Origin of the sequence: Raineyella fluvialis (genome assembly GCF_009646095.1) — a bacterium.
Classification (GTDB): Bacteria; Actinomycetota; Actinomycetes; order Propionibacteriales; family Propionibacteriaceae; genus Raineyella; species Raineyella fluvialis.
Genome location: NZ_CP045725.1, coordinates 1822722 through 1879544 on the forward strand (window position 1 = coordinate 1822722; position 56823 = coordinate 1879544).

General features: G+C 70.1%; 47 protein-coding genes and 7 pseudogenes (2 of these 54 running past the window's edge). 24 read left to right on the plus strand and 30 right to left on the minus strand.

Features of this window, described 5'->3' with window-relative positions:
- Both Rai3103_RS08260 and Rai3103_RS08265 read left to right on the plus strand, forming a co-directional pair.
- Positions 1-200 carry the end of a hypothetical protein gene (locus Rai3103_RS08260; RefSeq protein WP_153572195.1) on the plus strand. The gene continues 1384 nt to the left of window position 1, outside the view, so only the last 200 of its 1584 coding nucleotides appear in the window; its start codon lies off the left edge, out of view; it ends in the stop codon at positions 198-200.
- Positions 201-348: 148 nt separating this feature from the next.
- Positions 349-1173 carry a DODA-type extradiol aromatic ring-opening family dioxygenase gene (locus tag Rai3103_RS08265; protein ID WP_153572196.1) on the plus strand — a complete coding sequence of 275 codons (825 nt, stop codon included), beginning with the start codon at positions 349-351 and terminating at the stop codon, positions 1171-1173.
- Positions 1174-1216: 43 nt separating this feature from the next.
- Here Rai3103_RS08265 and Rai3103_RS08270 read toward each other — a convergent pair whose 3' ends face one another.
- The 11 genes and pseudogenes from Rai3103_RS08270 to Rai3103_RS08320 all read right to left on the minus strand — a co-directional run bounded on the left by Rai3103_RS08270 (position 1217) and on the right by Rai3103_RS08320 (position 13876).
- Positions 1217-1732 (minus strand): Lrp/AsnC family transcriptional regulator, encoded by a 516-nt coding sequence (locus tag Rai3103_RS08270; protein WP_153572197.1) that lies wholly within the window; start codon positions 1730-1732, stop codon positions 1217-1219.
- A gap of 38 nt (positions 1733-1770) precedes the next feature.
- Positions 1771-3252 (minus strand): amino acid permease, encoded by a 1482-nt coding sequence (locus Rai3103_RS08275; protein ID WP_153572198.1) that lies wholly within the window; start codon positions 3250-3252, stop codon positions 1771-1773.
- A gap of 73 nt (positions 3253-3325) precedes the next feature.
- A complete protein-coding gene (ald, locus tag Rai3103_RS08280; RefSeq protein WP_153572199.1) occupies positions 3326-4444 on the minus strand; it encodes an alanine dehydrogenase in 1119 nt (372 codons plus the stop codon).
- A gap of 214 nt (positions 4445-4658) precedes the next feature.
- Positions 4659-5435: an enoyl-CoA hydratase/isomerase family protein gene (locus Rai3103_RS08285; protein ID WP_228488795.1), complete on the minus strand. Its 777-nt coding sequence runs from the start codon at positions 5433-5435 to the stop codon at positions 4659-4661.
- Between the two features lie 145 nt (positions 5436-5580).
- Complete coding sequence (locus tag Rai3103_RS08290) at positions 5581-7077, minus strand: gluconokinase (RefSeq protein ID WP_153572201.1); 1497 nt, start codon at positions 7075-7077, stop codon at positions 5581-5583.
- Between the two features lie 310 nt (positions 7078-7387).
- Positions 7388-8896, minus strand: a complete 1509-nt coding sequence (locus Rai3103_RS08295; protein WP_153572202.1) for a succinate CoA transferase — start codon at positions 8894-8896, stop codon at positions 7388-7390.
- Positions 8897-9114: 218 nt separating this feature from the next.
- The gene (locus Rai3103_RS08300; RefSeq protein ID WP_153572203.1) at positions 9115-10326 is read right to left on the minus strand and encodes a TerC family protein; all 1212 of its coding nucleotides are present in this window, start codon (positions 10324-10326) and stop codon (positions 9115-9117) included.
- Positions 10327-10388: 62 nt separating this feature from the next.
- Positions 10389-11582, minus strand: coding sequence for a TerC family protein (locus Rai3103_RS08305; RefSeq protein WP_153572204.1), 1194 nt, complete (start codon positions 11580-11582; stop codon positions 10389-10391).
- A gap of 344 nt (positions 11583-11926) precedes the next feature.
- Complete coding sequence (locus Rai3103_RS08310; protein WP_239022333.1) at positions 11927-12664, minus strand: YwiC-like family protein; 738 nt, start codon at positions 12662-12664, stop codon at positions 11927-11929.
- 5 nt (positions 12665-12669) lie between these two features.
- Positions 12670-12765: pseudogene (locus tag Rai3103_RS19030) on the minus strand (hypothetical protein); the annotation flags it as partial.
- Positions 12766-12832: 67 nt separating this feature from the next.
- The gene (locus Rai3103_RS08320) at positions 12833-13876 is read right to left on the minus strand and encodes a class I SAM-dependent methyltransferase (RefSeq protein ID WP_228488796.1); all 1044 of its coding nucleotides are present in this window, start codon (positions 13874-13876) and stop codon (positions 12833-12835) included.
- A 142-nt stretch (positions 13877-14018) separates the two neighbouring features.
- Here Rai3103_RS08320 and Rai3103_RS08325 point away from each other — a divergent pair.
- The 6 genes and pseudogenes from Rai3103_RS08325 to dcd all read left to right on the plus strand — a co-directional run bounded on the left by Rai3103_RS08325 (position 14019) and on the right by dcd (position 21738).
- Positions 14019-14953 (plus strand): annotated as a pseudogene (locus Rai3103_RS08325) (pyruvate, water dikinase regulatory protein).
- A 111-nt stretch (positions 14954-15064) separates the two neighbouring features.
- Positions 15065-17722, plus strand: coding sequence for a pyruvate, phosphate dikinase (gene ppdK, locus Rai3103_RS08330; protein ID WP_153572207.1), 2658 nt, complete (start codon positions 15065-15067; stop codon positions 17720-17722).
- Between the two features lie 276 nt (positions 17723-17998).
- A pseudogene (locus Rai3103_RS08335) lies at positions 17999-18607 on the plus strand (PP2C family protein-serine/threonine phosphatase); the annotation flags it as partial.
- On the plus strand, positions 18604-19827 hold the full coding sequence (locus tag Rai3103_RS08340; RefSeq protein ID WP_153572209.1) for an FHA domain-containing protein: 1224 nt from the start codon (positions 18604-18606) through the stop codon (positions 19825-19827). The pseudogene Rai3103_RS08335 and the gene Rai3103_RS08340, both read left to right, overlap by 4 nt.
- A gap of 49 nt (positions 19828-19876) precedes the next feature.
- Positions 19877-21016 (plus strand): ROK family protein, encoded by a 1140-nt coding sequence (locus tag Rai3103_RS08345; RefSeq protein ID WP_153572210.1) that lies wholly within the window; start codon positions 19877-19879, stop codon positions 21014-21016.
- 140 nt (positions 21017-21156) lie between these two features.
- The gene (dcd, locus tag Rai3103_RS08350) at positions 21157-21738 is read left to right on the plus strand and encodes a dCTP deaminase (protein WP_153572211.1); all 582 of its coding nucleotides are present in this window, start codon (positions 21157-21159) and stop codon (positions 21736-21738) included.
- 2 nt (positions 21739-21740) lie between these two features.
- Here dcd and Rai3103_RS17715 read toward each other — a convergent pair whose 3' ends face one another.
- Positions 21741-22163 (minus strand): hypothetical protein, encoded by a 423-nt coding sequence (locus Rai3103_RS17715; protein WP_228488797.1) that lies wholly within the window; start codon positions 22161-22163, stop codon positions 21741-21743.
- A 77-nt stretch (positions 22164-22240) separates the two neighbouring features.
- Positions 22241-22402: pseudogene (locus tag Rai3103_RS19035) on the minus strand (TetR family transcriptional regulator); the annotation flags it as partial.
- A 184-nt stretch (positions 22403-22586) separates the two neighbouring features.
- On the opposite strand from Rai3103_RS19035, the gene Rai3103_RS08365 reads away from it, so the two are divergent.
- A complete protein-coding gene (locus tag Rai3103_RS08365; RefSeq protein WP_228488798.1) occupies positions 22587-23336 on the plus strand; it encodes a sulfite exporter TauE/SafE family protein in 750 nt (249 codons plus the stop codon).
- A gap of 12 nt (positions 23337-23348) precedes the next feature.
- Here Rai3103_RS08365 and deoC read toward each other — a convergent pair.
- Positions 23349-24025 (minus strand): annotated as a pseudogene (gene deoC / locus Rai3103_RS08370) (deoxyribose-phosphate aldolase).
- An 82-nt stretch (positions 24026-24107) separates the two neighbouring features.
- Here deoC and Rai3103_RS08375 point away from each other — a divergent pair.
- Entirely contained in the window at positions 24108-25019 is a 912-nt protein-coding gene (locus tag Rai3103_RS08375) for a DUF4031 domain-containing protein (RefSeq protein WP_153572214.1), read from the plus strand.
- Between the two features lie 12 nt (positions 25020-25031).
- On the opposite strand, the gene Rai3103_RS08380 is transcribed toward Rai3103_RS08375, so the two are convergent.
- Complete coding sequence (locus Rai3103_RS08380; RefSeq protein WP_153572215.1) at positions 25032-26477, minus strand: sensor histidine kinase; 1446 nt, start codon at positions 26475-26477, stop codon at positions 25032-25034.
- 293 nt (positions 26478-26770) lie between these two features.
- Positions 26771-27502 (minus strand): response regulator transcription factor, encoded by a 732-nt coding sequence (locus Rai3103_RS08385; RefSeq protein ID WP_153572216.1) that lies wholly within the window; start codon positions 27500-27502, stop codon positions 26771-26773.
- A 206-nt stretch (positions 27503-27708) separates the two neighbouring features.
- Here Rai3103_RS08385 and Rai3103_RS08390 point away from each other — a divergent pair, with 206 nt between their 5' ends.
- Positions 27709-28077 (plus strand): hypothetical protein, encoded by a 369-nt coding sequence (locus Rai3103_RS08390; RefSeq protein WP_153572217.1) that lies wholly within the window; start codon positions 27709-27711, stop codon positions 28075-28077.
- Positions 28078-28088: 11 nt separating this feature from the next.
- Here the strand turns inward: Rai3103_RS08390 and Rai3103_RS08395 are convergent, their stop codons facing one another.
- A complete protein-coding gene (locus Rai3103_RS08395) occupies positions 28089-28322 on the minus strand; it encodes an RNA-binding S4 domain-containing protein (protein ID WP_153572218.1) in 234 nt (77 codons plus the stop codon).
- Positions 28323-28466: 144 nt separating this feature from the next.
- On the opposite strand from Rai3103_RS08395, the gene Rai3103_RS08400 reads away from it, so the two are divergent.
- The 5 genes from Rai3103_RS08400 to Rai3103_RS08420 all read left to right on the plus strand — a co-directional run bounded on the left by Rai3103_RS08400 (position 28467) and on the right by Rai3103_RS08420 (position 32640).
- Complete coding sequence (locus Rai3103_RS08400) at positions 28467-29213, plus strand: helical backbone metal receptor (RefSeq protein WP_338420011.1); 747 nt, start codon at positions 28467-28469, stop codon at positions 29211-29213.
- An 81-nt stretch (positions 29214-29294) separates the two neighbouring features.
- A complete protein-coding gene (locus tag Rai3103_RS08405) occupies positions 29295-30335 on the plus strand; it encodes an NAD(P)-dependent alcohol dehydrogenase (RefSeq protein WP_153572219.1) in 1041 nt (346 codons plus the stop codon).
- A gap of 55 nt (positions 30336-30390) precedes the next feature.
- Complete coding sequence (locus Rai3103_RS08410; protein ID WP_153572220.1) at positions 30391-31041, plus strand: TetR/AcrR family transcriptional regulator; 651 nt, start codon at positions 30391-30393, stop codon at positions 31039-31041.
- Positions 31038-31811, plus strand: coding sequence for a maleylpyruvate isomerase family mycothiol-dependent enzyme (locus tag Rai3103_RS08415; RefSeq protein WP_153572221.1), 774 nt, complete (start codon positions 31038-31040; stop codon positions 31809-31811). Before Rai3103_RS08410 ends, Rai3103_RS08415 begins: the two co-directional genes overlap by 4 nt.
- Positions 31812-31953: 142 nt before the next feature.
- Positions 31954-32640 (plus strand): hemerythrin domain-containing protein, encoded by a 687-nt coding sequence (locus Rai3103_RS08420; protein ID WP_194793060.1) that lies wholly within the window; start codon positions 31954-31956, stop codon positions 32638-32640.
- 60 nt (positions 32641-32700) lie between these two features.
- On the opposite strand, the gene Rai3103_RS08425 is transcribed toward Rai3103_RS08420, so the two are convergent.
- Complete coding sequence (locus tag Rai3103_RS08425; protein ID WP_153572223.1) at positions 32701-34086, minus strand: MFS transporter; 1386 nt, start codon at positions 34084-34086, stop codon at positions 32701-32703.
- A 273-nt stretch (positions 34087-34359) separates the two neighbouring features.
- On the opposite strand from Rai3103_RS08425, the gene Rai3103_RS08430 reads away from it, so the two are divergent.
- Both Rai3103_RS08430 and Rai3103_RS08435 read left to right on the plus strand, forming a co-directional pair.
- Entirely contained in the window at positions 34360-34740 is a 381-nt protein-coding gene (locus tag Rai3103_RS08430; protein ID WP_153572224.1) for a hypothetical protein, read from the plus strand.
- Positions 34737-35495 carry a helix-turn-helix domain-containing protein gene (locus tag Rai3103_RS08435; protein WP_153572225.1) on the plus strand — a complete coding sequence of 253 codons (759 nt, stop codon included), beginning with the start codon at positions 34737-34739 and terminating at the stop codon, positions 35493-35495. Before Rai3103_RS08430 ends, Rai3103_RS08435 begins: the two co-directional genes overlap by 4 nt.
- A gap of 220 nt (positions 35496-35715) precedes the next feature.
- Here Rai3103_RS08435 and Rai3103_RS08440 read toward each other — a convergent pair whose 3' ends face one another.
- The 4 genes and pseudogenes from Rai3103_RS08440 to Rai3103_RS08455 all read right to left on the minus strand — a co-directional run bounded on the left by Rai3103_RS08440 (position 35716) and on the right by Rai3103_RS08455 (position 42244).
- A complete protein-coding gene (locus tag Rai3103_RS08440; RefSeq protein WP_153572226.1) occupies positions 35716-35931 on the minus strand; it encodes a hypothetical protein in 216 nt (71 codons plus the stop codon).
- A gap of 11 nt (positions 35932-35942) precedes the next feature.
- A pseudogene (locus Rai3103_RS08445) lies at positions 35943-36952 on the minus strand (dihydroorotate dehydrogenase-like protein).
- 1 nt (position 36953) lies between these two features.
- Positions 36954-40546 (minus strand): annotated as a pseudogene (gene nifJ / locus Rai3103_RS08450) (pyruvate:ferredoxin (flavodoxin) oxidoreductase).
- Positions 40547-40549: 3 nt separating this feature from the next.
- On the minus strand, positions 40550-42244 hold the full coding sequence (locus Rai3103_RS08455) for an NAD(P)-binding protein (protein ID WP_153572227.1): 1695 nt from the start codon (positions 42242-42244) through the stop codon (positions 40550-40552).
- A gap of 206 nt (positions 42245-42450) precedes the next feature.
- On the opposite strand from Rai3103_RS08455, the gene Rai3103_RS08460 reads away from it, so the two are divergent.
- Complete coding sequence (locus tag Rai3103_RS08460) at positions 42451-43137, plus strand: sugar O-acetyltransferase (RefSeq protein WP_228488799.1); 687 nt, start codon at positions 42451-42453, stop codon at positions 43135-43137.
- A 166-nt stretch (positions 43138-43303) separates the two neighbouring features.
- Here the strand turns inward: Rai3103_RS08460 and Rai3103_RS08465 are convergent, their stop codons facing one another.
- The 4 genes from Rai3103_RS08465 to Rai3103_RS08480 form a co-directional block, all read right to left on the minus strand.
- The gene (locus Rai3103_RS08465; protein ID WP_153572228.1) at positions 43304-44278 is read right to left on the minus strand and encodes an ROK family glucokinase; all 975 of its coding nucleotides are present in this window, start codon (positions 44276-44278) and stop codon (positions 43304-43306) included.
- 116 nt (positions 44279-44394) lie between these two features.
- A complete protein-coding gene (locus tag Rai3103_RS08470) occupies positions 44395-45654 on the minus strand; it encodes an ROK family transcriptional regulator (protein ID WP_153572229.1) in 1260 nt (419 codons plus the stop codon).
- A 597-nt stretch (positions 45655-46251) separates the two neighbouring features.
- Positions 46252-46542 carry a YbdD/YjiX family protein gene (locus tag Rai3103_RS08475; RefSeq protein ID WP_153572230.1) on the minus strand — a complete coding sequence of 97 codons (291 nt, stop codon included), beginning with the start codon at positions 46540-46542 and terminating at the stop codon, positions 46252-46254.
- Positions 46539-48860, minus strand: coding sequence for a carbon starvation CstA family protein (locus Rai3103_RS08480; RefSeq protein WP_153572231.1), 2322 nt, complete (start codon positions 48858-48860; stop codon positions 46539-46541). The genes Rai3103_RS08475 and Rai3103_RS08480 overlap by 4 nt, the downstream gene beginning before the upstream one ends.
- A gap of 184 nt (positions 48861-49044) precedes the next feature.
- Between Rai3103_RS08480 and Rai3103_RS08485 the strand changes: the two genes are divergently transcribed.
- Both Rai3103_RS08485 and Rai3103_RS08490 read left to right on the plus strand, forming a co-directional pair.
- The gene (locus Rai3103_RS08485; protein WP_153572232.1) at positions 49045-49281 is read left to right on the plus strand and encodes a hypothetical protein; all 237 of its coding nucleotides are present in this window, start codon (positions 49045-49047) and stop codon (positions 49279-49281) included.
- 11 nt (positions 49282-49292) lie between these two features.
- Positions 49293-50231: an MFS transporter gene (locus Rai3103_RS08490; RefSeq protein ID WP_153572233.1), complete on the plus strand. Its 939-nt coding sequence runs from the start codon at positions 49293-49295 to the stop codon at positions 50229-50231.
- Positions 50232-50348: 117 nt separating this feature from the next.
- On the opposite strand, the gene Rai3103_RS08495 is transcribed toward Rai3103_RS08490, so the two are convergent.
- Complete coding sequence (locus Rai3103_RS08495; protein ID WP_153572234.1) at positions 50349-50630, minus strand: HU family DNA-binding protein; 282 nt, start codon at positions 50628-50630, stop codon at positions 50349-50351.
- Positions 50631-50854: 224 nt separating this feature from the next.
- Positions 50855-52024 carry an MFS transporter gene (locus Rai3103_RS08500; RefSeq protein WP_153572235.1) on the minus strand — a complete coding sequence of 390 codons (1170 nt, stop codon included), beginning with the start codon at positions 52022-52024 and terminating at the stop codon, positions 50855-50857.
- 115 nt (positions 52025-52139) lie between these two features.
- Between Rai3103_RS08500 and Rai3103_RS08505 the strand changes: the two genes are divergently transcribed.
- On the plus strand, positions 52140-52472 hold the full coding sequence (locus tag Rai3103_RS08505; protein WP_153572236.1) for a NifB/NifX family molybdenum-iron cluster-binding protein: 333 nt from the start codon (positions 52140-52142) through the stop codon (positions 52470-52472).
- A gap of 54 nt (positions 52473-52526) precedes the next feature.
- On the opposite strand, the gene Rai3103_RS08510 is transcribed toward Rai3103_RS08505, so the two are convergent.
- Both Rai3103_RS08510 and Rai3103_RS08515 read right to left on the minus strand, forming a co-directional pair.
- On the minus strand, positions 52527-55091 hold the full coding sequence (locus tag Rai3103_RS08510) for a glycogen/starch/alpha-glucan phosphorylase (protein ID WP_153572237.1): 2565 nt from the start codon (positions 55089-55091) through the stop codon (positions 52527-52529).
- 101 nt (positions 55092-55192) lie between these two features.
- Positions 55193-55603, minus strand: a complete 411-nt coding sequence (locus tag Rai3103_RS08515; RefSeq protein ID WP_228488800.1) for a RidA family protein — start codon at positions 55601-55603, stop codon at positions 55193-55195.
- A gap of 143 nt (positions 55604-55746) precedes the next feature.
- Between Rai3103_RS08515 and Rai3103_RS08520 the strand changes: the two genes are divergently transcribed.
- Both Rai3103_RS08520 and Rai3103_RS08525 read left to right on the plus strand, forming a co-directional pair.
- A complete protein-coding gene (locus tag Rai3103_RS08520) occupies positions 55747-56166 on the plus strand; it encodes an HIT family protein (protein ID WP_153572238.1) in 420 nt (139 codons plus the stop codon).
- Between the two features lie 43 nt (positions 56167-56209).
- Positions 56210-56823 carry the beginning of an ATP-dependent helicase gene (locus Rai3103_RS08525; protein WP_153572239.1) on the plus strand. 4003 nt of this gene lie beyond the right edge of the window, so the window shows 614 of its 4617 coding nt (coding positions 1-614); the start codon lies at positions 56210-56212; its stop codon lies off the right edge, out of view.

Below are 56823 nucleotides of genomic sequence, written 5' to 3' on the forward strand. Positions count from 1 at the left end.
TGGGCGCCGAGGAATGGGCTGACCTGCTCCTCGCCTGTCCCTCCGCCCCCTCCGGAGCGCCCTTGGCGGTGCTCGCCCGCCTCGACGGTCGCGGCGTCCGACAGGTGCTCCGCCGGGACTGGCCCCGATTGGCCGCCCAGGCAGGGATCCCCGCGGTCGTCGCCGAGGAACTGCGGGTGCGCGGGATCGGCGGGTTCTAGAGCTCCTCCTGGTCCGAACCAGCGTTCCCGCGGGAACGTCTCGGGAACGTCCGGGAACGTCTCGGGAACGCTCGGCACGGTCGTTGACCGTTGAATTACTCGCTCGTACGCTGGAGCTGGATCGGAGCCGGGACCCCAGGAGCCAGCAATGAGCGAGACGCGTCTGCCCACCTATTTCGTTTCCCATGGCGGTGGCCCCTGGCCGTGGCTCAAGGATCTGATGCCGGGGATGGACAAGCTCGAAGCGTCCTTGCAGGCGATCCCCGCCGAACTCGGCCTCACCCCGCGCGCCGTCCTGGTCATCTCCGGGCACTGGGAGGAGCCGCAGTTCACCGTCCAGACCAGCCCGCACCCGCCGATGATCTATGACTACGGCGGCTTCCCGGAGTTCACCTACCGGCTGCAGTACCCGGCTCCCGGCGCGCCGGACGTCGCCGCCCGGGTCGGGCAGTTGCTCGAGGACGCCGGCATCACCACCCACTACGACGCGCGGCGCGGCTACGACCACGGGGTGTTCGCGCCGTTGTACGTCCTCTATCCGCAGGCCGATGTGCCGATCCTGCAGTTGTCGCTGCGCCGAGGGTACGACCCGGCCGCTCACCTCGCCGCCGGCCGGGCCCTGGCGCCGCTGCGGGACGAGGGCGTGCTGATCGTGGGCAGCGGCTTCAGCTACCACAACCTCGCCAACTTCGGTCCGGGGGCCGCCACGGCCTCGAAGGCCTTCGGTGACTGGCTGAACGAGACGCTGGTCGAGGGTCCGGTGGCGGAGCGTACGGAACGCCTGATGCACTGGGACACGGCGCCCGGAGCCCGGGCGAGCCACCCGGCGGAGGACCACCTCATCCCGCTGATGGTCGCGGTCGGCGCGGCGGAGGACGAACCCGGCGTACGGACCTATCACGAGCCGGACTTCATGGGCGCCATCGACTCGTCGAGCTTCCGCTTCGGGCCATTGCCGGTGCCGCGCGGCTGAGGCGGCCAGGCTCAGGCCCGGCCCGATTCAGGCCCGGCCCGACTCAGGACACGGTGTCCACCTCGCCACGCCAGTGCTGCAGCACCACGTTCGTCTCCGTGCCGGCGATCTCCTTGTGACCGTTGAGGTCGGTCAGCACGAAGTCCCGCAGGGCTTGGGAGTCGGGTACCGCCACCCAGATGACCAGATCGGACTGGCCTGAGGTGAAGAAGACGTGGACCACGCACGGCGACTTCAGCAGGCGCTGGGCCTGCTGCTCGAGCCCATCGCGCATGCCGGGATGGATCCGGACCGAGATGAGCGCCAGCAGCGGCCGCCCGATGGCCGCGGCGTCCACCTCCGCGTGGAATCCCCTGATCACCCCCGAGTCGACGAGGGCCTGGATCCGTGCGTGGCTGGTGGACTCCGCGGTCGCCGTGGCGGCCGCGACAGCTGCATTGCTCATCCGGCCGTTGCGCATCAGCAGCCGGAGGATCTGATGGTCGATGGCGTCGAGTGCCCGAGGTCGGCGCCCCTTGCCGGGCGGGGGAGCGGGGCGGGGGTTCGGCGCTTTTGCCACGGAGGAACTCTACGCGCAGCCCTTCCCGATCGGGAGGGTCACTTGGACAGTTCCTCAGCCGCCCTGACCCGCTCGGCGTCGAAGTCGAGGGCGGCGGCCGTCATCCTCGTGCCGCGCAGCAGGCGATAGGCGACGGCGAGGAACACGAGCCAGATCGGGGCCGCCAGCAGGGCGATGCGGGAGCTCTCGGACATGCCCAGGACGACGAAGATGAGGGCGAAGAAGACCAACGACACCCACGACATGAGCCGTCCCGCGGGCATCCTGAAGGTCGACTCAGCGTGGCGGTCGGGGAACTTCCTCAGGTAGACGAGGTAGCTGACCAGGATCAGCCCCCACACCGAGATGTAGAGCACCGAGGAGACTCCGGCGACCAGGCTGAACGCGTCCATCACCTTGTCGCTGACCATCACCAGCACGATCGCGGGGGAGATGCACAACGCGGTGAGGATGAGGGCGTTGCGCGGGATGTGCCGCGACGACAGGAACGAGAAGCGCTGCGCGGCGTTCTTCTCCCGCGCCAGGCCGTACATGATCCGGGAGGTCGAGAAGACTCCGGAGTTGGCGGAGGACGCCGCCGAGGTGAGCACCACGAAGTTGATCACGTGGACCGCGACGAGGATGCCGATGAAGCCGAACATCTCGACGAAGGGGCTGGTGTCGGGGTTGATCAGGTCCCAGGGCTGCACCGCCATGATCACCGCGAGCGCGAGGACGTAGAAGATCAGGACGCGGGCGGGGATCGCGTTGATCGCCTTGGGCAGGTTCCGCTTCGGGTCGGCGGTCTCGGCGGCGGCGGTGCCGGCCATCTCGATGCCCTGGAACGAGAAGATCGCGATCTGGAACCCGGCCAGGAAGCCCATCGGGCCGGTCGGGAAGAAGCCCCCACGGTCCCACAGGTGGGTGAAGGACGCCGCGGGTGCGACGGCGACCGGCGGGTGGAACGCGCTCAGGGCCAGGTAGCCGCCGATGACGACCAGCGCGACGATCGTGACGATCTTGATCATGGCGAACCAGAACTCCAGCTCACCGAAGACCTTGACCGCGACCATGTTCAGGCCGGTCAGGAGCAGGACGACCCCGAGGGCGGGGATCCACTTCGGCAGGTCGGGGAACCACAGACCGAGGTAGCCGGTGATGGCGGTGGTGTCGGCGATGCCGATGACCACCCAGCACATCCAGTACGTCCAGCCCATGTAGAAGCCCGCCCATGGCCCGATCAGGTCGGTGGCGAAGTCGGCGAAGGACTTGTAGGCCAGGTTGGACAGCAGCAGCTCGCCCATGGCGCGCATCACGAAGAAGAGGAAGAAGCCGATGACGGCATAGACGAGGAGGATCGAGGGCCCGGCGAGGTGGATGGTGCGTCCGGAGCCGAGGAAGAGCCCGGTCCCGATGGCGCCGCCGATGGCGATGAGTTGTAGGTGCCGGTTGCTGAGGCCGCGGACAAGTTGCGGCTCGTCGTGGATCGGTGAGGTACTCGTGGGAGCGTGGGCGGACACCGTGGTCGTGGTGGTGGTCATGTCGGGACTCCTTTGTCTCCGAGAGAAGGCCAGGGCGGGGGTGGGCAGCCCGTGCCCACCCCCGGGTGCCCGTTCAGGCGGTGAGGACGTACTGGACGGCGACGGATTCTACGTCGAACGCCTCGGCCACCGGGCGGCAGGTGAGCAGTCCGGCCGAGGTGTTCAAGCCCTTGGCGAGGGCGTGGTCGTCGAGGCAGGCCTGGCGCCACCCCTTGTCGGCGAGCTGGATCGCGTACGGCAGTGTCGCGTTGGCCAGCGCCCAGGTGGAGGTGTTCGGGACCGCGCCGGGCATGTTCGCCACGCAGTAGAACGTGGAGCCGTGCACCTGGTACGTCGGGTCGTCATGGGTGGTCGGACGCGAGTCCTCGAAGCAGCCGCCCTGGTCGATGGCCACGTCGACGAGCACCGAGCCCGGCTTCATCCGGGAGACCATCTCGTTCGTCACCAACTTGGGCGTCTTCGCTCCGGGGATGAGCACGGTGCCGATCACCATGTCGGCCGCCAACACCTGTTCGCGGACGGCGAGGGCAGTCGAGGTGATCCCCTGGACCCGGTTGCCGTAGCGCCAGAACGTCATCCGCAGCTTGTCGAGGTCGGTGTCCAGGACGGTGACGTTGGCGCCCATGCCGAGAGCCACGTTCGCCGCGTTCTGGCCGGCGACGCCGCCACCCAGCACGACGACCTTGGCGTTCTGTACGCCGCCGACGTCACCCATCAGGACACCGCGGCCGCCGTACGGCTTCATCAGCGCGTGGGCGCCGACCTGCGGGGCGAGGCATCCTGCCACCTCCGACATGGGGTAGAGCAGGGGGAGCATTCCGCTGGAGAGCTGCACGGTCTCGTAGGCGATCGCGGTCGTGCCGGCGGCCAGCAGCGCCTCGGTCTGGGGCCGGTCGGCGGCCAGGTGCAAGTAGGTGAAGAGCACCATGTCCTCGCGCAGCAGGCCGTACTCCTGGGGGGTGGGCTCCTTGACCTTCATGACCATCTCGCCGGCGGCCCAGGTGGCCTCGGCTCCGTCGATGATGCTGGCGCCCTGGGCTGCGTAGTCCGCGTCGCTGAAGGACGAGCCGGTGCCCGCACCGGCCTGCACGAACACCTCGTGACCGCGGCGGACGAACTCATGGACGCCGGCCGGCGTGATCGCGACGCGGTACTCGTTGTTCTTCACCTCGGCGGGAACTGAAATCCTCATGGTGGGAAGACCTCCGATTCTGTGGTGTCGCGGACCCTCCGTGGCACCGATGAAGGTGAGTCTCGAACGGCGAGGAACAGCGGGGCAGGCCTCCGGCCCGATACCGCAGAAGCTTCGATCGGAGGCTCTGGTGGGCGTACGGAGGGCCCCCGGTCCGGGGGTTCGATCCGAAGAATCCTCGGTCGGCGGGGTCGGCGCGGTCGCCGGGGTCAGCTCACCCCGCCAGGCCGGCCCCGTTCCAGGTGAAGTGCGATCGGCGGCGTTCGAGGAACGCCGCGACGCCCTCGGCCATGTCCGGGCTCCCGGCCACCTGCGCCATCCACGCATCGACCCGCTCGTCGGTGAGCGTACGGTCGACCATCCGGTCCACCAGGTCCTTCGTCGCCTGGATCGAGAGCTGGGAACGCTTGGCGATGTCGTCCGCGAGGGCGAGGGCGCGGTGCAGGACGACGTCGTCGGGGAGGAGTTCGTCGACGAAGCCGATGTGACGGGCGCGTTCGCCACCGATCAGCTCGGCGGTGAAGACCAGGTACTTGGTGGCGGCCGGCCCGATCAACCGGACCAGCCGTTCCAGCGGGATCGGCGGATACACCAGCCCCAGGTTCGCCGGCGGTACGCCGAAGCGGGAGGAGAGGCCGGCGATGCGCATGTCGCAGGCGCCCGCCATCAGCACCCCACCCCCGACGCACGAGCCGTTGATCGCCGCGATCGTCGGCTTCGGGCACCGGGCGATGGCCTCATGGGCGAGGGTGGGTCGATCGTTGTCGAGGATCGTGTCGAGCTCGCTGATGTCGGCCCCGGCACAGAAGTGGCCGGCCGCGCCGGTGAGCACCACGACGCGGATGTCGGGGTCGGCAACCACCTGCTCCATCAGGGCGGGCCAGGCGGACCACATCGGCGTCGTCATCGCATTGCGCTTGCGCGGATGGTCGATGGTGATCAGGGCGGTCGCGCCGCGGATGTCCAGGGTCAGTTCGCCGGTCTCGCTCACGGGGCGCATTCTGCTCCGGCTCGGCGGCGGTGGTGGCCGGTTCGCGGCCGCCGCGCCGTGGGACGGCACGACCGTACGCGTCGACGTTCCCGCGGGAACGCCGAGTCCACGTTCCCGCGGGAACGTCCGGCCGTCGCCCGAACGCCTACCAGCGCTCGGCGATCACCTTGTCGTAGACCTCGGAGAACCGCGCCATCCGCTCCGAGTAGTACGCCGTCCGCCGCGGGTGCGGCTCGGCGATCGGGCCCATGTCAGGGGGCGTACGTTCCAGGCCGGGCGCCAGCATCTCCAGCGCCAGCAGCGCGGACCCGTGCAATGTCGCCCGCTTGATCGTCACCGGGGCCACCGGGCGGCCCATCACGTCCGCGAGAATCTGCAGCAGCTCGTGGCGGTCCTGGGTGACGCGGCCCTGGGCGAGGACCCTGACCGCGCCCGGGGCGTGGGTGACGAGCTGGACGGCGATCCGCCGATAGGTGAGGCCGATCCCCTCGACCACCCCTCGATAGAGCTGCACCGGGTCGGTCGTGGCGTGGACGCCGGCCATCAGGGCGGTCGCGTGGGAGGCCCATCCCGTCGACCGCTCGCCGGTGAAGAACGGCAGCACCAGCGGCGTCTCCTCCGACGGTTCGGCCAGCAGCGCCCGGCTGAGCAGCGGTTCGGGGGGCAGGGCGAGGGTGTTGGTGGCCCAGCTGATCGCCCGGCCGACGTCGTTGACGGCACCGCCGAGCAGTGACCGGCGCCGATCGACCCGGTAGCACCACAGTCCGGTCGGCACCTGCTCGACCGGCCCGGAGACCATCACCCGCAGCGCTCCCGACGTGGCCGCCGAGGCGCCGATCGTACGGTTGTCGGTCGCTCCGGCCCCGACACTGGCGCCAAGGCCGTCGGCGATCGCGGGGAACCACAGGGCTCCCTTGAGCGCGGGCCACCGGGCGTCGAGGCGGTTGTCGGCGGCCTCGAGCGGCTGGTCCGGATCCCGCACGGCGGACAGGTGGGAGGCGCTGATGCCGCACAGCGAGAGCATCTCCGCATCCCACTGTCCGGTCCGGCGATCGAGCAGGCCACTCCACGAGGCGGTCGAGGTGGCGACGGCGGTCCGGCCGAGAAGGTGCAGGTGCAGGTACTCACCGAGCGTCACCCAGCGGTCCACCGTGTCGAAGGTCCGCGGGTCGCTCGCCGAGAGCCAGCGCAGCCGGGCGGGCAGGTAGGAGGCGTGCAGCCGCACACCGGTCCGTTCGTGGATGACGTCCTCGTCGACGATGTGCCGCAGCTCGTCGACCTGGCTGCCGGAGCGGGCGTCGGCGTACGTGTAGCAGGGGGTCAGGGCGAGGCCCTGACGGTCGATGCCGATCAGCGAGGAGGCGAAGGAGTCGAGGGCGACACCCTTGATGCGCCCCTTGAGGTCCTTGGTGGCGAGAGCGTCGATGATCTCGATGACTTCGGCGAGGACCTGGTCGGGGTCGATCGTCGACGTGCCGTCCGCCTGCGACGTGAACGAGTGCGGCACCTTGACCCGTTGACCGGCCGGGCGCCCGTGGGCGTCGTAGAGGGACCCGCGGCTCGCCGTGGAGCCGATGTCCACCGCCAGGACCAGCGGGTCGACGGCCTTGGCGAGTTCGGTCTGGAAGCTGCTCCTGGCCATCCTGCCTCCGGGGGATCGTGAGACCCGCGATCGGTCGCAGGCCCTGCGGTCATGGTGTCGTGCCGCGCGGACGTCGCGCCGCACGTGGTCGTCGTGTCTGGTGCGCTTGCGGGCCTCTCCGGGCGCGTCCCAGTGCGCCCGTCCCCCAGCCCGTGCGCTGACAGCCTAGTTCGTCGGTCGCGGAAGATCCGCATGCCCCGCCGGGATGACACGCCACAGGGGCGGGACCCGGTTTCCCGGATCCCGCCCCTGTGCAGGAGACCGTACGGCCCTCAGGTCCTGCGATCAGGCCTCAGGCCTGCTCAGGCTCTCAGGCCTTCATGGTGCCGGTGGACAGCATGCGCTGGTGCCACGAGAGCGCCTGGGACAGGTCGTGCGGGGTGTGCTGGCCGTTGGCGACCTTGACCGCGACGTCGTAGTAGTCCTGCAGCATCGCGCGGTAGTCCGGGTGGGCCACCTTGATCATCTCGGAGACGCGCTGGCGCGGCGACTTGCCGCGCAGGTCCGCGACGCCGTACTCGGTGATGACGAGGTCGGTGTCGTGCTCGGTGTGGTCGACATGCGACACCATCGGGACGATCGCCGAGATCGCACCACCCTTGGCGACGGACGGGCTGACGAAGACGGTCAGCGCCGCGTTGCGGGCGAAGTCGCCCGAGCCGCCGATGCCGTTCTGCATCCGCGAACCCATGATGTGGGTGGAGTTCACGTTGCCGTAGAGGTCGGCCTCGATCATGCCGTTCATGGCGATGACGCCGAGTCGGCGGATGACCTCGGGGTTGTTCGAGACCTCCTGGTTACGCAGGATGATCTTCTCGCGGTAGAACTTCGCGTTGTCGTTCATCTTCGCCGCGTACTCGGGCGACAGGGAGAACGCGGTGGCGGAGGCGACCTCGAGCTTGCCGGCGTCGATCAGGTCGACCATGCCGTCCTGGATCACCTCGGTGTAGGAGGTGAGGTTCTCGAACTGGCCGTGCAGCAGGCCGGCGAGGACCGCGTTGGCGACGTTGCCGACACCGGACTGCATCGCCGGCATCGGGTTGGGCAGGCGGCCGGCCTTCTCCTCGAGGTCGAGGAAGTCCAGCAGGTGGCCGGCGATGGACTTGGAGACGTCGTCCAGCGGCTTGAACGGCGAGTTGCGGTCCGGGGTGTCGTTCTCGACGACGGCGATGACCTTGGCCGGGTCGACGGTCAGGTACTTCGAGCCGGGGCGATCACCGGAGTGGTAGATCGGGATGGCGAAGTCCAGCGGGACCTGCTTGATGCCGCCGAGGATGTCGTGCATGCCCTCGAGGTCCTCGGACTGCCAGGAGTTGACCTCGAAGATGACCTTGTCGGCGATGTCGAGCCAGGCCTGGTTGTTGCCGATCGAGGAGGACGGGACCAGCGAGCCATCGGCCTTGATGGCGGTGAGTTCGATGATGGCCAGGTTCATCCGGCCGTGGAACCCGTTGCGGAACTGCGGCGCGATGTGCGACAGGTGGATGTCGGCGTACTGGATCTCGCCGGTGTTGATCTTCTTGCGGGTCTCCGGGTCCGACTGGTACGGCGTCCGGAAGTTGACCGCATTGGCGTCCGCCAGCTCGCCGTCCAACTCGGGCGCGGTCGAGGCGCCGGTGCTCAGGCTGACGCGGAACGGCGTCCCTGCGGCGTGCAGCGCCTTGGCGCGCGCGGCCAGGGCGATCGGCACCGCCTTCGGGTACCCCGAGCCGGTGAAGCCGGAGACGCCGATCATGTCTCCGTCGTTGACGAGCGCGGCAGCGTCCTCTGCGCTCATCACCTTGCTCTGGTACGCGGCGTTGTGGATCCGATTGCCCATGAATGTCCTCCAAGTCGGGTGCGGCTTTGCAGTCCAAACTTACCGGTCGGTATCCTGCCGGACCGCTTGGGTCGGACCAAACGGTTGCCGTGTGGCATGCGACACATCGTTCCCCGCCGGGGAACGCATCCTTCGTCGCGTCGCGGGGTCGGTCCTCCGGTGCAGGCGGCACGAGGCGGCCCGTCGTGCCGAGGGGCGGACCGCGAGGGCCGCTGGTATCAGCCCTCGCGGGCGGTTTGGGCGAGGAAGTCCTGGTGCTGTCCGTGCGCCCGCTTGAGCAGGTCGCGGTAGTGCTGCTCGTTCTCGATCAGCTCGGACTTGAGGTGGTCGGGGATCTGCGGCATCTTGCTGAGCTTGGCGGCCAGCTGGTTGTTGAGCTTCGTACGCTCCGCGACCGCCGCCTCCGGCGGCAGGGCGAGGTACTTCTCGGCCAGGTCCTCGGTGGCCCGGATGATGGCCATGGCCCGGCCGCGGGGGGAGAACAGCGACACGGCGACGGTGACCACCAGTACTCCGAGGATGAAGACCAGTGACATCTGCGTGGTGATCTCGATGACGGTCACGTGGTCGCCGTCGTTGATGAACGGCAGGCTGTTCTGGTGCAGCGCGTGCAGGATCAGCTTCACCGCGATGAAGCCGAGGATCGCGGCCAGCCCGTACGACAGGTAGATCAGCCGGTCGAGCAGCCCGTCGATGAGGAAGAAGAGCTGCTTGAGACCCATCAGCGAGAACACCACGGCGGTGAAGACCAGGAAGACCTCCTGGGTCAGGCCGAAGATCGCCGGGATCGAGTCGAGGGCGAACAGGACGTCGGTCCCGCCGATGGCGACCATCACCAGCAGCATCGGGGTGAGGGCCCGCTTGCCGTCCAGTTCGGTGAACAGCTTGTTCCCGTCGTACGTGTCGGAGGTGTGGAAGACGCCCCGGACGAGCCGGATGAAGAAGTTCTCGCTCTCCTCCTCGTCGTCGGTGCCGATCGCCTCCTTCAGCGTCGAGCCGGCGGTGACCAGCAGGATCACCCCGAAGATGTAGAAGACCCAGGAGAAGGCGTTGATCGCGGCGGCGCCGACGAAGATCAGGGCCGAGCGGAAGATGAGCGACACCACGATGCCGAACAGCAGGACCTCCTGCTGCGACTGCCGCGGCACCTTGAACGAGGCCATGATGATCAGGAAGACGAAGAGGTTGTCGACGCTGAGCGACAGTTCGGTGATGTAGCCGGCGTAGTACTGGGCGGCGTAGTGGCCGCCCCAGCTGCCCAGCACGAACAGGCCGAAGGCCAGGGCGATCGATGTGTAGAGCGCCGACCACAGCGCCGACTCCCGGATGCCGGGGGTGTGCGGGCGGCGGGCGTGGAAGAGGAAGTCGAACAGCAACATCCCCACCACGAACAGGGTGGTGAGTGTCCAGGTGAGCCCGGAGACCTCCATGCATCCTCCTTACGTGGACCGCTGTCGGCTGTCGGCGGAACCCTTGGATTCTAACAATCCGCTCAGCGGGCTCCGCTGGTGTCGAGGCCGGCTCCGTGGACCCGCTCGAGCAGGTCGTGGAAGTGGCGTTTGTCGGTGATCAGGTCCTCCTTGAGCTCGTCGGGGATGGCGGGCATCCGTGCCAGCAGCCGGGCGAGCCGGCGCCGGATCGCCCGGCGGTGCGACTCGGCGGCGGTGTCCGGGAGGGCCAGGTAGCGTTCGGACAGCGACTGGGTCGCGGCGATGACCGTCAGCGCGCGGCCGCGCCGGCTGACCAGCGACGCCGTCACCGTGAGCACCAGCACCCCCACGATCACGGCGAGGGACAGGCCGGTGCTGATCTCGGCGACATGGACGGGGCGGCCGTCGTTGATGAACGGAACGTTGTTCTCGTGCAGGGCGTGCAGGCCGAGCTTCACCGCGATGAAGGCGAGGATCGCCGACAGGCCGTACGACAGGTAGATCAGCCGGTCCAGCAGGCCGTCGATGAGGAAGTAGAGCTGCTTGAGGCCGAGCAGGGAGAAGGCCACCGCGGTGAAGGCGAGGTACGTCTCCTGGGTCAGCCCGAAGATCGCCGGGATGGAGTCGAGGGCGAAGAGCAGGTCGGTGCCGCCGATGGCGATCATCACCAGCAGCATCGGCGTCATCACCCGACGCCCGTCCACCCGGGTGACCAGGCGGTTGCCGTCGTAGCCGTCCGAGGTGCGGAAGATCCGCCGGACGAGTCGGACCATCCCGCTGTCGGCGTCCTCCTTCTCGGTCAGGGCGCCCTTGAGGGTGCTGCCGGCGGTCACCAGCAGGATCACCGCGAAGAGGTAGAACACCCAGGCGAAGGCGTTGATCAGCCCGGCGCCGACGAGGATGAGCCCCGTCCGCGCCACCAGGGAGAAGGCGATGCCGAAGAGCAGCACCTCCTCCTGGTACTGCCGGGGCACCGCGAAGGAGGCCATGATGATGAGGAAGACGAAGAGGTTGTCGACGCTGAGCGCCTTCTCGGTGAGGTAGCCGGCGTAGTACTGGCCGGCGAGGTCCGCCCCGGCACTCACCCAGACGAACACCCCGAAGACCAGGGCGATGCCGACGTAGGCCGCCGACCAGAGGGCGGATTCCCGCATCGTCGGGACGTGCGGCGTACGGGCATGGAAGACGAAGTCGAAGACCAGCATGCCGACGATCAGTGCGACGGTGAGGGTCCAGACGAGCGGGGAGACCGCCATGAGGGGTCCTTTCGGAGACGACGGATGTCGGTCTCGCGAGTCTCTCCGCCGGCTCACCGGGCAACGCGTGCCCGGGGCCGACCACACCATCCGGTCGAGCCGTACGGAGTCGGACCGTACGTGCGCGACGTGTTGACGTCTGATGTGTCGGGATACTCCCCCACGAATACTGTCGACCGTAGCAGGGCGGCCCCGGGGGAGGGAAGCGAGCGTTCCCGCGGGAACGCCTCAGGATGACGTTCCCGCGGGAACGTCATGCGGAACGTTCCCGCGGGAACGTCCGACGGCTCGAGCGGTCAGGCGGTCAGGCGGTCGAGAGGTCAGGCGGTCAGGCGGTCGAGAGGTCAGGCGGTCAGCAGGGCCAGGGTGACCAGGGCGATGCTGAACACCGCCTCGGCCAGCCCCAGTTGCTTGGGCGTCAGCCGCAGGCCACCGTCCCGCATCGGTCCGACGAGGGGCAGCACGAGCGAGCGTACGGCGGTGGCAGCGAAGAAGATCGCCCAGCCGACGTGCGCTCCGCCAACCATGACGGCCAGGATCGCCCCCGCCGTCGCGGCGAGGTGCCAGCCGACGGAGAGGGCCAGGAAGCCCGCGTTGCCGCGTTCGCGGATCATCGACTTCACGAAGAAGACCGTGCCGCCGAAGTACCCCAGGCACACCAGCGTCAGGCCCAGCGCCCGGGCGACCGGCGCGGTGCCCCAGCCGTCGAGCACGGTGAGCGGGGACGCGAAGCGGGCCACCAGGACGACCAGGGCCGCGGCCGCCACCGTCAGCAGGCCGCCGAGCAGGGCCCGCTCCCGCCGCCGAGCCGCCAGGACGAGGGCGATCGCCAGCACCGGGACGAAGGGGACGGCCCAACCGACCAATCCCGGCCCCGCGAGCCACCAGGTGAGGATCCCGAGGGCCCCCGCGAGGCAGGCGTACGTGACGACCGGGCGCAGGTAGCGCGACTGGCGGCGCGACTTCAGCCACAGCGAGGTGGCGTGGAAAGCGAAGTAGCCGACCAGCCAGAACACGCCGAGGACCACCGCGTACGCCGCCCCTGCCCGTCGTGGAACCGCTGCCAGGTGCCGAGCAGCCACGGGATGGTCACCATCGCCCAGGCGCCGTGCTGGTTGGGGATCCAGCCGCCGGACGTGAGGCGGGGCCGGTGCCGGCGGGTCGCGGTGGCGGAGGTACTCATCCCGCCATTAGACCCCGAGAAGCCTGGAGAAATGTGGCCGGGGTCCGGGCTTCTCCCGTGAGCCCGCTCACTGGGCCCGGACACTCCGGGTGACCAGGTAACTGCGGTCCCGGGTTACGATCTCGGACGGGCCGACGTCGCGGCGCAGCGTCGGCAGGTAGGGGAGGTGGGCGTTGTAGACGCACCACAGCTCGCCGCCGGGACGCAGCGCCCGGGCGGCCGTACGGATCATCCGGAACGCCGGTGCGGAGTCCTTCGCTGTCCCGACATGGAAGGGCGGGTTGCACACCACCACGTCGAGGTCGCCCTCCGGCCAGTCGGCCAGGGCGTCGGCGCGGCGGACGGCCACCTCCACGCCGTTCGCGGCGGCGGTGGCGGCGGTGGACCCGACGGCCGCCCGGGAGGTGTCGACCCCCGTCACCCGCCAGCCGTTGCGGGCGAGGGTGGCGGCGAGGATGCCGGATCCGCAGCCCAGGTCCACGGCCCGATCCGCCCCCGCCGTCGGACGCAGGTCGATGATGCTCTCCAGCAGTTGGCGGGTGCCGAGGTCGAGCCGGTTGCCGGCGAAGGTCGCTCCGTACGCGACGACACTCAGCCCGAACTCGTCCAGCGCCGCCGTCCGCGGCCAGGTCGGCTCGGCCTCCCGGACCTCCGGGCGCGGCGCGGCGGCGTGCAGCACCCGGCACTTGCGCACGCCGAGGCTCGCCCGGACGTCCCCGAAGTGGGCTGCCAGCACCTCGTTCATGCCGCGGGTCATGTGCTTGACCCGGGAGCCGGCCACCACCCGCACGTCCGGATGGCAGTGTGCGGCGACGTTCTCGGCCAGTTCGTCGAGGGCGTTGAGATTGGCGGGCAGCCGCAGCAGCACCAGCCGTACGTCGGCCAGTCGCGGGTCGGACCACGTGTCGACGACGTCCGCGGTCGCGGGGACCTCCGTCTCATCCGTCAGCAGGTCGCTGCGGTGCAGGACCGTACGCCCCTCGGTGGAGAGGTCGTCGGCCAGCGCGGTCGCCAGCGCCGGCGCGTCGAGGACCAGGACGGGCCCTTGCTCGTCGTCGACGGCGGAGGCTTCGGCGAGGATCAGGTCGTCCACGGCATCGAGGGTGTGCACGGCCCGAGCCTAATCCCGAGCAGGGGGAAACCCGGGCCTGCCCAGCCGGTGCGTGGGCCGGGGCGTTGGCCCCGGATGGAGCCGTTCCCGAGGGAGGTAGCCACCCTGCAAACCCCTCGGAGTCGAGCGCTAGGGTGCTGCCGTGGCGGGCGAAGTCCTTGAGGTCCATGTCATAGCCGACTCCACGGGGGAGACGGCGGCTCGTCTTGCCCGCGCGGCGCAGGCCCAGTTCCCCTCCCGACGCTTCCGCATCATCCGCCACCCCCGGATCACCTCGGTGGAGGGGTGGTCTCGGTGGTCGAGAGCCTGAAGTCGCGCACGGCCGACAAGATCGTCATCAGCACGCTGGTGAACCCCGACCTGCGTGACCTGGTCGGGCGCGGCTGCGACGGCCTGGGCATCCGCCACTCCGACCTGCTCGGCCCGACCCTCGCCGCGATCGAGGAGATCACCGGCACCGAGGCCGACCTGGTCCCGATGCGCCCGGTCAATGTCGAGGCGGACTACTTCACCCGCATCTCCGCGATGCAGTACGTCATCCAACTCGACGACGGCCAGCACCTGGAGTCGATCGGCCAGGCCGACATCGTCCTGCTCGGCGCGTCCCGCAGCGGCAAGACGCCGCTGTCCATGTACCTGGGCTACCTCGGCTACCGGACGGCCAACGTCCCGCTGGTGCTCGGCATCGACCCGCCACCCCAGTTGGCCCTGGTGGACCGCTGGCGTCTCGTCGGGCTGACGATGGACCCGGAGCGCCTGGTGGAGATCCGCCGCGAACGGATCGGGCGGCTCGGCATGGGCACCGGGCTGCGCTCCCGCAAGGACGGCTACGCCGACCTCGCCCGGGTGTACGACGAGGTCGACCAGATCGTCGCGATGGAGCGTCGGCTCGGCGCCGTGGTGGTCAACACCACCTCGGTGGCCCTGGAGGAGAACGCCGCCAAGATCATCGAGATCGTCGAGCAGCGGGCCCAGCAGGCCGGCGGCCACCTGCGCGACATCCCCGGCGAGCCGCGCGCCACGCCCAGGGCCGCGCCGCCGCGGCTGACGCCGACGCGTCCGCCGGCCACCCCATGACTGCCTCGCGAGGGGCATGGTCCGGCGCTCCCCTAGAGTGCCGATCACCGGTTGACCACCGGGCTGAACCGTCGCCGGACATCGAGGTCCGACACGAACGAGGAGAAGTTGATGACTGATCAGGCCCCACAGAGCCGCTACATCTACGACCTCGCCGAGGGCAACGCTGAAATGAAGCCGCTCCTCGGTGGCAAGGGCGCCGGTGTGGCCGAGATGTACCGGATCGGGGTTCCGGTCCCCGATGCGTTCACCGTCACCACCACCGCCTGCGTCGAGGCCATGAAGACCGGCCAGTGGCCGGCGACGCTCTGGGACGACATCGTGGCCGCGATGCATCGCCTCGAGGAACGTACGGGTCGTACGCTCGGCGGCGCGGAGAAGCCCCTCCTCGTCTCGGTGCGCTCCGGCGCCGTGCAGTCCATGCCCGGCATGATGGACACGATCCTCAACCTGGGCATCAACGACACCTCCGTCGAGGCGCTCGGCGCCGAGGCGGGCAACCCGCGCTTCGCCTGGGACTCCTACCGGCGTTTCATCCAGATGTACGGCGAGGTCGTCGAGGGGATCGCCCCGCACATCTACGAGGACGCCCTCACCGCGATGAAGCAGGCCAAGGGTGCCGCCAGCGACACCGACCTGACCACCGAGGACCTCCAGGAGCTGGTCGCCGAGTTCAAGCGGCTCTCCACCGAGGCCCTCGGCGGCGCCTGGTCGACCGACCCGATGGAGCAGCTGCGCCGCGCCGTCGACGCCGTCTTCAAGTCCTGGAACAACCCGCGCGCCGAGGTCTACCGCCGCGCCAACAACATCTCCGCGGCGATGGGCACCGCCGTCAACGTGATGCAGATGGTGTTCGGCAACATGGGTGAGACCTCCGCGACGGGTGTCTGCTTCACCCGCAACCCCTCCACCGGCGCCAAGGAGCTGTACGGCGAGTTCCTCACCAACGCCCAGGGCGAGGATGTCGTCGCCGGCATCCGTACGCCCCGGCGGCTGGAGGAGATGGAGCAGGTGCTCCCCGACGCCTACCACCAGCTCCTCGACACCATGGAGCGGATGGAGAAGCACTACCGCGACATGCAGGACATGGAGTTCACCATCCAGGACGAGAAGCTCTACATGCTGCAGACCCGCAACGGGAAGCGGACGGCGCGGGCGGCGATCAAGGTCGCCGGGGACCTGGTGGACGAGGGCATCATCGACAAGACCGAGGCCGTCCGCCGGATCGAGCCCAGCCAGCTCGACCAGCTGATGCACCCCGGCATCGACCCCGAGGCCAAGCCCGAGGCGGTCACCGTCGGCCTGAACGCGTCCCCGGGTGCCGCCGTCGGCTCGGTCGTCTTCGACGCCGACACCGCCGAGGAGCGTGGCAAGGCCGGCGAGGACGTCGTGCTGGTGCGCTGGGAGACCACTCCGGACGACATCCACGGCGTCATCCAGGCGCAGGGCGTGCTGACCTCCCACGGCGGCATGACCTCCCACGCGGCCGTCGTCGCCCGAGGCATGGGTCGGCCCTGTGTCGCCGGCGCGCACGAGCTGTCGATCGACGCCGCCAACAAGGTGTTCAGCATCAACGGCCGGACCTGGCACGAGGGCGACATCATCTCCATCGACGGGTCGACCGGTGAGGTGTTCGACGGGGCCGTCAAGCTGATCCCGCCGTCGATGAGCGAGGACTTCGAGCGGATCATCAGCTGGGCCGACGAGGTGCGCTCGCTGACCGTCCGCGCGAACGCCGACAACGGCCCGGACGCGGCCAAGGCGCGGGAATTCGGCGCCCAGGGCATCGGTCTGTGCCGCACCGAGCACATGTTCATGGACGAGGTCCGGCTGCCCGCCGTGCAGCGGATGATCCTCGCCGACAACGAGGCCGACCGGGCCGCCGCGCTGGAGGAGATCCTCCCGCTGCAGCAGTCCGACTTCGAGGCGATCTTCGAGGCGATGAGCGGCCTGCCGGTCAACATCCGCCTGCTCGACCCGCCGCTGCACGAGTTCCTGCCCGGCCTGGTCGAGCAGAACCTCAAGGTGCAGGCGCTGCAGCTGAAGGGTGCCCCGGCCGAGGAGCTGGCCAAGGAGGAGGCGCTGCTGGCGCGGGTGAAGAAGCTGTCCGAGGCGAACCCGATGCTCGGCACCCGCGGCTGCCGGCTGTCGCTGCTCTACCCGGAGATCCCGGACATGCAGACGAAGGCCATCGTCCGCGCCGCCATCGCCGTCAAGCAGCGTGGCGGGGACCCGATCATGGAGATCATGGTCCCGCTGGTCGCCTACCCGGAGGAGCTCAAGCGCCTGCGCGAGATCATCGTCCGGGTGGCGGATGAGGAGATCGCCGCCGCCGGGGTGTCGCTGGACTACACCGTCGGCACGATGATCGAGCTGCCCCGCGCCGCCCTGGTCGCGGACCAGATCGCCGACTACGCGGACTACTTCAGCTTCGGCACCAACGACCTGACCCAGACCGGCATCGGCCTGTCGCGCGACGACGCCGAGGGCTCGTTCCTCAACGCGTACATCGACAACGACATCATCCCGGCCAACCCGTTCGCCCAGATCGACCGCGACGGGGTCGGGGAGCTGGTCCGCATCGGTGTCGAGAAGGGTCGGAGCAAGAAGCCCACGCTGAAGACCGGTGTCTGCGGCGAGCACGGTGGTGACCCGGAGTCTATCGAGCTGTTCAACGAGATCGGCATGAACTACGTGTCCTGCTCTCCGTTCCGCGTCCCGATCGCCCGCCTCGCCGCCGCGCGTGCGGCCCTGGGGCAGCAGGCCTGACGGCCGTCCGCGTCCGGGCGACGCAGGTGTCGTGGCGCCGTCCTACCGGGGAACCGGTGGGACGGCGCCACTGCGCGTCTCCACCTCGGGCCTCCGCGACGCTCCACCGCCCGGTCACCACGTCGGGCCAATCCCCGGCATCACTAGGATCACCCGGGTGGACACACTGACCTACGCGGCACGGACCGACAAGGGGCCGGTGCGCCCGGAGAACCAGGACGCCGTACTGGCGGACCCCCCGGTCTTCCTGGTCGCTGACGGTATCGGGGGCAGGCGGGTGGCGCCCTGGCCAGCCGGGCCATCGTCGAGGAGTTCCGTACGCTGGCCGGTCGCGAGCTCGACGTCGACACGGTGTCCGCGACCGTACGGGCGGCCCATCAGCGGGTCATGGGTCTCCATGACGACAATCCCGGCGCGGGGAGCACTCTGTGCGCCGTCGTCGCGGTGCACGCCGAGGACGAGGACCGCTGGATGGTGCTGAACGTCGGCGACTCGCGCTGCTACCTCGTCCACGGCGAACCGGGGGAGCGCACCCTCACGCAGGTGACCGTCGACCACTCCCTGGTCCAGGAACTGATCGACGCCGGCGTCCTCGACCCGGCGGACGCCGAACTGATGCCCCTGCGCAACGTCATCACCCGGGCGATGGGATCGGAGCAGGAGTCGGAGGCCGACATCCGGCTGTTGCCGATGGTTCCCGGGCAGCGGCTGATGCTGTGCAGCGACGGACTGGTCAACACAGTCCCGATCGATGAGATCCGCGACGTGCTGATCAGTCGCCCCGAGGCGGAATCGGCCTGTCAGACCCTGCTTGATCTCGCGTTGGGTTACGGTGCACGTGACAATGTGTCGGTAGTGGTGGTCGATGTACAGGATGGGCGATGACTGATCAGGACCCGCAGCAGACCAGCGGCCCGGAGGGTGGCGAGACGATCGGCTCCTGGCGCGTCACGTACGCGCCGGGTGACTGGGTGGCGCTCGCGGGCCCGGACGCGCTGGTCGTGATCCCGCCTGCCCCGGCGCGGGTGACGCAGTTCGTCACCGCCTTGTGGGAGAGCGTGGTGCCGACCGCCTCCATCGACGCCCTGGTGAGTGAACTCGGCCGCGTCGGTGTCACCGAGATGCCGGACATGGCCGCCCTCTTCTGGGACGCCGGGTCCATGCACAGCCTCGTCCGGGGCCGGCTGCAGATCGTGGACGCCACCACGGGCGACGTGATCGCCAGCGGTGAGGGTGTGCGGACGTGGAGCGAGACCGGCCTCGGCGACGTACGCTCCGTCCGCGTCCAGGCCACCGACGCGGGTCCGATACCCAGCGATGTCCTGCACCTGCCGCTGGTCGTCGGCGTGGTGCAGGCGCACTCGTTGCTGGTCGAGGCGAGCCCTGACCGGCTGGTGGCCTCGCCCGTCGCCCCGCCGCGGGTGGCCCAGGCGCCGCAGGAGGCATCCCTCGCCGAGGGGGAGACCGAGCACGGGCAGGTGTACGACCCGGTGCATCCGGAGAGCGACGAGCCCGGCTACCACCACCACGGCGCCGCAGCGGCCGGCGTGGGTGTCGCTGCCGGCATGGGTGTCGCTGCCGCCGAGGCAGCGGCGGCGCCGACACCGGCAGCCGTCCCCGACGCCGCGACCCAGGTGCTCTCCGGCGGCGCGCCCGAGGCGGCGACCCAGCTCATCGGCTCGTCCTCCCCCGGGGCGGACGCCGAGCGTACGAATGAGGGGCCCAGTGTCGAGCCGGCACCGGTGATGGCGCTGTTGCGCCCGATCACTGGCGCACCTGTCGCGGTCGACCGGATGGTGCTGATCGGGCGGGCGCCCAGCCCGGACCGCGCCGGGCCGGGGGTCGTCGCCAAGCTGATGACGGTGCCCAGCCCGTCGCACGACATCAGCCGTACCCACGTCAAGGTCGAACCGGTGGGGCGTACGGTCCAGGTCACCGATCTGCACTCGACGAACGGGACGGTGCTGATCACCGGCCCGATCGGCGGGGATCCCTCGCTCGCCGGACAGCGTCACCAACTGGTGCCGGGCGAGCCGGTGGCCGTCCAGCCCGGGTGGATCCTCGACCTGGGGGATGGCGTGACCATCCTGATCGACCGCGCCTGACGATGCCCGAGCAGCGGCACCGCGTGGATCGGGGGTCCGGCAGGGATCCTTGCGGGAAGCCAATCTGGAGCTGATCACCCGGCACGTCTTCGCGCACGGTGAGGACGGCAACCCGATCTCGCGGGCCCGGCTGGCCGAGGAGACGCGGATGACCCGCTCGACCTCGTCACGCCTGGTCGACGCGCTCATCGAGGGACGCATCATCGAAGCGCTCCCGCCGGTCAACACGGCCGGCCGGGGACGCCCTGCCGTCCCGCTCATCCCCGCCCACAACTCCTACGTCGGCCTCGGCATGGAGATCAGCGTCGGCATGCTCGCCGCCCGGCTCGTCGATCTGTCCGGGCGGGTCCTCGCCGAGAGTCTCGACGAGGGGTCGCTCGCGGGAACCGAGCCGAGCAAGGTGTTGCGCCACCTCGGGCTGATGGTCCGCGAGATCCTCGAGGACATGGGGCCTGAGCTGGTGCTGGCCGGGGCGACCCTGTCCCTGCCCGGACTGGTCGACCGGGCGGCCGGGCGCCTGCTCGTCGCCCCCAACCTGGGTTGGGCGGACCTCGCCCCCTACCCGTTCCTCGCGCCGGTGATCGGGCCGGGCGTCGACTTCCACATCGGCAACTCCGCCGACCTGGCCGCCCGGGTCGTCGCCCAGTCGCGGCCGGGGCGGCCCGGGCCGTGGCCGAGTTTCGTCTACCTGCACGGCGAGATCGGCGTCGGGGCCGCCATCCGGCTCGACGGCCGCGAGTTCCTCGGCGCCCACGGATGGGCGGGAGAGATCGGCCACATGACGGTCGACCCGGCCGGGCCGCCGTGCCGATGCGGATCGCACGGGTGCCTCGAACAGTACGTCGGACGGCTGAGCCTCCTGCAGGCCGCCGGCCTGCCTCCACGCACCTCCATCCACGCGGTGCTCGGACGCCTCGAGGCGGGTGAACCGGTGACGGTGGCCGCCGTCGAGGCGGCCGGCCATGCGCTCGGGTCGGTGCTCTCCGGCGTGGTCAACCTGCTCGACCTGCCGACCCTCGTGCTGGGGGCGACCTGGCGGTCATCGGTGAGCACCTGCGCGGCCCGATCGCCCTGGAGATGCGCCACCGCCTGCTCTCCGACCCACTCGCCGCGCCGGAACTCGTGCTGGCGCCGGTGGGGTCCGCCCCCTCCGCCACCGGCGCGGCGTACGAGGCCCTGGACCGGGTGATCCTCGATCCGGCGCGCTGGCTGCGGGGGGATGCCGGCGCCGCGACCACTGCCTCCGCCGTCGACGCAGACGCGGACGCGGACGCGGACGAGGGGTAGGACCGGTGGGCGCCCGCGCCGGACACTGGGTAGCCTGAGGCCATGCTGCTGTCGGACGGCGATATCGCCAGGGAAATCGAGTCGGGGCAGATCCGTCTGGATCCCTTCGACGCGGAGATGATCCAGCCGGCCAGTGTCGACGTCCGCCTGGACAAGTTCTTCCGGATCTTCCAGAACCACCGCTATCCGAACATCGATCCGGCGGTCGAGCAGGCCGAGCTGACCCGGCTGGTCGAGCCCGAGGGGCCGGACGAGCCGTTCATCCTGCATCCCGGCGAGTTCGTGCTGGCCTCCACCTACGAGGTCGTCACCCTCGGCACGACGCTCGCCGCGCGGCTGGAGGGCAAGTCGTCGCTGGGGCGGCTCGGTCTGCTCACGCACTCCACGGCCGGTTTCGTCGACCCCGGCTTCAGCGGGCACGTCACCCTGGAGCTGTCGAATGTGGCGACCCTGCCGATCAAGCTGTGGCCCGGGATGAAGATCGGACAGTTGTGCTTCTTCCGGCTGTCCTCACCCGCGCTGGCCCCGTACGGCTCCACCAAGTACGGCTCGCGCTACCAGGGGCAGCGCGGTCCGACGCCCAGCCGCTCCTACGTCAACTTCCATCGCACACCGATCGACTGACGTCACGGGGGCCCAGCGGCACGGCCGGCGGCGTGGGCTGAGCCGTCCGCGCCGGAGAGATCCGCGACCCGCTGCCCATTGATCCGCTGGCGGGACACCCGCAGCAGCATCGCCGTGCACGCCGCGACACCCTCGTCGGTCGTTGCGGAGGTTTCGCCCAGGTGACTGGGGGAGCCTGCCTGGATGGAACCGAAGCGCCAGGCGTTCACCTGGGGTGCGAGGATCGTCGGGTCGATCAGCCACTCCCTCTGGTGACTCTCGGCGATGGCCGCGAGATCGGCGGCCAGGCGGGCGTCGAACAGATCCCTGCGCTCCCGCAGTAACGGTCGCAACTCCTCGTCCTGGACCCCGTACTGGGCCAGGGCCAGCGCGACAGGCCCGCGGACCAGGTCAGCCGTCTGCTGGGCGGCCAGGTACGTGGCCAACGCCTCCTCGTACGTGCCGCCGACGGGGACGGGACGTCATGGGGGACCATCCGGCGCTCGATGAGTTGACGGATGAAGTCGCGGCGACTGGCGAACGCGTAATGGAAGGACGCCAGCGGCATCCCCGCCTCCGCCACGACGGCACGGGTCGTGGCCCCCTGCATACCTGTGCGGGCGATGACCCGCTCGCCGGCCTGCAGCAGCAGTTCGCGGCGCTCGTCGATGCGCATGTTGGGCATGTCGGACTCCTCGGACCTCGGCCCCCAGCCGTGGAATCAACGCTTCTCGAACTCTTCCGCAGTGGAAGTTGGGTTGATCTTTCCACGGCTGATCGGGCCTGAACAGATGTTCCACCGACGTGTCGAGGTCCTCGTACGTGACACGACCTCGCCTCGGGGGTCGCCGCCGGTCTACCGTGTCCGGGTGTCACTCCTCCACGCCCTCGTGATCGTCGTGGCCGGCCTGGCCGCGGGCACCATCAACACCGTGGTGGGGTCCGGCACACTGATCACCTTCCCGACGTTGCTCATCCTCGGCTACCCGCCCGTGGCCGCGAACATCTCCAACAGCCTCGGTCTCAGCTTCAGCGGTCTCACCGCCGCCCAGGGTGCTCGCGACGAGATCCCCGCGGTGTGGCCGTTGGTGCGGCTCATGCTGCCGGTGCAGCTGCTGGGATCGGCCGTCGGGGCAGGCCTGCTGCTCGTCCTGCCACCGGAGGCGTTCACGGCGATCGTGCCGGTGCTGATCGTCCTCGCCGCAGTGCTGGTCATCTTCGGGCGGCGGATCAACGGCTGGCTCGGTGCTCATGAGGTCGACGCGCCGCTGGTCGGGCGTCGGCGCGTCGGGCTGCTCCTCGGTGCGATGGGCACCGGGATGTACGGCGGCTACTTCGGAGCGGCTCAGGGTGTGCTGCTGATAGGACTTCTCACTGCCCTTACCGGCCTGTCCCTGCTGCGGATCAACGTGGTGAAGAACATCCTGGTCCCCGCCGCGAACTTCCTCGCTGCGCTGGTCTTCATCGTCATCGCGTGGCACCAGGTCCGCTGGGGGCCGCCGCCCTGCTGGCGCTCGGTGCCCTCGGGGGAGGCTGGCTGGGGGCCCGCATCGGCCGGCGCCTGTCGCCGACGCTGTTGCGGGTGTTCATCGTGGCCGTCAGCGCGGTGGCCGTGGTGAAGCTGGTGTGGTTCAGCTGACACCCCCCTCGGCGGGGGCCTCGGCCAGGACCTCACGACTGCGGGACATCCCCAGCCGGGTGGCCCCCGCCGCCACCAGTGCCTTGGCCGTCGCGTAGTCCCGGATGCCGCCCGAGGCCTTGATCCCCAGCCGATCGCCCACCGCCAGCCGCATCACCCGGACGGCGTGCACACTCGCCCCACCGCTGGGGTGGAAGCCGGTGGAGGTCTTCACGTAGTCCGCCCCGGCCCGTTCGCAGGCGCCGCAGGCGGCGACGATCGCCTCGTCCGGCAGGGCGGCCGTCTCGAGGATCACCTTGAGCACCACCGGGGCGGGGACCGCTTCCCGGACCGCGCGGACCTCCTTCTCCGTGTACGCGTCACCCCCGGCCAGCAGCCGGCCGATGTCGATCACCATGTCGATCTCGTCGGCGCCGGCCGCCACCGCCGCAGCGGCCTCGGCAGCCTTGATCTCGGGGAATGCTGCCCGGAGGGGAAGCCCGCGACGGCCGCGACGTGCAGCGCCGGAGGCCGGACCGGCAGCGGCAGGCGTGAGGGGGACAGGCAGACCGACCAGGTCCCCAGCAGCCGTGCCTCCTCCACGACCCCCGCCACGTCGGCGTCGGTGGCCGTGGGGGAGAGCAGGGTGTGGTCGATCATCCGCGCCAAGGCGTCCCGTGTCAGCTCCATGGGATCAGGTTGGCACACCCCACCGACACCCGCCGGGTAGGTTGGCCGGTACGCGTACGCCCACCGATCCCCCAGGACTGCGATGCTCCTCGTCGACCCGCCGTTGTGGCCAGCTCACGGCACCCGGTTCTCCCACCTGGTGTCGGACACCTCGCTGGCCGAACTGCATGACTTCGCCGACCGCATCGGACTGACCGCGAGGGCCTTCGACCGGGACCACTACGACCTGCCCGCCGGCAGGTACGCGGATGCCGTGGCCGCGGGAGCCCTCGAGGTCACCCCCACCGAGGTGGTTCGTGCCCTGCGCCGGGCGGGTCTGCGCCGCACCAAGCCGCAGGTCCTCGCCGCCGCCCGCCGCCGCGAGGAGCGCCTGCTGGCGCAGTGGGAGGGGCTGCTCCCGCGGGCCCCCGACCTCGGCGTCGACCTACTGGGCCGATGGTCGGAGCCACACCGGCGCTACCACACCCCTCAGCACCTGGCCGAGATGCTGCGGGCGATGGACGAGGTGGTCGCCGACCTGCGCCATCACGGCGATCCGGGACGGCCCGTGCGGCTGGCGGCCTGGTTCCACGACGCCGTGTACGAGGGCCGGCCGGGCGAGGACGAGGAGGCCTCCGCGGTGCTCGCCGAGCGGTCCCTCGACGGTCTGGTGCCCGCCCGTGAGGTGGCGGAGGTCGCGCGCCTGGTGCGGCTGACCGCCGCACACGTGGCCGAGGACGACGATCCGGTCGGCGACGTCCTCCTCGACGCGGATCTCGCCATCCTCGGCGCCGACGACGCGCGCTATCTCGAGTACTCCCGCCAGATCCGGGCCGAATACCACCACGTGACGGCCGAGGACTACCGGCGGGGCCGGCTGGCCGTCCTGGCGCACCTCGCCGGGCTCGATCCGCTGTACCGTACGCACCCCGCGCGGGCCTGGTGGACCGATCCCGCGCGCCGGAACGTGGCCGAGGAGCAGCGTCGGCTCGAGGGTGCGACCGGGCGGGAGTAGCGGGTGAGAGTCTCAGACCTCGCCGGCGCGGCGTAGGGCGGCACTGGCCAGGGGCAGCTTCACCGTGAACGTCGTCCAGGTACCTGCATCGGCGGCCTCCGGGCCGGACAGGTCCTCCGCGCACCGCGAGGAGACGGAGACATGGCCGCGGTGGGCCGCGACGACGGCCGCGACGATGGACAGGCCCAGCCCGGTGCTGCCGCCGTTCGGCGTGGAGGAGTCCCGGATCCGGGCGCGGGAGGAATCGACCCGGACGAAACGGTCGAACACCTGCCCGATCATCCTGCGGGGGATGCCAGGCCCGTCGTCGTGGACGGTGAGGACGGCCTGGGTGGCGCCGACCGCCAGGCCCGCGGTGATCCTGGTGCCGGCGGGCGTGTGCGTCCGCGCGTTGGCCAGCAGATTGGCAACGACCTGGTGCAGCTGGTGCCCGTCGCCGACGACGATGACCGGTTCGGCCGGGACGTCGAGCGACCAGAGGTGGTCGGGCCCGGCCACCTGGGCGTCGGTGACAGCATTGACGACGATCTCGGACAGGTCGATCGGCGCTGTCGCCGGGGTGAGCTTGGTGTCCAGACGGGCGAGCAGCAGCAGGTCCTCCACCAGCGCCGACATGCGTTCGGCCTCCGCGTCGATCCGGTCGAGCGAGTGGGCCGTCTGCGGCGGCATGCTGTCCCGGCCGCGCCTGGTCAGCTCGGCGTAGCCGCGGATCGCCGCCAGCGGATTGCGCAACTCATGCGACGCGTCGGCGACGAATCGCCGGACCTGCGACTCGGACGCCTGGCGAGCCTGCAGGGCCTCCTGCACATGGCCCAGCATCTGGTCGAACGCATCGCTGACATCGGCCACCTCCGCGGCGTGGGCGGTGCTCGGGGCGGAGTCGCCCAGGCTGAGGTCGACATTGCCGTGCTCCAGCGGCATCGAGGAGACCTCGCGGGCGATCCTGGCCAGGTCGGTGAGCGGGCGCATCTTGCGGACGACGAGGAGGTACACCGTGATCAGGCTGATGGTGGTGGCCAGCAGGGCGAGGGCCGCGACGGTCCAGGCCAGGGTGTAGACCGCCTCCCTCGTGTCGGCGAGCGGGATGCCGACCACGACCCGATCCGGACCGTCGGTGATGGACATCACCCGATAGCCGCCGAGAAGTTCCAGTTCGACGCTCTGGGGGCCGGAACCGGGGGCCAACGACGAGAGGGTCCGCAGGGCCGACGTACTGGGGACGGGGCGGATGCCGTCGGGGGTGAGCATGCCGTTGAGGGCGACCCCGCTGGAGACCACCACGACCACCGTGCCGATCGGTTGACCGGGCAGGTCGACACCGCCGGGGAAGCCCTGACCCGGGTTGCTGACGGCGTTCTGCTGCCGGGTGAGCACACCGGACAGGCGGTCGTCGAGCTGGTGCATCAGCGCGCGGTGGGCCAGCAGGATGGTGACCAGACCCAGGGCCAGGGCCACCATCGCGACCGTGGCGCTGACCTGGATGACCAGTTGGCGGGCGAGCGTCCCCTGAGCCGGGATCCCGGGCGCCGCGAAACGCCGGGCGGCCGGATCACGGGGGCGGGATCCTCCAGGGCTCGCGCCGGGCGTGCCTGGGCTCCGGGAAGTGAGGGCAGGGAGTCCGGCCGCGTTCCGGAGGGATCGGCGCGACGGACCCGCCGGACGCTGAGGGGGCGGCCGTCGATCAGGGACCGACGCCAACGGCGTCCGCCTCGGGGGCCGACGGTGGCGTAGCGGGCGGAGGAGTGGACAGATCACTCATCGGCCGGGCGGAGCATGTACCCCGCGCCGCGCAGGGTGTGGATCATCGGCGTACGCCCGGCGTCGATCTTCTTGCGCAGGTAGGAGATGTAGAGCTCGACGATGTTCGCCTGGCCGCCGAAGTCGTAGTTCCAGACCCGGTCGAGGATCTGGGCCTTGCTCAGCACCCGGCGCGGGTTGTGCATCAGGTAGCGGAGGAGCTCGAACTCGGTCGCCGTGAGGTGGATGGAATCGCCGCCGCGGGCGACCTCGTGGGAGTCCTCGTCCAGGGTGAGGTCACCGACGACGAGGGTCGAGGCGTTCGTGGCCTGGGAGGCGCCGGTGCGGCGCAGCAGCGCACGGAGCCGCGCGATCACCTCCTCCAGGCTGAAGGGCTTGGTGACGTAGTCGTCCGCCCCACTCGTGAGTCCCTCGATCCGATCGGCGACGGCGTCGCGGGCGGTGAGGAAGATCACCGGCAGATCCGGCTGGTCGGCATGGATGCGCCGCATCACCTCGAGACCGTCGAAGTCGGGCAGCATGATGTCCAGGACGGCCGCGTCGGGGCGGATCTCATGGGCGACCTGGACGGCCTCCTGACCGCTGGCGGCCGTCCACACCTCCCAGCCCTCGTAACGCATGGCCATCGACAGCAGCTCGGTCAGCGCGGGCTCGTCGTCCACCGCGAGGATGCGGATGGGCGAGCCGTCGGGGCGGGCGAGGGTGCCGTGGGAACGGTCGGTCATAGTCAGAGACTGCCACGGCGAACGATGGGTGGGGGCAATAAATCTGTGTATCACCTGTGATTGAGATGTGTGTCTGGGACATATTGGCTCTGAGAGGTCCCGTGGACTGCTCGATGGGCTCCGTACGTCTCACGGGCGAGGTTGCCCGCCCCGGACACACGAGCTGAAAACGTGTCGACCGTGGCGCCGCCCTCTAGGCTGGCTGCGTGGAGATTACTGGCCCGGGAGGGATGTTCGACGTACGTGCCGAGCTGGCGCGCCTGCGTGACCGTGTCTACGAGCTGGAACAGCAGGTCTCGTGGTTGCTGGGCCGGGCCGGTCGGGACGCGACGTCGAGCACCCTCGAGGAGGCCGTCCACGAAGCCCTCGGGCGCAGCTACATCGACGCGGTGATGATGTACCGCGAGCGGACCGGGGCGGGGCTGGCCGAGGCCAAGCAGTACGTCGACCGGATGCGCCGGTCGGGGGCGGTCGGCAACGAGGACGAGTCGATCGTCGTCGTCGGGCAGGATCTGGCGGCGGCCGAGGCGACCGACACTCCGGGGGCGACCGAGGCCGGATCGGTCGATCGCTGAGGTCGGGCCACTCAGAGGTCCTCGACGACGACCGTGATCTCGTCCTCGCCGGGGTAGGCCAGCGTCACCCGCTGGCCCAGGTGCAACTGACGTCCGCGGCGGGTCTCCACCTCGCCGTCGACACGTACGCGACCGTCCTGGATCAGGTCGCGTGCCTCACTGCCGGATTCCGCCAGGTTTGCCCACTTCAGGAACTGGCCGAGGCGGATCGTGGGCTCCTCGGAGGGGTCGGGCGTGCTCTGCATGCGCCTATTGTCCCCGAGGGCGGGGCGCGTCGCCGAGGGCGCGCCCTAGGCTGACGCCATGACCGCCACCACCCGTACGCTGCTCGACGACCTCGGGGCGCCGGTGGCACTCCCCGACGGGGGCCGCGCCGGATCGTGTCCCTGGTGCCGTCGCTCACCGAGGCGATCGCCGCGACGACGCCCGGGCTGCTCGTCGGCGCGACGGACTGGTGCACCCATCCGCCGGACCTGGTCGTGACCAGGGTCCGCGGCACCAAGAACCCCGACCTCGCGGCGATCGCCGCCCTCGAGCCCGATCTGGTCGTCTGTAACCAGGAGGAGAACCGTCGGCTCGACGTCGAACGGCTCCGGGAGCGTGGCATCCCTGTCTGGGTCACGGTGATCGAGTCGGTCGACCAGGCCCTCGCATCCATGCGGCGGCTGCTGGTGGAGGCGCTGGCCCTGGAGGAGCCCGAGTGGTGGCGTGAGGCGAGCCGGGTCTGGGCCGAGCCCGTGACCCCGCAGCCGGTGCCGCGGCGGGTGGCCATTCCGGTCTGGCGTGACCCGTGGATGGTTGTCGGGGCGGGCACCTACACCGGTGATGTGTTGGAGCGGTTGGGATTCGTGAACGCCTTCGGCGCCCGGCTCGCTGCCGGGGCCGTGGGGGCTGAAGACAGGGCCGCGCGCTACCCGCACGTCGACGTCGCGGCGATCCGCGCGGCGGCCGACCTGGTCGTGCTGCCCGACGAGCCGTACGCCTTCGGCCCCCTTGACGGACCGGAGGTCTTCCGGGAGGGCGACGGGCCGATCCCCACCGTGTGTGTCGACGGCCGCAGCGTCACCTGGTACGGCCCGGCGATGGTCGCTGCTCGCTCCTACCTGGAGCAGGTCCTGGCTCCGTGGCGCGGCTGATGCCCGTGGTAGGGACGCCCGTTGGCCGGTGTCAGTCCCGGTGACTAACGTGCAGGGTGTCCGCATCGACAGGAGGGTCCTATGTCCACCACCGTTCGTGCCTGGGGTGCCCCCGCCGCTGGCAAGCCGCTCGAGCCGATCACCGTCCAGCGTCGCGACCTGCGCGCCGACGACGTGCAGATCGACATCGCCTACTGCGGTATCTGCCACTCCGACGTCAGCACGGTCACCGGTGAGTGGGGGGATCGTACGTGGCCGCTCGCCCCGGGGCACGAGATCGTCGGCACCGTGTCCGCCGTCGGAGCGGAGGTGACGCAGTTCAGGATCGGTGACCTGGTCGGTGTCGGCTGCATGGTGGACTCCTGCGGAGAGTGCGAGTACTGCCTGGCGGGGGAGGAGCAGTTCTGTGCCCGCCGCGTCCTCACCTACGGCCAGACGATGCCCGACGGCGAGTACACCCAGGGCGGCTACGCGCAGCAGATCGTGGTCCGCGAGGCCTTCACGGTGCACGTCCCGGAGACCCTTCCGCCCGAGAACGCCGCGCCGATCCTCTGCGCCGGCATCACCACCTACTCACCGCTGCGGCACTGGGGCGTCGGCGAGGGGTCCCGCGTTGCCGTCGTCGGGCTGGGCGGCCTCGGCCACATGGGTGTCCAGATCGCCGCGGCGCTGGGGGCGGAGGTCACCGTCCTCTCCCACAGCCCGTCGAAGAAGGCGGACGCTCTGCGCTTCGGTGCCACCGACTACGTCGCGACCGCTGAGGCGGGGGCGCTGGACGCCGTCCGTGGCAGGTTCGACTTCGTGCTCAACACGGTGGCCGCACCGTTGGACTTCGGCGCCTACATGGCGACCCTGCGCGTGGACGGTGTGATGTGCAACGTGGCGCTGCCACAGGAGCCCTTCCAGGCGCCCGTCCGCCTCTTCACCAACCACCGTCGATCCTTCGTCGGCTCGCTGATCGGGGGCATCGCGGAGACCCAGGAGGTACTGGACTTCTGCGCGGAGAACCAGATCGGCGCCCAGGTCGAGGTCATCGACGCCGACGGCATCAACGAGGCGTACGACCGGATGATGAAGTCGGACGTGAAGTACCGCTTCGCCATCGACGCGTCGACCTTCTGAGCGGCTCTTGCTTCCTAATGGCATAAGGATTACCTTCTACTTGTAGGAGGTGATCGTGGTGAGCGTCACATCGGGGCAGCGCCGTCACCTCCGACGTCAGGCCACGATCGAGGAGATCGTCGACCACGCCGTCGACATCATGACGACCGACGGCGTCGCCGGTCTGTCCCTGGGGGAGATCGCCCGGCGAATGGGTGTCCGCCCGCCGTCCCTCTACACCTACTTCGACTCCAAGGACGCGCTCTACGACGAGCTGTTCCGACGCGGATGGGAAGCCGCCCTGGCTGCCCTCGCTGACGTCCGTGCCCAGCTCGGGCCGATCACCCGGGAGACCGACCCGGTGGCCCGGGCGGTGGCCCTGGCCGAGGGCATCACGCGGTGGGGAGTGGCGAACCCCGCGCTCGGACAGCTGATGTTCTGGCGCCCGGTGCCCCGGTTCACCCCGTCGGATGAGGCGTACGCTCCCTCGCTCCGCGTCGCCCAGCTCGCCCGGGACGAGATCGGTGACTGGATCTCCGCCGGCAGGCTGGATCCTCTCGTCGACCCGGACCTGCTGGCCGAGGCCGTCATCACGGTCGTCGCCGGCGTGATGACACGCAAAGTCGTGAACGAGCCCGGTGCTCCGTACGAGGACGGGCCGATCACTCCCGTCCTCCGCTACCTGATCACGCACGTCGTGGGCCCCTATGTCAGGAGTCGGCCATGAACCCCACCGGATCCCGAGCCGAGGAGATTCCCCTGACACCGCTCGACCGGGGCAGAGCCGTCGTTCTCGCCCAACGGGCGCGCCTGCTCGACGAGGTCCGGGCCCTCACCCCCGAGCAATGGCTGACGCCCACGGAGTGCCCGCCGTGGCGGGTCCGCGACATGGTCTGCCACGTGGTGGCGGCCATGGATGAGCAGCGCCACCCTCACCTGCTCGTGTATCACGCGGCTGTCGGGCTCATCCGGCATCGGGGTCAGCTCCTGCTGGATGCCCTTAACGAGGCCCAGATCGATGACCGCCGCAGCGCTTCCGTGGACACGATCCTCGCCGATGCCGCAAGACTGGCGCCGATCGCCTTCTTCCCGAGCTTCCTGCATCGAGTGCCCGTCAACGACGGCTCACTCCCGAGGCGATCCGACATCTACTACCTCCAGTACGTGATCGCACCGCGGGACGTCTGGATGCATCGCCACGACATCGCCCGCGCGACGGGGATGAGCGTGACACCGGACCCCTCGGACACCGAGGTCGTCGTCCAGGTGATGCGTGATCTCGCACGTTCCTGGTCCGGCCCTGCCGTCGAACTGGTGCTGAGCGGCTCGGGAGGCGGCACCTTCCTGCTGGGAGGTAGCGGTCCGGCCCCGGTCGTGGCCCTTGATGTCGTGGGGTTCCTCCGTCACCTGTCCGGGCGCGAGGCGGGGTCCGGCTGGCTCGACACCCTTCCGCCGCCTCTTGCCCGCGTCCTGCGGGACGCTCGCGTCGCCTTCTGACGCCCACCAGGCGTACGACACCGTGCTCAGGCACTTCCTGCCGGACGCCTCCGAACACATCCGATGAGTCTCCCCGAGGAGACCCCTGACGACAGGGGACATCATGACCATCGATCCATCAGGGCCTGCCGACACACGCAGTATGACCATCGCCCACTCGGCGATGCGACGCACGCTGGTCCGAGCCCGCGTCGTGCTCGGCACCCCCGAGACGCTGACGCCCCAGCGCCGACGCGCCGTGGGCTTCGAGCTGCAGTGGCTGGTCGGCTTCATCCTGCACCACCATGCCGGAGAGGATCGGGAGATCTACCCGCATCTGCCGGTCGAGGACCCGTCGGCCCGTGACCTGATCCGGCGGATGGGCGAGGAACACCACGCGATCCACCCGCCGATGGAGGCCCTGACCGAGGTGGCCGCCCGCTTCGCCGACGGCCAGGCACCTGCACCTGAGGTGCTGACCGCGATCACGGCGTTCGAGGTGCCGTTGCTGCCCCATCTGGCCCGGGAGGAACGCGAGGCGATGCCGCTGGTCAGCCGCTCGGTGACCCAGGCCCAGTGGCACCAGATGGAACTGCGCGCCTGGGTCGATGACCTGGGGCCGGCGCAGCGCGCGGCGTACGGCCTGTGGCTCGTCGACTCGCAGACGCCCGAGGACACGGCGATCATCATGGCCAACGTGTCGAAGGTGCAGGAGGTTGCCCTCAAGGCCGTCTTCGGTGGCACGTACCGGAGGCGGCGTCGGCGCGCCTGGGGCGGCACCGCTGCCGATGCGGTGCCGGCCCTCTCGATCGAGCAGCAGGCCGCCTGGCCCACGCTCGTCTCGCCGTAGCTCGCGACCCGGGTCGGGCGGATCGGCCCCTCAGGGTCTGATCCGCCCGACCCGTGTGCGTCAGACCGACTGGAACTCCGGCTCGGGGTCCCCGTCGGTGGCGCGGTCGGTGGCGACGGACCCGGGCAGGGCCTTGCCGGCGGTCTCCCGGGAGAGCAGCACCGCCGCGAGGGCCAGGACGAAGAGCCCGATCATGTACCACCCGAGGTACGACAGGCCGTGAGCCGGCGTCACCAGCGAGGTGGCGATCAGCGGGATGGTGCCGGCACCGGCGATCGAGCCGAGCTGGTAGCTGAGCGAGGCGCCGGTGTAGCGGGCCTCGGTCGAGAACTTCTCGCTGAGGAACGCCCCGAGCGGGCCGAACATCGACGACTGGACGATCATCAGACCCACCAGGAAAGCGACGAGGACGAGGACCGGCTGGCGGGAGGTGAACAGTCCGAACACCGGGAAGATCAACGCGGCGCTGACGACGCCCGCGGCGATCATCACCGGACGGCGGCCGAAGCGGTCCGAAAGGTGCGCGAACAGCATCAGCGTGGGGATCTGCGCGAGGTAGCCGGCGGCCAGCATCAGCAGCGCGGACTGGCGGTCGACGATGTGCTGGGAGACCACGAACGGCACCATGAAGCTGCCCAGCAGGCCCTGGACGGCCAGAGGTGCGGCGCCCGCGAGGGTGCCGAGGATCACCTGGCCCGGGAACTTGGTGACCACCGTCGCCAGCGGAAGCGCAGAGTCGTGCGCGTCCGCGGCGGCCTCGAGGGCCTTCTGGAAGTCGGGGGACTCGGTGACGCGCAGTCGCAGGTAGAGGCCGATCAGGACGATCACCGCGGACATCAGGAACGGGATGCGCCACCCCCAGTCGAGGAACTGGGCGTCGGGCATCCGGGAGAAGAGGGCCAGGACGACGGTCGCCAGCACGGCGCCGGCAGGGCCACCGACAGTGGCGATGCTCGCGCCGAGGCCGCGGGACTTCTCTCCGGCGTGCTCCATCGACATCAGCGTGGCGCCGCCCCACTCACCGCCCATGGCGAGTCCCTGGATGACCCGCAGCCCGACGAGCGCGAGGGGTGCGGCGATGCCGATCGCTCCGTACGTCGGGAGCAGGCCGATCCCCACCGAGACGAGGCCCATCAGCAGCAGCGTGACGAACAGGACGTTCTTGCGGCCGAACCGGTCGCCGAAGTGCCCGAAGACCAGGCCACCGAGCGGGCGGGCCAGGTAGCCGGAGAGGAGGATCACGAACGAGAGGGTGGCGCCGAGGCGAGGATCGAGCTGGCCGAAGAACACCTTCGGGAAGACGAGGCCGGCCGCCGAGGCGTAGAGCAGGAAGTCGTAGAACTCGACCGTCGTGCCGAGGAAGCTCGCGGCCTGGGCGCGTCGGCTGTCGCGCCGCTGCCGGGCGGGGTCGACGGTCGAGGCGGCGAGAGGAGGCGTTGCGCTCATGGTTCTCCTTTGAATCAGAGGGGCGTAGAGCCCTTGAGTGAGCACTCAAGGGACGGTGAGAGCGTAGGTTCCACAGCGGGGTTGCGGTGTGGTCTGTGCCACATTTGCAGGATCTGGACAATGCGCCGCGTGATCTGGACAACACGAGCTCCCTCGCAGGGATGGGACACGAGGTCCCTCGGAGGTGAGGAGCAGAGCGCCGTGTGGCGCGACGCCGTGTTCGGACCGCAGCCTTGCGGTGGCGGATCGGCGATTCGTACGATCGTCGTCCCGGTGACAAGGGGGTGGGCCGAGGTGACGCAGGAGTGGCCGCACGGCTCGGTGCGCGATCCGGACGATGCGCTCGCGCTGAACTCCAGGCCCCTGTACGAGGGCGTCGACCCCGACCTGTGGTGCCGGGAGATCAGCGACACCACCGGCGTCGCCTGGCGCGCGGTCCAGGTGGACGCCGAGCCACCGACTCCTGGGAGCGACCCTGCGGCGGCCTCCCGGCCCATCCTCACCGTGACGGGCATCAGGCTGGGGCGTGTCTGCCTGGTCAGCCCGCGCTCGACCGGCCCGGTCACGCTCGAGTGCCGGACGTCGGGGCAGCGCCTGCTGGCGGTCGTCCCCCTCGCGCCCGTGACGGTGGAGGTCTTCCCCTTGCGCCGGTGACGGTTGAGTCGGATGACGCTTGTGGCCGCCGGGTGGTCGATGCACCCTTCCTGCTGCCGCTCGAACGCCGCTCCCTCCTTACCCTCACCCCCTCACGTGGGGCCCTGGTCGTGTCCTGCACCGCCGATGAGCTGCGCGACACGATGGAACGGATGAGTGGGCGCCGGATCACCGGGAGTCTCCCGCCCCGGAGCGGCGACGATGCTGCGATCACCCTGCTGCAGGCGCCGGAGCTGGTCGCGGGCACGATCCGTGAGGTCTGCCGGGCTGCAGGATCGCGTCATCCCGGCGACGTCATCACCCCGTCCACCACACTGCTCGAACAACATCTGCTGGGGACCCTGTCGTTGGGGCTGGCGCCGCTGGTGCCGGAGCTGCGCGCCATCCGCTCCCCGGGAGGTCCGCACTACCTTCACACCGCTCGTGACCACATCGAACGCCATCTGGCCGAACCACTGACCGTCGGTGACGTTGCGGCGGCCTGCGGAGTGAGCGAACGCCAACTGCAGGCGGCCTTCAGCGAGCACCTGTCGACGACGCCGCTGCAGTTCATCCGCGAACGGCGCCTGGCCCGGGCCCGGCGCCTGCTCACGGATCCCGCGCCCGCGGCACAGGCGACGGTGGCTTCGATCGCCGCCCAGGTCGGTGTCATGCACCTGGGACGGTTCGCCAAGGCCTACGCCGAACGGTACGGCGAGTCGCCGTCGACCACCCTGGCCGCTGCCCGAGGGGACGGGCCTCGGGCATCGCGCTGATCATCTGATGGAGTGCGGCACTCTTCGCGGGGTGCCGGGTGCATGCATCAGGGTCCATCGGGTGCATCGGGGGTGCCGGGTGCATTGCGGCGCAGCGGATTGCCCCGGGATACCGGTGGTCGGGCGTGCCCCGCGTTGGCCGACGGTTCTCAGCGGTTGCGCCGATTCTCAGCCTGGCCGATCTTGCAAGATCGGCGAGCTTCAGATTGGTCGGCTCGGCTCAGAATCGTCGGCCGAACGCAGATTCGTCGGCCGAACGCTGGGTCGTCGGCACGAGGGCGCCGTCCTTCACCTGCGCATTGCTCGCCAGCATGCCGGATGCCCGCCCGCCTGCCATGACGGCACCGCCGTGCCCACACGCCACCCCGCCCGCCGTACGCCCATCGGGCCCGGACACCAGGAAGCCCCTGGCGCCGGACCCGACGTACTTGACCATCACGAGGCAGGTCAGAGCGACCCGTACGTGCTCTTAGCCCGCTGCAGCGCCGCCACATACCCGGCGCGCTGGTAAGCGTTCTCGTCGTCATGGCGGATGGAGAGCAGGCCGCGGAAGTCCTCGACGGACTCGTAGCCCTTGATGGCCATCCAGTCCTCGAGGCCCTCGAGCAGCTTGCGGCCGTACTCCGTGCCGTTACGCACCAGCGCGGAGGTCGACATCACCACGTCGGCGCCCGCGAGCAGGTAGCGGACCAGGTCGTCGGCGTCACGGACACCCGAGGTCGCGGCGAGCGAGGCGCCGACACGCCCCCGCAGGGCGGCGATCCAGGTCCGCGGCAGCCGCCCCTCGAACTGCGAGGACAGCTCGACCTCCGGCTCGACGTCGAGCGCGTCGACGTCGATCTCCGGCTGCAGGAAGCGGTTGAACAGCACCAGGCCGTCGGCGCCGGCCTCCACCAGCTGCTGGCACATGTTGCCCACCGAGCTGAAGTACGGCGAGAGCTTCACCGCGACCGGGATGGACACCGCCTGCTTGACCGCCCGGACGATGTCCAGGTGACGCTCCTCCACCTCGCGGCCGGAGAGCGAGAGGTCGCCGACCACGAAGTAGATGTTGAGCTCGATCGCCGAGGCCCCGGCATCCTGCAGTTGCCGTGCGTACTGGGTCCAGCCGCCTCGGGTCGAACCGTTGACCGACCCGATGAGCGGCACCCCAGCCTTGCTCGCCCCCTCCTCGAGCAGGCGCAGGTAGTCGGCGGGAACGTCGCCCTCGCTCGTCCCGGGCAGATCCGGGAAGTACGAGAGGGCCTCGCCGAACGAGTCGGAGTACCGCTCCTCCAACTCGGCATCCATGTCGGCCTGGCGCCGGATCTGCTCCTCGAAGACCGAGTAGAGCACCACGGCACCGACCCCGCCGTCGGCGAGCCGCTGGATCCCGTCCACCGTCTGCGACAGCGGCCCGGCCGAGGCGACCAGGGGTTGCGCAGCGGCAGGCCGAGGTACGTCGTCTGGAGGTTCATCTCACAGCCCCTTCCGTGCATCCGCGGCGAACTGGTCGGCCCCCCGGGTGGCCAGTTCCTCGTACGACTGCCAGCGTCGGGCGACCGCCTCCTGGCCCAGCGAGAGCAGGCGCTCCGCCTCGGCCGGATCCGACTTCTGCAGCATCCGGAACCGCAGCTCCTTGGTGCGATACTCCCGCAACGCGAAGCGAGGTCGCTGCGAGTCGAGCAGGAACGGGTTGCCGCCCTCGTCGCGGATCACCGGGTTGTACCGCATCAGCGGCCAGTGGCCGGTGTTCACGGCCAGGTACTGCTGGTCGAGACCCTTGCGCATGTCGATGCCGTGCGCGATGCAGTGGCTGTAGGCCAGGATCAGCGACGGCCCGTCGTACGCCTCGGCCTCGCGGAACGCCTTCAGCGTCTGCTGCGGGTCGGCACCCATCGCGACGCGGGCGACGTAGACATTGCCGTACGCGATCGCCTGCATCGCCAGGTCCTTCGACTGCGTCACCTTGCCCGCCGTGGCGAACTTGGCGACGGCGCCGAGCGGGGACGCCTTCGACGCCTGGCCGCCGGTGTTCGAGTAGACCTCGGTGTCGAGGACGAGGATGTTGACGTTGCGCCCGGAGGCGAGCACGTGGTCCAGACCGCCCGAGCCGATGTCGAACGCCCAGCCGTCACCGCCGACGATCCACACCGACCGGCGGATCAGGTGGTCGACCACCGAGCGCAGGTTGTTGACCTTCTCCTGGTGCCATTCGTCGAGGTCGCCGGCCTCCAGCTCGTCCAGGCGGGCCTTCAGCAGGTCCACCCGCATCCGCTGCGCGGCGAAGTCGGACTCGCTGTACTGCGGGGCCTCCAGGAGGCCGTCGGTCAGTTCGGCGCCGAGCTCGTCACGCAGTTCGCCGGTCATCTTGCGGGCCTGGGCGGTGTGTACGTCGGCGGCCAGGCGCATGCCCAGACCGAACTCCGCGTTGTCCTCGAAGAGGCTGTTCGACCATGCCGGACCGCGACCCTCGGCGTTCTTCGCCCACGGGGTGGTCGGCAGGTTGCCGCCGTAGATCGAGGAGCAGCCGGTGGCGTTGGCGACCGTCGCCCGGTCCCCGAAGAGCTGCGTCAGCAGCTTCAGGTACGGGGTCTCACCACAACCGCTGCAGGCGCCGGAGAACTCGAACAGCGGCTCGAGGAACTGCGTGCCACGGACGGTGCCGAAATCGACCCGGGTCCGGTTGTTCTGCGGCAGCGTCTCGAAGAACTCGATGTTCTTCTTCTCCTGCTCCAGGCGGGGCAGGACGTGGGAGAGGTTGATCGCCTTCTTCTGCGGCTGGCCCAGCGGGGAGACCGGGCAGGCCTCGGTGCACAGGCCGCAGCCGGTGCAGTCCTCGGCGAACACCTGCAGGGTGTAGCGGGTGTTAGGCAGGCCCGCGGCGGCCAGCTCGGCGGACTGGAACCCCTCGGGGGCGCCCTCCAGCAGCTCCGGGGCGTAGAACTTCGACCGGATCACGCCATGAGGGCAGACGATCGAGCAGTTGCCGCACTGGATGCAGGTCTCCGGGTCCCACTCGGCCACGATCTCGGAGACGTTGCGCTTCTCGTACTGCGTGGTACCGGACGGGTAGGTGCCGTCGACCGGCAGCGCGCTGACCGGCAGCGTGTCACCGAGGTCGGCCATCATCACCGAGGTGACCGTACGCACGAACTCGGGCGCGTCGGCCGGGATCGGGTTGCGCAGCCCGTGCTGGGAGGTGACCGCGCCGGGGATCGTCACCTTGTGCAGGTGCTCGACGGCCATGTCGACCGCGGCATGGTTCTTCCGGACGACCTCCTCGCCCTTGCGGGAGTAGGTCTTGGTGATGGCCGCCTTGATCCGCTTGAGCGACTCCTCCTTCGGCAGCACCCCGGAGATCGCGAAGTAGCAGGCCTGCAGGACGGTGTTCGTCCGGTTGCCCATCCCCGCGCTGCGGGCGACAGCGGTGGCGTCGATGACGTACACCTCGAGATCCTTGGCGAGGATCGTCTCCTGCATCGGCTTCGGCAGCCGGTCCCAGACCTCGTCGGCGCCGTACGGGCTGTTCAGGAGCAGCACCGTGCCGCGACGGGCGAAGGTCAGGGTGTCGACGTTCTCCAGGATCGACCAGTGGTGGATCCCGATGAAGTCGGCCTTGGACACCAGGTACGGCGCGTCGATCGGCTTGGGGCCGAAGCGCAGGTGCGAGGTGGTCCGTGAGCCGGACTTCTTGGAGTCGTAGACGAAGTAGCCCTGGGCGAAGCGGTCCTCGTCGGCACCGAGGATCTTGATGGTGTTCTTGTTCGCACCGACGGTGCCGTCCGCCCCGATGCCGTAGAAGACGGCCCGACTGGTCGCCGGATCCTCGAGGTCGAGGTCGGCGTCGTACGCCACGGACAGGTGGGTGACGTCGTCGTCGATGCCGACGGTGAACCGTGGCCGCGGCTGCTCCTTGGCGAGCTCGTCGTAGACCCCGACCACCATCGCCGGCGTGAGGTCCTTCGAGCCGAGCCCGTAGCGACCGCCGTGCACCTTCGGCATCGTGGCGCGGGTGCCGGAGGCGAACGCCTCGCCGAGCGCGCTCACCACGTCGAGGAACAGCGGCTCGCCGTTGGAGCCCGGCTCCTTGGTACGGTCCATCACCGCGATGTGCTGCACGCTGGCGGGGATCGCGGCCAGCAGCTCCTCGGTGGGCAGCGGCCGGTAGAGGCGTACGTTGACGACGCCGACCTTCTGGCCATGGGCGTTGAGGTAGGCGGCGGTCGCCTTCGCGGTGTGCACCGCCGACCCCATCAGCACGATCACCCGATCGGCGTCGGGAGCGCCGGTGTACTCGACCAGGTTGTAGCGACGGCCGGTCAGGGCGGCGAACTCGTCCATCGCCTCGCTGACGATGCTCGGCACCCACTGGTAGTAGGTGTTCGACGACTCCCGGGCCTGGAAGTAGACGTCCGGGTTCTGCGCGGTGCCCCGGATGAACGGGTGCTCCGGGTCGAGGGCCCGGCGGCGGTGCTCACGGACGAGCTCCTTGGGCACCAACGCCCGCAGGTCGTCGTCGGAGAGCATCTCGACGGTGTTCAGCTCGTGTGACGTACGGAAACCGTCGAAGAAGTGCAGGAACGGCACCCGGGAACGCAGCGTCGCGACCTCGGCGACTGCCGCCATGTCGTGCGCCTCCTGGGGGAGCACGAGGCGAGCAGGGCGAAACCGGTCTGGCGGACCGCCATCACGTCCTGGTGGTCGCCGAAGATCGACAGGCCCTGGGTGGCGAGCGCCCGGGCCGCGACGTGGAAGACCGTGGAGGTCAGCTCGCCGGCGATCTTGTACATGTTCGGGATCATCAGGAGCAGGCCCTGGGAGGCGGTGAAGGTGGTGCTCATCGCACCGCCCTGCAGCGCGCCGTGCGTGGCGCCGGCGGCGCCCGCCTCGGACTGCATCTCGACCACGCTCGGGACGGTGTCCCAGACGTTGCGCAGGCCCTTCGCGGACCACTCGTCGCACAGTTCGGCCATCGTCGACGAGGGCGTGATCGGGTAGATCGAGCAGAGCTCGTTGAGTCGGAAGGCCACCGAAGCGGCGGCCTCATTGCCATCGATGATCTTGCGCATGGCTCAGAGTCCAATCCTGGTCGAGGCCTCGTGGGACTGTGCGGCGGACGCCAGGTCAGGCGGCAGCGCGACACCCTCGGGCACCATCTCGATCGCATGGACCGGGCACTGCTCGTAGCAGGTGGCGCAGCCCGTGCACTTGTCGTAGTCGAAGCGGTAGCGGTGGCCCTTGCCGAGCCGGATCACGGCGTCCTCGGGGCAGGCCCCCAGGCAGCCGTTGCACTCGAAGCAGTTGCCGCAGGAGAGGCAGCGCTGCGCCTCGAACATCGCCTGGTCCGGGGTCAGGCCGCCGACGATCTCGCCGAAGTCCGACAGCCGGGTCTCCGGGTCGAGCTCGGGCTGGGTGCGCTGGGAGTCGCTGTCGCGGAAGTACCACAGGTTGAGCTTGTCGAAGTCGGCCTGCGGGTGCTTCGGCGGCTCGGCGACCTGGCCCTGGGTGAGGTACATGTCGATGTTGTGGGCCGCCCGCTTGCCGTGGCCGGTGCCGATGGTGACCGTACGCTCGGAGGGGACCGCGTCGCCGCCGGCGAAGAGGCCGGGGACATCGGACATCAACGTCTTCGGATCCACCTGGAGGGTGTCGTCCTCGAACCGCAGGCCGCGGATGTTGTGCAGGAAGCCGGTGTCGGGCTTCTGGCCGACGGCCATGATGACCGTGTCGGCGTCGAGCTTCTCGAACCGGCCGGTGCCGCGAGGACGGCCGTCGTCGCCGAGCTCCATGATCTCGACGGTCAGGTCCTCGCCGACCTCGGTGATCGTCTGCAGCCAGTTGATCTTGACGCCCTCGCGCTCGGCGGCCTCCGCCTCATCGGCGTGCGCCGGCATCTGCTCGCGCGTACGCCGGTAGATGATCGTCGTCTCGTCGGCGCCGAGGCGTCGGGCCGTCCGGGCCGCGTCCATGGCGGTGTTGCCGCCGCCGTACACGGCGACCTTGCGGCCGATCAGGGGCCGCTCGCCGCCCGCGACGTCGCGCAGGAAGCTGACCGCGTCGACCATCTTGGAGGTGTCCTGGGCCGGGATGTCGACCTTCTTGGACAGGTGCGCCCCGATGGCGATGAAGCAGGCGTCGAAACCGCCCTGGGCCAGCTCGAGGGCGAGGTCGTGCACCGGGTGGTTGCAGGTGATCGTCACGCCCAGGTCGACGAGGCGGGCGATCTCCGCGTCGAGGACGTCACGCGGCAGGCGGTACTCCGGGATGCCCCAGCGCATCATGCCGCCGGGCTTGTCGGAGGCGTCACGGATCTCGACGGTGTGCCCCAGGCGGGCCAGGTGGTAGGCGGCGGAGAGGCCCGAGGGGCCAGCACCGATCACCAGCACCTTCTTGCCGCTGGGATGGGAGGGCTTGTCGAAGGCCCAGCCCTTCTCGATCGCCAGGTCGCCGAGATAGCGCTCGACGGCGTGGATCGAGACGGATTGGTCGAGCTCCGCCCGGTTGCACGCGGCCTCGCACGGGTGGTAACACACGCGGCCGTGGATGGCCGGGAAGGGGTTGTCGTCCGTCAGCTGGCGCCAGGCATCGTATGCGCGGTCCTGCTTGATCAGATACAGCCAGTTCTGGATGTTCTCGCCGGCGGGGCACCCCGCGTTGCACGGGGGGAGCAGGTCCACGTAGACCGGCCGGCGAGTTCGCTGGGGGGTGACCCGTCCTTGCGTTGCGCCGAGGTCGGGGAGCTTGGTGACGTCCTTGCGGCTCTGCATGGCGTCAGATTACTACTGGTTGTCGTACCCGAAATCCGCCGGGTGGCGCAGAGGTCGCAGAGGTGGCGTCGGACCAGCCGTGGAGGTGGTCGTACGGGCTTCAATAATCTACGGATCACGTAGTACTGCCGCGCTCGTTGTGGCGGATCTCTCGTCCCTCACCCGCCCGCGATGTGGAACGAAGCCGCTCGACCTAGGCTCGTGGCATGGCTGACCTACCTCGACCCGACCATGGACAGACCGACCTCGGACACGGCCATCGTGCGGGGGACCCGATCGGCGCCGACTCCTTCGTCCGCCCCGACGACGGTGACGACCGGGACCACTGGGACCGGATGGTGGCCGGCGAGCTGTACGTCGCCGCGGCCTCATCCCGGATCGGCGAGGAGTCGTCCCGCGCCGCCGAGCTCGCCGAGCGCTTCAACGCCACCCCGGCCCGGGACGGGCAGGGCCGTCGGGCCGTCCTGGCCGAGCTGCTCGGGACCTTGGGTGAAGATGTCGAGGTGCGGGCGCCGCTCCACGTCGACTACGGACGCCACCTGCACATCGGCGCCGGGACCTTCGTAAACTTCGGGCTCACCGCCTTGGACGTCGCCCCGATCCGGATCGGGGAGCACTGCCAGCTGGGACCGAACGTGCAACTGCTCACCCCCACCCACCCGGTGGATCCGCCGTTGCGGCGGGCCGGCTGGGAGGGCGCGGCGCCGATCACCCTGGGCGACAACGTCTGGCTCGGCGGCGGGGTGATCGTCTGCCCGGGAGTGAGCATCGGTGACAACACCGTCGTCGGCGCGGGTGCCGTGGTCACCCGTGACCTCCCCGCGGACGTGGTGGCGGTGGGCAACCCGGCTCGGGTGATCCGCACCCTCGGGCCGACCGAGGTCTACGCCTGAGATCCCCCGGGCGGGCGTGACGTCTCCGGCATCGCCCGAGGGCCGTGACCGCCTCGGGGTGCAGAGCAGCCGCCGCCGTTTCAGTCAGTCGCCGGGCGCCGACGCCCGGCAGGGAAATGGAACGACGGCGGCTGTGCGAGGTAGGCCGCCCCGAAACCGCCTGCCCTCAGCGCGTCCGGGCGAGGTCGGCCGCGCCGATGATGCCGGCATCGTTGCCAAGGGTGGCGAGGCGTACGTCGGCGACGGGCCGGAAGTCGGCGGCGCTGAGCGTGGCCTTGAAGGCTGCCTGCGCGGGGGCCAGGAGCAGGTCGCCGGCCTCGCTCACCCCGCCGGCGAGCACGAACATCGCAGGATCGAGCACGGCCGCCAGGTCGGCCATCCCGTTGCCGAGCCACCACCCGACCTGACCGAAGCATTCGAGGGCCGCGGGGTCACCCTCCTCCGCCGCGCGCGTCACGTGCAGGCCGGTGATCTTCTCGGCCGATCCGCCGGCCAGTTCGAGCAACCGCGCGGCGTCATGGGGAGAGGTCCTGGCGATCTCGCGGGCCTCACGGAGCAGTGCCCGCCCGCTGCAGTAACTCTCCAGGCACCCGCGTTGCCCGCATCCGCATCGCCGCCCGCCCCGGTCGACCTTGATGTGCCCGATTTCCGCGGCGATGCCATGGTCCCCGCGGACGAGTTGGTTGTCGAGGATCACCCCGCCGCCGATGCCGGTACCGACCGTGATCACCACCGCGGAGGAGGCCTCCTGGGCGGCGCCGAAACGGAACTCACCCCAGGCGGCGGCGTTCGCGTCGTTCTCCACGACGACCGGCAGACCGCAACGTTGCTCGACCTTCAGCTTCAGGGGTTCGTCGCGCCAGGCGAGGTTGGGGGCGAAGAGGACGGTCGACCGGGCGGAGTCGATGAATCCGGCCGCGCCGATCCCGACCGCCTCGACGTCCTGACCCTCAGACAGTTCGGCCACCAGTTCGGCGATCGTGTCGACCACCTCGGCGGTGTCCCTGGCCGGTGTGGGGCGCCGTACGGTCGCCAGGATCGTGCCTTCGCCGTCGACAAGACCGGCGGCGATCTTGGTCCCCCCGACGTCGACCCCGATGGTCGGACGCGTCGGCAAGGGGCGGTGGGTCAGGGTTGACATCGATGTCTCCATGGCGGTCGGTGTGCGCCGTGTGGGGCGCGGGTGGCCGGCGGTCCGGGCGGACGGCCGGGGCTTGTTCGGGTGGTGGTCGGTGGAAGAGCGGGCCGCGGCCCCGGTCAGCTGATCGCGGCCCCGGTCTCCGCATCGAGCGGGGACCGGTCGTCGGCCGTGGCGCCGGCGGCCGTGGCGGTGAGGGCCTCGGGCGTGACGTGGGCCAGGGCGAAGGCCACGGCGCCCAGCACGTGGGCCCGGGCACCCAGCTCGGCCCGGACGATCTCCAAGGAACGTACGGCGCCCGGGATCCCGTTGAGGCGAACGGACTCCCGCATGGGGCCGAGCAGGAGGTCCTCAGCGGCGGAGAGTTCGCCTCCGACGATGAGGCGTTGGGGATTGACGATGTTGCACAGATTGGCGACGGCCAGTCCGACCACGCGCCCGGTGTCGCCGAGGACGCGTCGGCAGCCCACGTCGCCGGCGCGGGCCAGTTCGATGATGCGGGGGATGCTGAGCCGCCCGTGAGTGGGGGCGAGCAGGCCGATCACGTGCGGGGAGTTCGCCACGGTCTCCAGGCAGCCCCTGTTGCCGCACTGGCAGATGGCTCCGTTCTCGACCACGGTGGTGTGTCCGATCTCGCCGGCCGTGCCCGTAGCTCCCCGGAAGATCTCGCCGTTGAGGATCAGGCCGGCGCCGATGCCGTTGGCGACCTTGAGGTAGACGAGGTTCTTGATGTCGCGGCCGGCTCCCCAGGTGGCCTCGCCGAGGGCGCCGAGGTTCGCGTCGTTCTCGACCAGGACAGGCAGGCCGAACACCTCTGCGGCGCTGGTCGCCACGTTGCCGCCGCCGGTCCAACCGGGCATCAGGGCGCTGGCACTGATCACTCCGCTCGCGTCGATCGGGGCGGGGATCGAGAGGCAGGCGCCGACCACTCGCCGGCGCGGCAGACCCAGGCCGTCGAGCAGCTCGGTCAAGGTGTCGTCGGCGGACCCCAGACCCTTCGTCATCGTGTGGCCCTGGGGGAGCGTACGGTGCTGCTCCGCCACCACTTCGTGGGCCAGGTTCGCCAAGGCCACGTGGACGTGGTCACGGCCCATGTCGATGCCGGCCACCAGCCCGGCGGACGACGACAGGGTGACCAGCTGCCCGCGGCGGCCCTGCTTGTCCGCCTCCATGTCGACGACGTCTGCCTCGAGCAGGGTGTGCACGATCTTCGAGACCGTTGAAGGTGCCAGCGACGTCCGGCGTGCCAGCTCGGCCTGGGTCAGCGCCCCACGGCTGCGGAGGGTCTCCAGGACCCTCGCCTCGTTCGCGCTGCGCAGTGCCGACTGCGAGCCACCCGGACCATAGTTGTCCGCAGAACCTTCATTGGTCGATGACATAACCCAAGTAAAGCACCTGCAACGTTCGGTCGGTAGTGCGAGGGGTGTCCGATCATTCGACGTGAGACCGGTAACATGCGCGCGGCCATGGGGATCCGAAGAACGCGGACGGTGGCGTCCGCCGTCTTCGTCCGGCAAATGGCGTGCCCGCCTCGCCGGGCGGATGGCCGCGCATCATCGCACACGACCAGGACGGCCCGGCTCGGACGGCCCGGCTCGGACGGCCCGGCTCGGACGGCCCGGCTCGGACGGCCCGGCTCTGACACCTGGTCGCACCTCGCACTCACCAGCCGCCGCCCTTCCAGCTAGCCGCGGCGCCCCCAGTTTCCCGCCGGGCATCGGCGCGCGGCGGGAAAATGGGGGCGCGGCCGCTGCCAGAGAGCGCGGCGGCTGTCAGAATGCGCGGCGGCTGTCGCAGGGCCCGGCGGCTGTCAGAATGCGCGGCCGCTGTCAGAGAGCGCGGCGGCTGTCAGAATGCGCGGCGGCTGTCGCAGGGCCCGGCGGCTGTCCCCAGGACCAGCACCTCGTCACAACGCCCGAGGCCGGCGCCCCGGGTGGGGACACCGGCCTCGAGCTAATGGGTGATGGGTGGATCAGTCAGCAGCAGCGCGCCTTGGGATTGCGGCCTTCGGCGTCCCAGGAACAGCGCCAGAACTCCGCCTCGCTCAGCAGTGGCTCGTCGGGATGCGTCCGCGACTGATGGGCGACGTAGCGGTCGTACTTGTCCAGTCCGGCCAGGCCACGGACGACCGCGACGGTGCCGTGCCAGGCGCGCTGGACGGCGTCGCCCTCCTCGGGCCCGCGCACCGGCGCGGAGCCGTCATCCCGGGCCGACTCCACTGCGATGGCGAAGCGCCCGGTCCGCTGGTCGGGCTGGAATCCGGTCATAGTTCGTTCTCCTCCTGGACCGTCTCCTGTCGGCTTACGTGGTGCATGCCAGGGAGTCGGTCATCACCGGACGGGTTGACCCCAGCCGCCTGCCACTCGGCCAAGACCTCCTTTTCCAGCTTAGTCGGCACGAAACTGGCCGGCGCGAAGATCTTCGACGGCACGCCCTCCGTCTCCGCATCCGCCAGGCCACCCTGGCGGAGGGCCTTGACGGCGACCCACACGCCGATCAGGAAGACGATCAGCACGAGCGCCGCGTACAGGATCGACAGAGTCCCCTGCACGGCGCTGTTGCGGATGACCATGTCGATCTCGTGCGGGTTCTTCGCCGTGGAGAAGGTCTGTGCGCCCTTCGCCTTCGCCGCACGTGCCGCGGCGTTCAGCGCCCAGTAGCCGAGCGACGCGTTGGGGGAGAAGATCTTCTGCCAGGACGCCCACATCGTGATGGTCAGGTCCCACAGCAGCGGCAGGGCCGGGATCCAGGCCCAGCGGAAGAGACCCTTCTTCATCACCACGACGAACACCACGGTGAGCGCGATCGCGGCGAGCAGCTGGTTGGCGATGCCGAAGAGCGGGAACAGCATGTTGATGCCACCGAGCGGATCGGTGACGCCCATCACCACGATGGAGCCCCAGCCGACCACGACGATCGCCGTGCACAACCAAGCGCCGGGACGCCAGGACGGGTCGCGGAACTTGCCCCAGCCGGGGATGTTCGCCAGCGAGTCGGAGAGCATGAACCGCGCCACTCGGGTGCCGGCGTCAACGGTGGTGAGGATGAAGAGCGCCTCGAACATCACCGCGAAGTGGTACCAGAACGCCTTCGCCGCACCGACGATCGGGATCTGGCTCAGGATATGGGCCATGCCGAAGGCGAGGGTCGGTGCGCCACCCGTACGGGAGATGATCGACTTCTCGCCGACCTCGGCCGCAGCCGTCGAGAACAGGTCCGGGGTCGCGGCCTGCAGCGGCGCGCCGGAGCCGGTCAACAGGTGCAGTCCGTTGGTGTACGTGGCCGCGGTCGCCGGCGTGCCTCCGGTCAGACCCAACGGTGCGTTCATGCCGAAGTAGAGGTGCTGGTCGATGACCGCGGCGGCGATCAGCGCCGAGATGGCGACGAACGACTCGGTCAGCATGCCGCCGTAGCCGATCAGCCGGGCCTGGGACTCCTTCTGGATCATCTTCGGCGTCGTGCCGGAGGAGATCAGCGAGTGGAAGCCGGACAGGGCGCCGCAGGCGATGGTGATGAAGAGGAACGGGAAGAGGTTGCCTGCGAAGGCGGGCCCCTTTCCGTCCAGGGCGAAGTGGGTGACGGCCGGCATCGACATCACCGGGCGGACGATCAGGATCGCCAGGGCGAGGAAGACGATCGTGCCGACCTTCATGAAGGTGGACAGGTAGTCGCGGGGGGCCAGCAGCAGCCACACCGGCAGGATCGCGGCGAGGAAGCCGTAGATCGCCATGGCGTACGCAAGCTGGACGGGGGTCAGGGTGAAGACCTGCGCGAGCACCGGGTGCGAGTTGACCAGCGAACCGCCGGCGATGGCGAAGACGAGCAGCACGACACCGATGGCTGACGCCTCGCCGACCTTGCCCGGCCGGATGTAGCGCATGTAGAGGCCCATCAGGAAGGCGATCGGGATCGTCATCGCGATGGAGAACACGCCCCACGGCGACGAGGAGAGCGCCCCGATGATGACGATGGCCAGGACGGCGATCAGGATGATCATGATGGTGAACACGCCGACGAGGGCGAACCAGCCGCCGACGGTGCCGAGTTCGTCGCGGGCCATCTGGCCGAGCGAGCGACCGCTGCGCCGGATCGACAGGTGCAGCACCATGTAGTCCTGGACGGCCCCGGCGAGGACGACGCCGGCGACGATCCAGATCGTGCCCGGCAGATAGCCCATCTGGGTCGCGAGCACCGGCCCGACCAGCGGGCCGGCGCCGGCGATGGCGGCGAAGTGGTGGCCGAAGAGGACGGACCGGTTGGTCGGCTCGAAGTCACGGCCGTTGGCGAACTCCTCGGCGGGGGTGGCGCGGGTGTCGTCCGGCCGGTGGATCTTGCGCTCGATGAGCTTGGCGTAGAAACGCAGGAAGATCAGATAGGTGCAGACGGCGGCGACCACGAACCAGACGGCGCTCACCTTCTCGCCGCGCAGGGTGGCGATGAAGTACCAGGCGGCCGCTCCGAGGACACCGAGGCCGCTGAAGAGGATCCGCTGCCCGATCGAGACGCCGCCCGGTTCGATGACCGCGACCGGGGGAAGGGCGGGATCGGTCTTCAGCTTCTGACCCGCGTGGCGGGTGACTGTCATGACAGCTCCTGACGTCATCGGGTCCACGACAACGGTGTGCGGACCCGGAGGGAAGGACACGGAAAAGGGGGTGCAGGCATCCTCCCCACGGGCACGCGGGATCACCGCTTCGTGCGAGCACCCCGGGTTGCCGGGGTCGGCGGGGAGGCCGGAGCGGGAGGCGCCCCGGTGGCACCATGTGGTGGTGCTGAAGCGATACCGAGAGGTCCTCAGTCTGCCCGGTGCGTGGCGGTTCTCCCTGGCGGGTGTGATGGCCCGTCTTCCGATCGGCATGACCGGCCTGGCAATGGTCATGCTGATTTCTCTCGGTTACGGATCGTACGCCCTGGCGGGTAGCACGACGGCGGTTTACGTCCTCGCGGCGGCGATCTGTGCCCCCGATTGGCCCGGGCCGTCGACCGGTACGGGCAGTCCCGGGTGATGCTGCCGTCGGTGACGGTCTCGGGGACTGCCGGGCTCTGCCTGGCCTACGCCGGGGCCCACCACGCACCCGGCGGGATGCTGATCGCCGTGGCCGCGCTGATCGGCGCCACCCAGGGATCGATGTCGACGCTGGTCCGGGCCCGCTGGACGCACCTCACCCGCAATGCCGGCCAACTCCACACGGCGTACTCGATGGAGGCCGCCCTGGACGAGATCGCCTTCATGGTGGGACCGGTGCTGGCGACATGGCTGGGCGGCACCGTCGCGAACTGGCTGCCGATGGTCATCACCGCCACCGTCCAGCTCGTCGGCGGCTGGACCTTCCTGCTGCAGCGCGACACCGAGCCCCCGGTGGGTGCGGGACGCACCGGGGGGAAGGTGCCGCTGACCGGCAGCCGGGTGCTGTGGCTGGTGTTCGTGGCGTACGGGATGCTGGGGATCGTCTTCGGTGCGGTGGACGTCTCGACCGTGGCCTTCGCGACCGAGGCCGGGCGGGCCGCGACGGCGGGCCCGGCGTTGTTGCTCTTCTCGCTCGGTTCGTTCCTGGCCGGCTTCGTCTACGGCTCGCGGCACTGGGCCGGGGCGCCGTGGCAGCATTTCACCCTCGGGACGGTGCTGATCGGCTGCGGGGCGGGGTCCTTCTTCTTCGCCCGCTCGATCGAGGCCCTGGCGGTGCAGATGTTCCTCACCGGCCTGGCGCTGTCGCCGACCTTCGTCGCCGCGCAGACCCTGGTGCAGCGGCTCGTCCCGGCGGAGCGGGTCACCGAGGGCTTCGCCTGGGTGGCGACCTCGATCAACACCGGCGTCTCCGTGGGCTCCAGCCTTGCCGGTGTCGGGCTGGACCGGGTGGGGTCCCCCGGCGGTTTCGCGGTGACCCTCACGGGCGCGCTGCTGGCGCTGGCGGTGGCGGTGTCGGCCGCCCCGGCGCTGCGGCGCAGGACCGCCTGAGGAGGGCCTGCCCCTCGTACGTTTCCGGGAGGACGGCAGGCGCAACGAGCGGGCCCGGCCATGGCCGGACCCGCTCGTGGGGGGATCGGTGGCGGGCGTCGGCTGGCGCCCGGGAGGTCACTCCTCGCCGTTGGCGGCGCGCTTCAGCGCGGCTCCCGGGGTGAGGCGGACGGCACGCTTGGCCGAGATCTCCATGGTCTCGCCGGTGCGGGGGTTGCGGCCGCTGCGGGCGGCCCGCTCGACGACCTCGAGGGTGAGCAGGCCCGGGATCTGGACCTTCTGGCCCTGCTGGGCGGCCTCCATCAGCGAATCGTTGAGGGCGGTGAGGGCGCGGTTGGCATCTTCCTTCGACAGCCCGGCGCGCTCGGCGACGGCGGCCACCAGTTCGGTGCGGTTCATGTGTCTCCTTCAGTGATGGTCCGGGACGCAGTCGCGATGACCGCGCCGCGGTTCGGCGCTGCGCATCGACACAACGCACATGTCGTGACAACCCTGGATGCTAGTGACCGCTGGGGACGTCTGCAATGAAAAACCGCGCAGACACGCCGATCTGCGGGGTTTGCACCCCCTTTTGAGGGTTCGGAGGCCCTCCGGGGGCCCGGACGAGCGTTCGGGGAGCTCGGTCAGCGGTCGCGATCCGTCCTCGCGGGACGCACCGGGAGGGCGGCGACCAGGGCGCCGAGGGCGGAGACCCCACCGGCCACGCCGGTGGCCAGGGCCGGTGCGGCGGCGTAGAGCGGGAGCAGGGCCGGGACGGTCGCGGAGCCGAGGAACTGGACCGCCATCGTCACGGAGGTGGCGCCGCCGGTGTTGCGCGGCGTGCTGCGCAGGGCCAGGGTGTTGGTGAGGATCCGGCTCGCCGTGCCGGCGGCCCCGATCGCCCCGACGAGCAGCACGAGCAGCGCCAGCCAGGGCGCCAGCCCGACCAGGGCCATCGACAGGCCGAGGATCAGCAGGGCGGCGATGCCGAGGCGCCGTACGCCCCACCGGTCCGCCATCCGGCCGGCGACGTTGCCGCTGACCAGGCCCGCGACGCCGTAGAACGCGACGACCAGGCCCCGGGCCGTCGGGGACAGCCCGAACCTGTCGGTGGCGATCAGGGCGGCCAGCACGGTGACCCCGGTAGCGGTCACCTGGGCCGCGAAGGCGATGGCCGAGGACTGCGCGACCCGTGCGTTCGCCAGGTCGCGCCAGTCGGCAGCAGGGGCAGGGCCGGACCGTCCGGCGCGACCGGACGGGGTGACCAGGCCCAGGACGAGCGCCGCGAGCCCGGTGACGGCGAAGGCGAAGCGGTAGTCGGTGTCGGCCGCGACCCCTCCGACCAGTGGGCTGAACGCCTGCCCCGCCGCCTGCATCGAGGCGAAGAGACCGAGGGAGCGGCCGAGCCGCTCGGGGGACACGAACTCCGCCAGCAGCGTCACCAGCACGGGAGTGGTGAAGGCGTTGCCGATGCCCTGCGCCGCGCGCCCCGCCATGAACACCGGCACCACCCACCCCGCCGGAAGGGCCTGCGCGAGCACGCAGACCAGGGAGGCGGCCAGGTAGAGGGCGTAGCCGCCGCGGATCGTACGACCCCGGCCCCAGCGCTGGGCGAGGGTGCCGGAGACCAACAACGCCAGGCAGAACGGGATCATGTACCAGGTCACCGCCGAGGAGGCGACCTGTAGGTCGGTCCCCAGACCGTGCGCCAGTTCCGGGAGCATGGTGTTGGTCACCGCCCCGCCGAAGGGCCCGAGGAAGCCGCCGGCGTACAGCGGCCAGAGGCGCGGGCGGGCGGGAGTGGTCGACGGCATACCTGCCAGGCTAGGTTCCGGCGCCGCGGCCGGGACAGTTGATCATTCATCCGATGGCACGGTGCCGGGGGCGGTGTCTTCGAGGGGCGTGCTGAGCCGTTACTACAGTGAACGTATGAACATCGCTATCCCGGTCACGTCCGACGGTCAGGTCGAGCCCCGGTGGGGACGAGCTCCGAGGGTGGCCGTCGCCACCCTCGACGCGGGGCAGATCTCCGACTGGGTCGTCCACCACGTCGGCTGGGACGTCGCCCACGACGAGGGGACCGAGGGCTCCCATCACGCCAGGATCGTCCGCTTCCTGCGGGAGAACGCCGTCGAGGCCGTCGTCGTCGACCACATGGGGCAGGGGATGGCGCACACGCTCGACAAGATGGGCATCCCGGTGCTGCCGGCCCGGTCGGCCGATGCGCGGGAGGCCGTACGGCAGGCGCTCGTCACCCCCTGACCCGAGCGACGACCTTCGTCGGCGGCGCCCCGGGTGGGCGCCGCCGACGTCGGCTCACAGCATCGGCTGGGTGTGCCAGATCCGGCGCAGGTAGTCGCGCATCGAGCGATCGGAGCTGAAGTAGCCACTGCGCGCGACGTTGAGCACCGCGGAGCGGGTCCACGACTCCTGGTCGGCGTACCGTTCCTCCACCCGCGCCTGCGCGGCGACGTACGACTCGAAGTCGGCCAGCGCCATGAACCGGTCGTGGTGGGTCAGGGACATCGTGACCGACTCGAACATGCCGCGGTCACCGTCGCTGAAGATGCCCGAGTTGATGAGGTCGATCGCCGCCCTGATCGCCGCGTTGCCCTGGTAGTACGCGCCCGGGTCGTAGCCGCGGGCACCGAGCGCGGCGACCTCCGGTTCGCTCATCCCGAACAGGAAGAAGTGCTCGTCGCCGACCAGGCGCCGGATCTCGACGTTGGCCCCGTCGTCGGTGCCGATCGTCAGGGCACCGTTGAGGGCGAACTTCATGTTGCCGGTGCCCGAGGCTTCCATGCCGGCCAGGGAGATCTGCTCGGACAGGTCCGCCGCCGGGATCAGCTTCTCGGCGAGGGTGACGTTGTAGTTCGCCGGGAAGGCGACCTTCAGCCGGCCCTCGAGACAGGGATCGGCGTTGACGGTCCTGGCCACCCGATTGATCAGGTGGATGATGTCCTTCGCCATCCGGTAGCCGGGGGCGGCCTTCGCTCCGAACACCACGGTGCGCGGGGTCAGGTCGGCCGGCGCGAGCTTCCCGGAGAGCACCTGCTCGTAGAGGGAGACGACGTGCAGCAGCTTCAGCGTCTGGCGCTTGTACTCGTGGAGGCGCTTGACCATCACGTCCAGCAGGTGGCCGTCGGGCAGGTCGATCCCGTCGCGATTGCGCAGCAGGGTGGTCAGCCGACGCTTGTTCCAGTCCTTGGCTTCGCGGAAGGCCGCCAGGAAGTCGTCGTCCAACGCGTACGTCTCGAGTTCCTTGAGTCGCTCGAGGTCGGTGACCCAGCCCGACCCGATCGCGTCGCAGATCACGTCGGACAGCTTGGGATTGGCCATCTTGAGGAAACGGCGCGGAGTGACACCGTTGGTCACGTTGGTGAACCGCTCGGGCCACAGCGCGGAGAAGTCCGGCAGCACCTTGTCGCGCAGCAGTTGGCTGTGCAACTCGGCGACACCGTTGACCTTGGTCGCGGCGACCGTGGCCAGGTAGGCCATTCGGACGCCCCGCTCGGGGTATTCGGTGATGATCGACATCCGCCCGGCCCGCAGCTCGTCACCGGGGAAGGCTTCGCGCACCTCGGCGAGGAACCGGTCGTTGATGCCGTAGATGATCTCCAGGTGCCGCGGCAGCAGGCGGCCGAGCAGGTCGGTCGACCACACCTCGAGGGCCTCCGGCAGCAGCGTGTGGCAGGTGTAGGCGAAGCACTGGTGGGTGACCTCCCAGGCCTCCTCCCAGTCGAAGCCGCGCTCGTCCATCAGGATGCGCATCAGCTCCGGCACCGCGATCACCGGGTGGGTGTCGTTGAGCTGGAAGATGATCCGGCTGGGCAGGTCGTGGAGGTCGAAGCCCTCCTCCAGTTCGTGGTCGAGGAAGTCGCGCAGCGAGCAGGCGACGAAGAAGTACTGCTGCTGCAGCCGCAGCTCCTTGCCCTGGGGGGTGGAGTCCTCGGGATAGAGCACCTTGGAGATGTTCTCGGCGAAGGTCTGGGCGCGGACCGCCTCGGCGTAGTCGCCGGCGTTGAAGATCGACAGGTCGAAGGCCTTGGTGGCCTGGGCGCTCCACAGTCGCAGCGGGTTGACCCGGCCGTTGAGGTAGCCGGGGACCATGTAGTTGTACGGCACGCCGAGGACGTTCCAGGACGGCACCCAGGTGGTCTTCTCCCGGCCATCGGCGTCGACGCTCTTCTCGGTGTAGCCGCCGAAGTTCACCTGGACCGATTCGTCGGGGTGGGGGAACTCCCACGGCGAGCCGAGCGCGAGCCAGGTGTCCGGCTGCTCGACCTGGCGGCCGTCGACGAAGGTCTGGCGGAAGATGCCGTACTCGTAGCGGATGCCGTAGCCGATGCAGGGCACGTCCATCGTCGCGAGCGAGTCGATGAAGCACGCGGCCAGGCGCCCGAGGCCGCCGTTGCCGAGGCCGGGCTCCACCTCCTGGTTGCGCAGCGTCGTCAGGTCGATGCCGCACTGTGCCAGGCCCTTCTCGGCGATCTCGTTGAGATCGGAAGCCATCAGGGCGTTGCCGAGCTGGCGGCCGAGCAGGTACTCCGCTGAGAGGTAACCGACGGTCTTCGCCTTGGCCTCGTGGGTCTTGCGGCTCGTCTCCAGCCAGCGGGCCATCAGGTACTGGCGGACGGTGCCCGCCAGGGCCAGGTACTGGGCGTTGGTGCTGGAGTGGGAGAGGGCGACCCCCTGCTTCGTGTTCAGTTCCGCCAGGAACGCCGCCACGAAACCATCCACCGAGTGCGGCGGCGACCCGACCGGGGCCAGGGCGAGCGGGTGCGTGGGCGAGAAGGCCGGGCCGTACCCGGCGCGGGTCACCGTGGGCGACTCGTCGGCAGGGATGGCGCGGTCGGTCGTCTGCTGCGCGTTGTCAGGCATGGGCGAATCCTAGGCTGCTGTGATTGCGACTATGTTTCCGTGGGATCTCGGTCACACGTCACACAGGTTTCGTGGGACCCGTGATCCCCCGAGCGCCGCGGTCACCCCAGATAGGCTGTGGCCTCGATCTCGACGAGGAACTGCGGGCGTCCCAGCGCGGCCACTCCCGCCACCGTGTGTGTGGGTTTCACCGGTCCGGTGAACCACCGGGCCCTGGCGGCGCTCACCACCGGCGCATCGGCCACGTCCACCAGGTAGGTCGTGGTCGCCACGATGTCGTCCATGCTGCCGCCCGCGGCGGCGACCACCTCGGCCATGTTGCGCAGGGCCTGGTCGACCTGGGCGGTGATGTCGCCCTCCCCGACGATGCTGCCGTCGGCGGCGAACGCCACCATCCCGGCGATGTGCAGGGTGTCACCGGCTCGGACGCCGTACGAGTAGGTGTTGTTGACGGCCGGGGCCGGCGGCAGCGTGGCGGGCATGATCGCCTCGTGTCGCGGGGTGTCGCTCATCGTTCCTCCGTGGTCCGGGTACGCCGTGCACCGTGCCCGTCGCACTGGTTCGACGCGCGGTGAGGGTGATCGTACGGAGTCCGCGACCCGCCCTTGCCCCCCGTTCCTCACCGCGGAGCACCTCGCGTACGTAGGCTCGGCACATGGCAACTGTCTTCACCCGCATCATCAACGGCGAACTGCCGGGCCGCTTCGTCTACCGCGACGACACCGTGGCCGCGTTCCTGTCGATCGGCCCGGTCGCGTGGGGACACACGCTGGTCGTCCCGATCGAGGAAGTCGACCAGTGGGTCGACGCGGATCCCGCGCTGTGGGCCCACCTCACCGAGGTCTCCCAGTTGATCGGCCGGGCGATGGTCCGGGTCACCGGAGCCTCGCGGGCCGGGTTCCTCGTCGCCGGCTTCGAAGTGCCACACCTGCACCTGCACGTCTTCGGGGCCGACGACATGGGTGGGTACACGCTGCGGGCGATCGACGTGTCCGAGGCCGAGATGGACCGGGCCGAGGCCGCACTGCGGGCGGCCCTGCGGGAGCTCGGCGCGGGCGAGAACGTCCCCGCCTGACGCGGCACGGCCCACTGTCGGGGCCCGGTGCCACACTGAACCCATGTCCGCGCTCTCCCGGTTCGACCCCGCCACCCGTGCGTGGTTCGAGGACGCCTTCGGCGCCCCCACCGCCGCGCAGGCGGGGGCGTGGAGCGCGATCAGCTCCGGGCAGCACGCCCTGGTGATCGCTCCCACCGGCTCCGGCAAGACGTTGTCCGCCTTCCTGTGGGCGATCGACCGGTTGCTGTTCGGTGCCCCGGTCGCCGTGGAGGAGCCCCGCACCCGGGTCCTCTACATCTCTCCGCTCAAGGCGCTGGGGGTCGACGTCGAGCGCAACCTGCGGGTCCCGCTGGCAGGGATCGCCGCGGTCGCCGCCGACCGTGGCGAGGAGACCCAGGACGTCCGGGTCGGCGTACGGTCCGGCGACACCGCCCCCGCCGACCGGCGCCGGCTCCTGCACGACCCGCCCGACATCCTCATCACCACCCCCGAGTCGCTGTACCTGATGCTGACGTCGGCGGCGCGGGAGACACTCACCGGTGTGGGCACCGTCGTGGTCGACGAGGTGCACGCCGTCGCCGGCACCAAGCGGGGCGCCCATCTCGCGTTGTCGCTCGAACGGCTCGACGAACTGTTGCCGGCCCCGGCCCAACGGATCGGGCTGTCCGCGACCGT

What these genes read in the sequence shown, in the direction of transcription:
- Rai3103_RS08395 (WP_153572218.1), bottom strand. Translation starts at nt 28,322, where the DNA reads ATGCAGAGCACGCCCGACCCCTCCGAGGAGCCCACGATCCGCCTCGGC.
- Rai3103_RS08295 (WP_153572202.1), bottom strand. Translation starts at nt 8,896, where the DNA reads ATGGGCAATCGGATCCACAACGCCGCGTACCAGAGCAAGGTGATGAGC.
- Rai3103_RS08265 (WP_153572196.1), top strand. Translation starts at nt 349, where the DNA reads ATGAGCGAGACGCGTCTGCCCACCTATTTCGTTTCCCATGGCGGTGGC.
- Rai3103_RS08465 (WP_153572228.1), bottom strand. Translation starts at nt 44,278, where the DNA reads ATGTCAACCCTGACCCACCGCCCCTTGCCGACGCGTCCGACCATCGGG.
- Rai3103_RS08385 (WP_153572216.1), bottom strand. Translation starts at nt 27,502, where the DNA reads ATGACCGACCGTTCCCACGGCACCCTCGCCCGCCCCGACGGCTCGCCC.
- Rai3103_RS08380 (WP_153572215.1), bottom strand. Translation starts at nt 26,477, where the DNA reads ATGGTGGCCCTGGCCCTGGGTCTGGTCACCATCCTGCTGGCCCACCGC.
- Rai3103_RS08495 (WP_153572234.1), bottom strand. Translation starts at nt 50,630, where the DNA reads ATGAACCGCACCGAACTGGTGGCCGCCGTCGCCGAGCGCGCCGGGCTG.
- Rai3103_RS08300 (WP_153572203.1), bottom strand. Translation starts at nt 10,326, where the DNA reads ATGGAGGTCTCCGGGCTCACCTGGACACTCACCACCCTGTTCGTGGTG.
- dcd (WP_153572211.1), top strand. Translation starts at nt 21,157, where the DNA reads ATGCTGCTGTCGGACGGCGATATCGCCAGGGAAATCGAGTCGGGGCAG.
- Rai3103_RS08475 (WP_153572230.1), bottom strand. Translation starts at nt 46,542, where the DNA reads ATGACCGGATTCCAGCCCGACCAGCGGACCGGGCGCTTCGCCATCGCA.
- Rai3103_RS08425 (WP_153572223.1), bottom strand. Translation starts at nt 34,086, where the DNA reads ATGAGCGCAACGCCTCCTCTCGCCGCCTCGACCGTCGACCCCGCCCGG.
- Rai3103_RS08515 (WP_228488800.1), bottom strand. Translation starts at nt 55,603, where the DNA reads ATGAGCGACACCCCGCGACACGAGGCGATCATGCCCGCCACGCTGCCG.
- ald (WP_153572199.1), bottom strand. Translation starts at nt 4,444, where the DNA reads ATGAGGATTTCAGTTCCCGCCGAGGTGAAGAACAACGAGTACCGCGTC.
- Rai3103_RS08290 (WP_153572201.1), bottom strand. Translation starts at nt 7,077, where the DNA reads ATGGCCAGGAGCAGCTTCCAGACCGAACTCGCCAAGGCCGTCGACCCG.
- ppdK (WP_153572207.1), top strand. Translation starts at nt 15,065, where the DNA reads ATGACTGATCAGGCCCCACAGAGCCGCTACATCTACGACCTCGCCGAG.
- Rai3103_RS08480 (WP_153572231.1), bottom strand. Translation starts at nt 48,860, where the DNA reads ATGACAGTCACCCGCCACGCGGGTCAGAAGCTGAAGACCGATCCCGCC.
- Rai3103_RS08505 (WP_153572236.1), top strand. Translation starts at nt 52,140, where the DNA reads ATGAACATCGCTATCCCGGTCACGTCCGACGGTCAGGTCGAGCCCCGG.
- Rai3103_RS08455 (WP_153572227.1), bottom strand. Translation starts at nt 42,244, where the DNA reads ATGCAGAGCCGCAAGGACGTCACCAAGCTCCCCGACCTCGGCGCAACG.
- Rai3103_RS08375 (WP_153572214.1), top strand. Translation starts at nt 24,108, where the DNA reads ATGCTCCTCGTCGACCCGCCGTTGTGGCCAGCTCACGGCACCCGGTTC.
- Rai3103_RS08405 (WP_153572219.1), top strand. Translation starts at nt 29,295, where the DNA reads ATGTCCACCACCGTTCGTGCCTGGGGTGCCCCCGCCGCTGGCAAGCCG.
- Rai3103_RS08420 (WP_194793060.1), top strand. Translation starts at nt 31,954, where the DNA reads ATGACCATCGCCCACTCGGCGATGCGACGCACGCTGGTCCGAGCCCGC.
- Rai3103_RS08340 (WP_153572209.1), top strand. Translation starts at nt 18,604, where the DNA reads ATGACTGATCAGGACCCGCAGCAGACCAGCGGCCCGGAGGGTGGCGAG.
- Rai3103_RS08500 (WP_153572235.1), bottom strand. Translation starts at nt 52,024, where the DNA reads ATGCCGTCGACCACTCCCGCCCGCCCGCGCCTCTGGCCGCTGTACGCC.
- Rai3103_RS08305 (WP_153572204.1), bottom strand. Translation starts at nt 11,582, where the DNA reads ATGGCGGTCTCCCCGCTCGTCTGGACCCTCACCGTCGCACTGATCGTC.
- Rai3103_RS08275 (WP_153572198.1), bottom strand. Translation starts at nt 3,252, where the DNA reads ATGACCACCACCACGACCACGGTGTCCGCCCACGCTCCCACGAGTACC.
- Rai3103_RS08440 (WP_153572226.1), bottom strand. Translation starts at nt 35,931, where the DNA reads ATGGTCAAGTACGTCGGGTCCGGCGCCAGGGGCTTCCTGGTGTCCGGG.
- Rai3103_RS08470 (WP_153572229.1), bottom strand. Translation starts at nt 45,654, where the DNA reads ATGTCATCGACCAATGAAGGTTCTGCGGACAACTATGGTCCGGGTGGC.
- Rai3103_RS08460 (WP_228488799.1), top strand. Translation starts at nt 42,451, where the DNA reads ATGGCTGACCTACCTCGACCCGACCATGGACAGACCGACCTCGGACAC.
- Rai3103_RS08415 (WP_153572221.1), top strand. Translation starts at nt 31,038, where the DNA reads ATGAACCCCACCGGATCCCGAGCCGAGGAGATTCCCCTGACACCGCTC.
- Rai3103_RS08510 (WP_153572237.1), bottom strand. Translation starts at nt 55,091, where the DNA reads ATGCCTGACAACGCGCAGCAGACGACCGACCGCGCCATCCCTGCCGAC.
- Rai3103_RS08520 (WP_153572238.1), top strand. Translation starts at nt 55,747, where the DNA reads ATGGCAACTGTCTTCACCCGCATCATCAACGGCGAACTGCCGGGCCGC.